56 protein-coding genes (1 of these 56 only partly in view) are annotated in these 56528 nt (G+C 62.4%); 29 read left to right on the top strand and 27 right to left on the bottom strand.

The window, feature by feature from the left end:
- From X268_RS32940 to xth, 3 genes are all read left to right on the top strand, one after another.
- Positions 1-1454, top strand: partial view of a DNA translocase FtsK gene (locus X268_RS32940; protein WP_128928808.1) — the 3' portion only. It extends 1027 nt beyond the left edge of the window; 1454 of the gene's 2481 nt are visible here — the last part of the coding sequence; its start codon lies beyond the left edge, outside the window; its stop codon occupies positions 1452-1454.
- Positions 1455-1605: 151 nt separating this feature from the next.
- Positions 1606-2364: an outer membrane lipoprotein carrier protein LolA gene (locus X268_RS32935; protein WP_128928807.1), complete on the top strand. Its 759-nt coding sequence runs from the start codon at positions 1606-1608 to the stop codon at positions 2362-2364.
- 124 nt (positions 2365-2488) lie between these two features.
- The gene (xth, locus tag X268_RS32930; protein WP_128928806.1) at positions 2489-3304 is read left to right on the top strand and encodes an exodeoxyribonuclease III; all 816 of its coding nucleotides are present in this window, start codon (positions 2489-2491) and stop codon (positions 3302-3304) included.
- A gap of 24 nt (positions 3305-3328) precedes the next feature.
- On the opposite strand, the gene X268_RS32925 is transcribed toward xth, so the two are convergent.
- Both X268_RS32925 and X268_RS32920 read right to left on the bottom strand, forming a co-directional pair.
- The gene (locus X268_RS32925) at positions 3329-3772 is read right to left on the bottom strand and encodes a cyclic nucleotide-binding domain-containing protein (RefSeq protein ID WP_128928805.1); all 444 of its coding nucleotides are present in this window, start codon (positions 3770-3772) and stop codon (positions 3329-3331) included.
- Positions 3773-3830: 58 nt separating this feature from the next.
- Positions 3831-4517: a response regulator transcription factor gene (locus tag X268_RS32920; RefSeq protein WP_007598630.1), complete on the bottom strand. Its 687-nt coding sequence runs from the start codon at positions 4515-4517 to the stop codon at positions 3831-3833.
- Positions 4518-4720: 203 nt separating this feature from the next.
- Between X268_RS32920 and X268_RS32915 the strand changes: the two genes are divergently transcribed.
- Together X268_RS32915 and X268_RS32910 are read left to right on the top strand one after the other, a co-directional pair.
- Entirely contained in the window at positions 4721-5290 is a 570-nt protein-coding gene (locus X268_RS32915) for a L,D-transpeptidase family protein (protein WP_164938210.1), read from the top strand.
- A 6-nt stretch (positions 5291-5296) separates the two neighbouring features.
- On the top strand, positions 5297-6082 hold the full coding sequence (locus X268_RS32910) for a 2-keto-4-pentenoate hydratase (RefSeq protein WP_128928803.1): 786 nt from the start codon (positions 5297-5299) through the stop codon (positions 6080-6082).
- Between the two features lie 86 nt (positions 6083-6168).
- On the opposite strand, the gene X268_RS32905 is transcribed toward X268_RS32910, so the two are convergent.
- Positions 6169-6858, bottom strand: a complete 690-nt coding sequence (locus X268_RS32905; protein ID WP_128928802.1) for a YggS family pyridoxal phosphate-dependent enzyme — start codon at positions 6856-6858, stop codon at positions 6169-6171.
- 109 nt (positions 6859-6967) lie between these two features.
- On the opposite strand from X268_RS32905, the gene X268_RS32900 reads away from it, so the two are divergent.
- Positions 6968-8671, top strand: coding sequence for a diguanylate cyclase domain-containing protein (locus tag X268_RS32900; RefSeq protein WP_128928801.1), 1704 nt, complete (start codon positions 6968-6970; stop codon positions 8669-8671).
- Positions 8672-8728: 57 nt separating this feature from the next.
- Here the strand turns inward: X268_RS32900 and X268_RS32895 are convergent, their stop codons facing one another.
- The gene (locus tag X268_RS32895; RefSeq protein WP_208764404.1) at positions 8729-9775 is read right to left on the bottom strand and encodes a GGDEF domain-containing protein; all 1047 of its coding nucleotides are present in this window, start codon (positions 9773-9775) and stop codon (positions 8729-8731) included.
- Positions 9776-9967: 192 nt separating this feature from the next.
- On the opposite strand from X268_RS32895, the gene leuS reads away from it, so the two are divergent.
- The 3 genes from leuS (at position 9968) to holA (ending at position 14294) form a co-directional block, all read left to right on the top strand.
- Entirely contained in the window at positions 9968-12592 is a 2625-nt protein-coding gene (gene leuS / locus X268_RS32890) for a leucine--tRNA ligase (RefSeq protein WP_128928800.1), read from the top strand.
- The gene (gene lptE, locus X268_RS32885; RefSeq protein WP_128928799.1) at positions 12579-13130 is read left to right on the top strand and encodes an LPS assembly lipoprotein LptE; all 552 of its coding nucleotides are present in this window, start codon (positions 12579-12581) and stop codon (positions 13128-13130) included. The genes leuS and lptE overlap by 14 nt, the downstream gene beginning before the upstream one ends.
- A gap of 135 nt (positions 13131-13265) precedes the next feature.
- Entirely contained in the window at positions 13266-14294 is a 1029-nt protein-coding gene (gene holA / locus X268_RS32880; protein WP_128928798.1) for a DNA polymerase III subunit delta, read from the top strand.
- Between the two features lie 300 nt (positions 14295-14594).
- Here holA and X268_RS32875 read toward each other — a convergent pair whose 3' ends face one another.
- The 8 genes from X268_RS32875 to X268_RS32840 form a co-directional block, all read right to left on the bottom strand.
- A complete protein-coding gene (locus X268_RS32875) occupies positions 14595-15482 on the bottom strand; it encodes a ParB/RepB/Spo0J family partition protein (RefSeq protein ID WP_164938054.1) in 888 nt (295 codons plus the stop codon).
- A 121-nt stretch (positions 15483-15603) separates the two neighbouring features.
- Positions 15604-16470, bottom strand: coding sequence for a ParA family protein (locus X268_RS32870; RefSeq protein WP_128928796.1), 867 nt, complete (start codon positions 16468-16470; stop codon positions 15604-15606).
- Positions 16471-16500: 30 nt separating this feature from the next.
- Positions 16501-17274 (bottom strand): 16S rRNA (guanine(527)-N(7))-methyltransferase RsmG, encoded by a 774-nt coding sequence (gene rsmG, locus X268_RS32865; RefSeq protein WP_128928795.1) that lies wholly within the window; start codon positions 17272-17274, stop codon positions 16501-16503.
- Positions 17275-17283: 9 nt separating this feature from the next.
- The gene (gene mnmG / locus X268_RS32860) at positions 17284-19164 is read right to left on the bottom strand and encodes a tRNA uridine-5-carboxymethylaminomethyl(34) synthesis enzyme MnmG (RefSeq protein ID WP_128928794.1); all 1881 of its coding nucleotides are present in this window, start codon (positions 19162-19164) and stop codon (positions 17284-17286) included.
- 447 nt (positions 19165-19611) lie between these two features.
- On the bottom strand, positions 19612-20967 hold the full coding sequence (gene mnmE / locus X268_RS32855; protein WP_128928793.1) for a tRNA uridine-5-carboxymethylaminomethyl(34) synthesis GTPase MnmE: 1356 nt from the start codon (positions 20965-20967) through the stop codon (positions 19612-19614).
- 311 nt (positions 20968-21278) lie between these two features.
- Positions 21279-22544: a transcription termination factor Rho gene (gene rho / locus X268_RS32850; protein ID WP_028133442.1), complete on the bottom strand. Its 1266-nt coding sequence runs from the start codon at positions 22542-22544 to the stop codon at positions 21279-21281.
- Positions 22545-22792: 248 nt separating this feature from the next.
- Positions 22793-23227, bottom strand: coding sequence for a protoporphyrinogen oxidase HemJ (gene hemJ / locus X268_RS32845; RefSeq protein WP_128928792.1), 435 nt, complete (start codon positions 23225-23227; stop codon positions 22793-22795).
- Positions 23228-23404: 177 nt separating this feature from the next.
- Entirely contained in the window at positions 23405-23620 is a 216-nt protein-coding gene (locus X268_RS32840; protein ID WP_128928791.1) for a hypothetical protein, read from the bottom strand.
- A gap of 66 nt (positions 23621-23686) precedes the next feature.
- Between X268_RS32840 and X268_RS32835 the strand changes: the two genes are divergently transcribed.
- Genes X268_RS32835 through dnaQ form a run of 4 tightly spaced genes read left to right on the top strand, consistent with a single transcriptional unit; the run spans position 23687 to position 26540 of the window.
- A complete protein-coding gene (locus X268_RS32835; RefSeq protein ID WP_128928790.1) occupies positions 23687-24532 on the top strand; it encodes a pyruvate, water dikinase regulatory protein in 846 nt (281 codons plus the stop codon).
- A gap of 8 nt (positions 24533-24540) precedes the next feature.
- On the top strand, positions 24541-25149 hold the full coding sequence (locus tag X268_RS32830; protein WP_128928789.1) for a Maf family nucleotide pyrophosphatase: 609 nt from the start codon (positions 24541-24543) through the stop codon (positions 25147-25149).
- Positions 25150-25170: 21 nt separating this feature from the next.
- Positions 25171-25770 carry a dephospho-CoA kinase gene (gene coaE / locus X268_RS32825; protein ID WP_128929460.1) on the top strand — a complete coding sequence of 200 codons (600 nt, stop codon included), beginning with the start codon at positions 25171-25173 and terminating at the stop codon, positions 25768-25770.
- A gap of 29 nt (positions 25771-25799) precedes the next feature.
- A complete protein-coding gene (dnaQ, locus tag X268_RS32820) occupies positions 25800-26540 on the top strand; it encodes a DNA polymerase III subunit epsilon (protein ID WP_283818302.1) in 741 nt (246 codons plus the stop codon).
- 10 nt (positions 26541-26550) lie between these two features.
- Here dnaQ and secB read toward each other — a convergent pair whose 3' ends face one another.
- Positions 26551-27039 carry a protein-export chaperone SecB gene (secB, locus tag X268_RS32815; protein ID WP_128928787.1) on the bottom strand — a complete coding sequence of 163 codons (489 nt, stop codon included), beginning with the start codon at positions 27037-27039 and terminating at the stop codon, positions 26551-26553.
- A gap of 412 nt (positions 27040-27451) precedes the next feature.
- Here secB and X268_RS32810 point away from each other — a divergent pair, with 412 nt between their 5' ends.
- From X268_RS32810 to X268_RS32800, 3 genes are read left to right on the top strand one after another with little or no spacing between them, the layout of a single operon-like run.
- Positions 27452-28159, top strand: coding sequence for a Tim44/TimA family putative adaptor protein (locus X268_RS32810; protein WP_128928786.1), 708 nt, complete (start codon positions 27452-27454; stop codon positions 28157-28159).
- Positions 28137-29678 carry a murein transglycosylase A gene (gene mltA / locus X268_RS32805; RefSeq protein WP_164938053.1) on the top strand — a complete coding sequence of 514 codons (1542 nt, stop codon included), beginning with the start codon at positions 28137-28139 and terminating at the stop codon, positions 29676-29678. The genes X268_RS32810 and mltA overlap by 23 nt, the downstream gene beginning before the upstream one ends.
- Complete coding sequence (locus tag X268_RS32800) at positions 29675-30265, top strand: Smr/MutS family protein (RefSeq protein ID WP_128928785.1); 591 nt, start codon at positions 29675-29677, stop codon at positions 30263-30265. The genes mltA and X268_RS32800 overlap by 4 nt, the downstream gene beginning before the upstream one ends.
- Positions 30266-30310: 45 nt before the next feature.
- Here the strand turns inward: X268_RS32800 and X268_RS32795 are convergent, their stop codons facing one another.
- Genes X268_RS32795 through hslV form a run of 5 tightly spaced genes read right to left on the bottom strand, consistent with a single transcriptional unit; the run spans position 30311 to position 34496 of the window.
- Positions 30311-31435 (bottom strand): hypothetical protein, encoded by a 1125-nt coding sequence (locus tag X268_RS32795; protein ID WP_128928784.1) that lies wholly within the window; start codon positions 31433-31435, stop codon positions 30311-30313.
- A 28-nt stretch (positions 31436-31463) separates the two neighbouring features.
- On the bottom strand, positions 31464-32768 hold the full coding sequence (hslU, locus tag X268_RS32790; protein ID WP_128928783.1) for an ATP-dependent protease ATPase subunit HslU: 1305 nt from the start codon (positions 32766-32768) through the stop codon (positions 31464-31466).
- A gap of 49 nt (positions 32769-32817) precedes the next feature.
- On the bottom strand, positions 32818-33450 hold the full coding sequence (locus tag X268_RS32785) for a DUF2585 domain-containing protein (RefSeq protein WP_128928782.1): 633 nt from the start codon (positions 33448-33450) through the stop codon (positions 32818-32820).
- Positions 33447-33932 (bottom strand): GNAT family N-acetyltransferase, encoded by a 486-nt coding sequence (locus tag X268_RS32780; RefSeq protein ID WP_128928781.1) that lies wholly within the window; start codon positions 33930-33932, stop codon positions 33447-33449. Before X268_RS32780 ends, X268_RS32785 begins: the two co-directional genes overlap by 4 nt.
- Before the next feature lie 3 nt (positions 33933-33935).
- Positions 33936-34496, bottom strand: a complete 561-nt coding sequence (gene hslV / locus X268_RS32775) for an ATP-dependent protease subunit HslV (protein WP_128928780.1) — start codon at positions 34494-34496, stop codon at positions 33936-33938.
- A 192-nt stretch (positions 34497-34688) separates the two neighbouring features.
- On the opposite strand from hslV, the gene hisB reads away from it, so the two are divergent.
- From hisB to X268_RS32735, 8 genes are all read left to right on the top strand, one after another.
- Positions 34689-35282, top strand: coding sequence for an imidazoleglycerol-phosphate dehydratase HisB (gene hisB / locus X268_RS32770; RefSeq protein ID WP_128928779.1), 594 nt, complete (start codon positions 34689-34691; stop codon positions 35280-35282).
- Positions 35283-35346: 64 nt separating this feature from the next.
- Positions 35347-35877: a DUF2628 domain-containing protein gene (locus X268_RS32765; RefSeq protein WP_128928778.1), complete on the top strand. Its 531-nt coding sequence runs from the start codon at positions 35347-35349 to the stop codon at positions 35875-35877.
- Complete coding sequence (hisH, locus tag X268_RS32760) at positions 35874-36524, top strand: imidazole glycerol phosphate synthase subunit HisH (protein WP_128928777.1); 651 nt, start codon at positions 35874-35876, stop codon at positions 36522-36524. Before X268_RS32765 ends, hisH begins: the two co-directional genes overlap by 4 nt.
- A gap of 172 nt (positions 36525-36696) precedes the next feature.
- Positions 36697-37440, top strand: a complete 744-nt coding sequence (gene hisA, locus X268_RS32755) for a 1-(5-phosphoribosyl)-5-[(5-phosphoribosylamino)methylideneamino]imidazole-4-carboxamide isomerase (RefSeq protein ID WP_128928776.1) — start codon at positions 36697-36699, stop codon at positions 37438-37440.
- A 3-nt stretch (positions 37441-37443) separates the two neighbouring features.
- Positions 37444-38217, top strand: coding sequence for an imidazole glycerol phosphate synthase subunit HisF (gene hisF, locus X268_RS32750; RefSeq protein ID WP_028133461.1), 774 nt, complete (start codon positions 37444-37446; stop codon positions 38215-38217).
- 77 nt (positions 38218-38294) lie between these two features.
- Complete coding sequence (locus X268_RS32745; protein WP_128928775.1) at positions 38295-38618, top strand: phosphoribosyl-ATP diphosphatase; 324 nt, start codon at positions 38295-38297, stop codon at positions 38616-38618.
- 24 nt (positions 38619-38642) lie between these two features.
- Positions 38643-39599 (top strand): type I pantothenate kinase, encoded by a 957-nt coding sequence (gene coaA, locus X268_RS32740; RefSeq protein ID WP_128928774.1) that lies wholly within the window; start codon positions 38643-38645, stop codon positions 39597-39599.
- A 99-nt stretch (positions 39600-39698) separates the two neighbouring features.
- Positions 39699-39938, top strand: coding sequence for a hypothetical protein (locus X268_RS32735; protein WP_128928773.1), 240 nt, complete (start codon positions 39699-39701; stop codon positions 39936-39938).
- Positions 39939-39942: 4 nt separating this feature from the next.
- Here X268_RS32735 and X268_RS32730 read toward each other — a convergent pair whose 3' ends face one another.
- The 5 genes from X268_RS32730 to X268_RS32710 all read right to left on the bottom strand — a co-directional run bounded on the left by X268_RS32730 (position 39943) and on the right by X268_RS32710 (position 46257).
- Entirely contained in the window at positions 39943-40959 is a 1017-nt protein-coding gene (locus X268_RS32730) for an AI-2E family transporter (RefSeq protein WP_245477720.1), read from the bottom strand.
- A 155-nt stretch (positions 40960-41114) separates the two neighbouring features.
- Positions 41115-41744, bottom strand: a complete 630-nt coding sequence (locus X268_RS32725; protein WP_164938209.1) for a histidine phosphatase family protein — start codon at positions 41742-41744, stop codon at positions 41115-41117.
- A 103-nt stretch (positions 41745-41847) separates the two neighbouring features.
- Positions 41848-44073: a PAS domain-containing hybrid sensor histidine kinase/response regulator gene (locus tag X268_RS32720; protein WP_164938052.1), complete on the bottom strand. Its 2226-nt coding sequence runs from the start codon at positions 44071-44073 to the stop codon at positions 41848-41850.
- A gap of 118 nt (positions 44074-44191) precedes the next feature.
- Positions 44192-44659 (bottom strand): hypothetical protein, encoded by a 468-nt coding sequence (locus tag X268_RS32715; RefSeq protein ID WP_128928770.1) that lies wholly within the window; start codon positions 44657-44659, stop codon positions 44192-44194.
- A gap of 110 nt (positions 44660-44769) precedes the next feature.
- On the bottom strand, positions 44770-46257 hold the full coding sequence (locus X268_RS32710) for a YifB family Mg chelatase-like AAA ATPase (RefSeq protein ID WP_347341904.1): 1488 nt from the start codon (positions 46255-46257) through the stop codon (positions 44770-44772).
- A gap of 29 nt (positions 46258-46286) precedes the next feature.
- On the opposite strand from X268_RS32710, the gene X268_RS32705 reads away from it, so the two are divergent.
- The gene (locus X268_RS32705) at positions 46287-48041 is read left to right on the top strand and encodes a recombinase family protein (RefSeq protein WP_128928769.1); all 1755 of its coding nucleotides are present in this window, start codon (positions 46287-46289) and stop codon (positions 48039-48041) included.
- On the top strand, positions 48034-48318 hold the full coding sequence (locus X268_RS32700) for a hypothetical protein (protein WP_128928768.1): 285 nt from the start codon (positions 48034-48036) through the stop codon (positions 48316-48318). Before X268_RS32705 ends, X268_RS32700 begins: the two co-directional genes overlap by 8 nt.
- Positions 48319-48443: 125 nt before the next feature.
- Here the strand turns inward: X268_RS32700 and X268_RS32695 are convergent, their stop codons facing one another.
- The 4 genes from X268_RS32695 to X268_RS32680 form a co-directional block, all read right to left on the bottom strand.
- Positions 48444-48980, bottom strand: a complete 537-nt coding sequence (locus X268_RS32695) for a hypothetical protein (RefSeq protein WP_128928767.1) — start codon at positions 48978-48980, stop codon at positions 48444-48446.
- Between the two features lie 84 nt (positions 48981-49064).
- Positions 49065-49916 carry a hypothetical protein gene (locus tag X268_RS32690; RefSeq protein ID WP_128928766.1) on the bottom strand — a complete coding sequence of 284 codons (852 nt, stop codon included), beginning with the start codon at positions 49914-49916 and terminating at the stop codon, positions 49065-49067.
- A 484-nt stretch (positions 49917-50400) separates the two neighbouring features.
- The gene (locus tag X268_RS32685) at positions 50401-51045 is read right to left on the bottom strand and encodes a recombinase family protein (RefSeq protein WP_128928765.1); all 645 of its coding nucleotides are present in this window, start codon (positions 51043-51045) and stop codon (positions 50401-50403) included.
- A gap of 299 nt (positions 51046-51344) precedes the next feature.
- Positions 51345-54182, bottom strand: a complete 2838-nt coding sequence (locus X268_RS32680; protein ID WP_128928764.1) for an NB-ARC domain-containing protein — start codon at positions 54180-54182, stop codon at positions 51345-51347.
- Positions 54183-54350: 168 nt separating this feature from the next.
- On the opposite strand from X268_RS32680, the gene X268_RS32675 reads away from it, so the two are divergent.
- From X268_RS32675 to X268_RS32665, 3 genes are all read left to right on the top strand, one after another.
- Entirely contained in the window at positions 54351-54584 is a 234-nt protein-coding gene (locus tag X268_RS32675; protein ID WP_128928763.1) for a hypothetical protein, read from the top strand.
- Positions 54585-54721: 137 nt separating this feature from the next.
- Positions 54722-55297, top strand: a complete 576-nt coding sequence (locus tag X268_RS32670) for a hypothetical protein (protein WP_128928762.1) — start codon at positions 54722-54724, stop codon at positions 55295-55297.
- Between the two features lie 57 nt (positions 55298-55354).
- The gene (locus X268_RS32665) at positions 55355-56506 is read left to right on the top strand and encodes an NACHT domain-containing protein (RefSeq protein WP_164938051.1); all 1152 of its coding nucleotides are present in this window, start codon (positions 55355-55357) and stop codon (positions 56504-56506) included.
- Positions 56507-56528: the final 22 nt, after the last annotated feature.

Here is a 56528-nt window from a genome sequence, read left to right as displayed (position 1 = left end):
GCAAGGCCGAGCTGGAGAACAATTCGCGCTCGCTCGAAGGCGTGCTGCAGGATTTCGGCGTGCGCGGCGAGATCGTCAAAGCCAATCCGGGCCCCGTGGTCACGCTGTACGAGCTCGAGCCGGCGCCCGGCATCAAATCGTCGCGCGTGATCGGGCTTGCCGACGACATCGCCCGCTCGATGAGCGCGCTGTCGGCGCGTGTCGCCGTCGTGCCGGGCCGCAATGCGATCGGCATCGAGCTGCCGAACGCGCATCGTGAAAAGGTTTACCTGCGCGAGCTGCTGGTCGCGAAAGAGGCGACCGACACGGTGGCAAAGCTGCCGCTGTGTCTCGGCAAGACCATCGGCGGCGACCCTGTCATCATCGACCTCGCGCGCACGCCGCACATGCTGATCGCCGGTACTACCGGCTCCGGTAAGTCGGTCGCGATCAACACCATGATCCTCAGCCTGGTCTACCGGCTGCGCCCGGACCAGTGCCGCCTGATCATGGTCGATCCGAAGATGCTCGAACTTTCCGTCTATGACGGCATTCCCCATCTGCTCACGCCCGTCGTGACCGACCCGAAGAAGGCGGTGGTCGCGCTGAAATGGGCCGTGCGCGAGATGGAAGAGCGCTACAAGAACATGGCCAAGCTCGGTGTGCGCAACATCGACGGCTACAACACGCGCCTGCTCGAATTGAAGGCCAAGGGCGAGGAGCCGACGCGCACGGTGCATACCGGCTTCGACAAGGAGACCGGCAAGGCGATCTACGAGGAAGAGAAGCTCTCGCTCGACCCGCTGCCCTACATCGTCATCATCGTCGACGAAATGGCCGACCTGATGATGGTCGCCGGCAAGGACATCGAAGGCGCGGTGCAGCGCCTCGCGCAGATGGCGCGCGCCGCCGGTCTACACGTCATCCTCGCCACGCAGCGTCCGTCGGTCGACGTCATCACCGGCACCATCAAGGCGAACTTCCCGACCCGCATCGCCTTCCAGGTCACCTCCAAGATCGACAGCCGCACCATCTTGGGCGAGATGGGCGCCGAGCAGCTGCTCGGCCAGGGCGACATGCTCTACATGGCCGGCGGCGGCCGCATCAGCCGCGTGCACGGACCTTTCGCTTCCGACGAGGAAGTCGAGAAGGTGGTGCGCCACCTCAAGACGCAGGGCCAACCGGAATATCTCGAGGCGGTCACCGCCGAGGAGCCCACCGAGGACGAGGACGGCGCGGTGTTCGACGCCACCGGCATGGGCGGGGATGGCGGCGGCGATCTATTCCAGCAGGCGGTTGCGATCGTCAAACGCGACCGCAAGGCCTCGACCAGCTACATCCAGCGACGTCTGCAAATCGGCTACAACCGCGCCGCTTCGCTGATGGAGCGCATGGAACTGGAAGGCATCGTCGGTCCCGCCAACCACGCCGGCAAGCGCGAGATTCTGGTCGAGGAAGAAGACAGCCATATGTGAGGCAAGCCGCCTCGAGACTTCATTTCACGCAAAATCGATATCTGCTTTTGCCCGAAATCACGCTAAAAGGCGCCTAGCCACACAGGACGACGCGTTGATCAGACATCCGGACATTCGATTCGCTGCCACCGTCGCTGCGCGAAGCGCGCGCATGGCTGGCGTGCTGCTCGTCACCGCCGCGATGGTGACTGCGTCGTCCCTGGCGCAGACCGTGCCCGTGCCGAAGCCCGCGCCGAAGGGCCGTGACGGTGCTCAAGCCGGAGGCAGTGGACCCGCCGTTACCGGCGCGATGCAGACGCCGCCGAACCCGGTGATCCCGGATCCGCGCCGCAACGTGCCGAGCAGCATCTTCCAGACCTTCGATGCCAACCAGAAGGCCCAGGCGGCCAAGGTCAGCGCCTATCTCTCGTCGCTTCAGACGCTGGTCGGGAATTTCGTCCAGGTCGGCCCCGACGGCAGCAAGACCCAGGGTGATTTCTACATCCAGAAGCCGGGCAAGGTGCGCTTCGAATACGACGCGCCGAGCCCGATCGACATCGTCGCCGACGGATCGTCCCTGGTCGTGCGCGACCGCAAGCTCGCCACCCAGGACGTGTACCCGTTATCGCAGACGCCGCTGCGCTTCCTCTTGTCCGACCGCATCGACCTGATGAAGGACACCAATGTCGTTAGCGTCTCGGCCGACGACGTCTTCGTCAGCGTCACCATCGAGGAGAAGCAGGCGCTGGTCGGCACCAGTCGCCTGCTCCTGATGTTCGGCGCCAAGGACGGTCAGCTGAAGCAGTGGACCGTCACCGACCCGCAGGGCTACGACACCACGATCGCGGTCTACAATCTGGATTCGAGCAAGAAGCTCGATCCCAGCATGTTCAAGATCGATTTCACCAATTACGGCCCCGCGCCGGGTTGAACACTTCGCTGCCGGAGGGTGGGCAAAGCGAAGCGTGCCCACGATTTTCGGGCTCGAAAAGACGGTGGGCACGGCGCTTTGCGCCTTTGCCCGCCCTACGAGAGCTTGCTAAGACGCAATTCCCATGCGTCTTTCCCTGACAACCTGGAACATCAATTCGGTGCGGCTGCGCATCGACCTGGTCGCGAAATTCCTCAAGAGCGCGCGGCCCGACGTGCTGTGCCTGCAGGAGACCAAGTGCATCGACGATGCCTTTCCGCTGAAGCGCTTCAAGCGGCTCGGCTATGAGCACGTCGCGCTGAACGGGCAGAAGGGCTATCACGGCGTCGCCATCGTCTCGAAGATTCCGTTCGAGGCGACGGACATCCGCACCTTCTGTGACAGGGTGGATCCCCGCCATATCTCCGTGTCGTTCGGCGACAAGGCCGGCATCGCAAAGCCGCTGGTGCTGCATAATTTCTACGTGCCCGCCGGCGGCGACATCCCCGATCCCCTCGTGAACGAGAAGTTCGATCACAAGCTCCGCTTCCTCGACGAGATGAAGGCATGCGAGCCGCTGCATCCGCGTGGGGAAGACCGCCACATCCTGGTCGGCGATCTCAATGTCGCCCCGCACGAGAACGACGTGTGGTCGCACAAGCAGCTTCTGAAGGTGGTCTCGCACACGCCGGTGGAGACCGAGAAGCTGAAGGCCGCGCTCGAGGCCGGCGAATGGATCGACGTCGCACGAGACCGTATTCCGATGACCGAGAAGGTCTACACGTGGTGGAGCTACCGTTCCGCCGACTGGACCGTCGGCGATCGCGGCCGCAGGCTCGACCACATCTGGGTGTCGCGCGCGTTGAAGGATGCGGTCAGCGATTTCAAGATTCTGCGCGACGCGCGCAGCTGGGAGCGGCCCTCGGACCATGTGCCGGTCACGGTGACGCTGGACGTGTAGGCCACCGGAATGGCGGGTGGAGAGCTACGACGTCAGCTTCGCACCTGCCATCAGGATATCGCTGGCGATCTGGCTGGAGCGCACCGCGAATTCGTCGCGCAGGCGGAGCGCGGCGGCGGGGTCGCTTTCGAGCACGCGCTGGAACAGGCTGCGGGCGACGCGGATGACGGAGGAGTGCTCCAGCGCGATCGCGCTCGATGGCCGTTTCATCGGCACCACCAGTGCGAGCTCGCCGATCAACGCGCCGGGACCGGCGATCATTTCGGCGCCGGCGCCGTCCTCGACCCGGAAGGCGCCGCGTTGGACCACGAAGCCGGCATCGGCATCGTCGCCGAGATTGAACAGGGTGTCGCCGCGGACGAAATCACGCTGCTCGGAACCGATCGCCAGCATGCGCAACGAGGCGTCGCCCAACAGGCGCAATGTCGGGACTCGCTCGAGAAGCGCTACGTCGTCGTCGATTGACATTCAGATCCGAGGCTCAAGGGCATGCGATCTAAAACGATTCGCACGCCCTTCGAGCGTATCACGGCACCAGCTTGTAGCCACCGGCTTCCGTGACCAGGATTTCCGGGTTGGCGGCGTCCTTCTCGATCTTCTGGCGCAGACGGTAGATATGGGTTTCCAGTGTGTGGGTGGTGACGCCGGAATTATAACCCCACACCTCCTGGAGCAGTGTCTCGCGCGAGACCGGCATCTGGCCGGCCCGGTAGAGGAAGCGGAGGATGGCGGTTTCCTTCTCCGTGAGCCGCACCTTGCGAGCATTCGCTGCGGTCAGCATCTTGGAGCCGGGCCGGAAGGAGTAGGGGCCGACCGAGAACACCGCGTCCTCGCTGGCCTCGTGCTGGCGGAGCTGGGCGCGGATGCGGGCCAGCAGGACGGCGAAGCGGAAGGGCTTTGCCACGTAGTCGTTGGCGCCGGATTCCAGCCCCAAAATCGTATCGGAATCGGTGTCGTGCCCGGTCAGCATGATGATCGGAGCCTTGAAGCCGCCCTTGCGCAAGGAGCGGACCACCTCGCGGCCGTCGGTGTCGGGCAGGCCCACATCCATCAGAACGAGATCGGGAGCGTTGGCCTTGGCGGCGCTCGCACCTTTGGCGCCGGTATCGACGGCGGAGGCTTCGAATTCTTCGTGTAGCGATAATTGCTCCACCAACGTATCGCGCAGATCGGTATCGTCATCCACGATCAGGATCTTGCGGGCATTGGCCATAGGGGGTCATCCTTTTGGGGTCCGACTCGGCGCGCATCCATGCTGCACCCAGTCGTGAGGGGAAGTTTAGGGGTCGCCGTTATTATTGTTATTCGTGTTGAAGTAGTGGGCTGTCACCGATTCACAAGCCAGAAGCACTCTAACTCAGAATAGCAGGGCGTTTTGATGAATGTCCTGTAATGAATCCGACATTGCACGTTCACATGAAAAACAAAGCTACTTCAATCGGTTACCCCATGAATCGAAGTATCGGCCCGCTCTCCGCGATCCGCGTTAAGCCTGCTGCCGGCAATCCGCGCCGAGGCTGGCTGACGGCGGGATCACTGACCATACCGGTCGCGCTGGGGCAGGGCGGCATCCTGGCCAACAAGCGCGAGGGCGACGGCGGCACCCCCAGGGGCAGCTTCCGTCCCCGGCGATTGTGGTGGCGGGGCGACCGGAACAGCCGTCCGCAGAGCTTCCTCCCGGCCCGGATCATCACCGGCGAGGATGCCTGGTGCGAGGACCCACAAGACCGCCATTACAACCAGAGCATCCGGCTCGGTGAAGGGCAGGGCGGTGACCGGCTCAAGCGCGCCGACCACCTCTACGATTTCATCATCGAGATCGACCACAACACGAAACCGCGGATCGCCGGTCGTGGCAGCGCGGTATTTTTGCACCTGGCCCGCGACAATTTCGGTCCAACTGCGGGCTGCGTCTCCATGACGAAATCTGCGATGCTGCAGTTGCTGCGGCGCCTTGGCCCGCGAACAAGAATCATCATCGGGTGAGGATCGATGCTCGACAAGGATCAGATCGCGGCCGCATCGCGCGTGCTCGTCCGACATTGGCGCGACGGCGCCAAGCTTGACACGCTGGAGACGCGCTTGCGGCCGCAAAGCCGCGCTGAGGGATACGCCATCCAGGCTGCGCTCGAGACTCAGTCGCTTGGACAATTGTTCGGCTGGAAGATCGCGGCCACCAGTGTCTCCGGACAGAAGCACATCAATGTCACGGGACCGCTGGCCGGTCGCATCCTGAGCGACACCGTGATCGCCGACGGCGGCACCGCCTCGATGAAGGGCAACGCGATGCGCGTCGGCGAGCCCGAGTTCGCCTTCCGCATGGGGCGCGACCTGCCGCCGCGCGCGGCGCCGTACGCGATCGAGGAAGTCCTGGCCGCCGTCGACAGCTTCCATCCCGCGATCGAGATTCCCGATTCACGCTTTGCCGATTTCGTCAGCGCGGGCGAGGCGCAGCTCATCGCCGACAATGCCTGCGCGCATCTGTTCGTGCTGGGATCAGCGACGACTGCGAATTGGCGCACGATCGATCTCGTCGAGGAGCGGCCGCAGATCACGCTGCGCGGCGAGCGCTACACCGGCCACGGCAAGAACGTGCTCGGCGATCCCCGCGCCGCGCTCGCCTGGCTTGCCAACGAGCTCTCCGGGCTCGGCATCACCTTGCGGACAGGGCAGGTGGTGACCACAGGCACGTGCCATCCTCCGCTGCCGATCGCGGCCGGCGATCATCTTGCGGTGGATTTCGGTGTGCTGGGGACGGCGTCGGTGGGGTTTGAATAGGCGCGACACACACCGGTCATTGCGAGCGCGTCTCTCTCCACGCTTCATCGAGAGCCGTTGCCGGGCACGGCCATCGCTAACGGCTCCTACCTGTGCCCGAAGATGGCACTTCCCACCCGCACATGGGTGGCGCCGAGCATGATGGCGGTGGCGAAATCCGCGCTCATGCCCATCGACAGATTGCTCAATCCATTGCGCGCGGCGATCTTGGCAGTGAGGGCAAAGTGCGCGGCCGGCGGTTCGTCGACCGGCGGGATGCACATCAATCCGGAGATCGTCAGCCCGTAGGTGTCGCGGCAGGCGGCGAGAAAGGCGTCGGCTTCGCCCGGCGCAACGCCGGCCTTCTGCGGCTCCTCGCCGGTGTTGATCTGGACGAAGAGCTGCGGGTGCTTGTTCTGGGATTCGATTTCCTTGGCTAATGCTTGGCAAATGCTCGGACGATCGACCGAATGGATGGCATCGAACAGCGCCACCGCCTCTTTCGCCTTGTTGGATTGCAGCGGGCCGATCAGATGCAGCGCGATGCCGGGGTAAACCGACGACAACGCTGGCCACTTGCCTTTGGCCTCCTGCACCCGATTCTCGCCGAATACGCGCTGTCCGGCCGCAATGATCGGGATAATAGCATCCGCGGCAAAAGTCTTGGACACCGCGATCAGCGTCACGGAGGCGCGATCGCGTCGCGCATCCTTGCAGGCGCGGGCGATTTCGGCTTCGACCGCGGCGAGCGCGTTTGGTGAATGGCCGGTTACCGGCGCGGCGTTGGCTTCTGTCATAACGTCGTCTGGTTGTGCTCGGAGCCGGAGGTAAGTCCAATTTTACCGAGTTCAAGAAACAGTTTTTGAACCCTTCGCTTTACCTTGGCCCACGGGGTGGGTAACGAAGATGGCAAGCATTAGTCTCAACCGCAAACGAGCGAAACTCAAGCAGGTTCTCGGAATCCGGGCGCGGCTCGCGTTGCTCGCGGTGATTCTGGTGGCGCCCTTGATGCTCGAGCGCATTCGCTCGCTCGAAGACACCCGCACCCGGCAGATCGCGCAGGCCGCGGTTGAATTCACCACCGTCGCAAGGCACAGCGCCGATGCGCAGCGCGAGGTGATCTCGTCGGTCGAAACCATCCTCAAATCGGAAGCCTTCATTCGCGCCTCCGCCGGCGGCATCAGCAAGAGCTGCGACGTGCTGCGCGCGAGCCTGCCGTCGAACCTGCCCTGGATCCGCACGCTCCTGATCGCCGGCCAGGACGGTCGCATCCAATGTGCCACCAACCACATGTATGTCGGCCTCGACCTCAGCGACCGGCCCTATTTTCAGCAGGCCCAGGAGACCGGCCGCTTTGTGCTGAGCGATTTCATCCTGTCGCGGCCGGTGCCGACGCCGACCGTGATGGCGGTCTATCCGGTGTCCGCCTTCAGCGGCGTATCCGATGCCGTGGTGCTCGCCACGGTCAATCTCGACTGGATGTCGAAGGTGATGAGCAATCTCGGCGGCCGCGCCGGCATCACGGCGGTACTGGTCGACAGCGCCGGCACTGTGCTGGCCGCTCCGGCCGATCAGCACAGCGCGGTCGGCCGTCCCCTCGACAATATGCCGCTGATGTCGGCCATCGCCGACCGGGCGCTGCGGTCCGACCAGGATGAAGGCTCACTGTCCTTTCTCGCCGCCGACGGCTCCCGCCGCGCGGTCAGCTACATTCGCATCGCCGGCACCAATGCCCGTCTGATTGCCAGCATCGACGAGGACAAGGTGTCGGCGGCGGTCAGCCGCGACATCCGCACCGCCTATCTCCAGCTCGCTTTTGTCGTCGTATTCGTGCTGCTCGGCGCGCTGATCGCCGCCGAAAAGCTCGTCATCAAGCCGATCGAGATGCTGTCAGACATGGCCAAGCGTCTCGGCGAGGGCGATCTGTCGGCCCGCGCGGCGCGCAACCGCCTGCCGGCCGAGTTCGTGCCGCTGGCCCGCGCGTTCAACGCGATGGCCGCACAACTGAGCCAGCGCGAGCGCGAGCTGATCGCCAGCAACGACCGGCTGACGGTGATGGCCTCGATCGACATGCTGTCGGGGCTCGCCAACCGCCGCGGCTTCCAGAGCCGGCTCGACTTCGAGTGGATGCGCGCGCAGCAATACGGCAGCGACCTCGCACTTCTGATGATCGACGTCGACCATTTCAAGCTGTTCAACGACACCTATGGCCATCTCGAAGGCGATTCCTGCCTGCCCCGCCTCGGCGAGTCGCTCTCCGGCATCGCCGCCGACACGATGGGCTTTGCCGCCCGCTATGGCGGCGAGGAATTCTGCCTGCTGCTGCCGAACACCGATGTGAACCGCGCCGTCGAGATCGGCGAGCAGGTGCGCGCGGCCGTGCTGAAGCTGTGCCTGCCACACATCACCTCCGCCCACATGATCGTCACCGTCTCGATCGGCGTTGCCGCGACCAAGCCTAACGAGGCCTTGCGCCCCGGCGACCTCATCGAAGCTGCCGACGCCGCGCTCTATGCCGCCAAGCACCGCGGCCGCAACAATGTTGTCGAACACGGCGTGCAGGCGATCGAGATCGAGGCGACTGATATCATGATGGCGGCCAGCGCGTAGTCAGCGGTTGCTTCACCTCGCCCCGCTTGCGGGGAAGAGGCATCGTCTCGCCCGAGCCTATCCCGCAGCTCCGTCGCGATCGAGCTCGGCCTCGGTCACCACGCGATTGCGGCCGCTGCTCTTGGCGAGATAGAGCGCGCGGTCGCAGCGCTCGATGAGATCGGTGATCGCTTCGCCGGCCCGGTACTGCGCCACGCCGATCGACACGCTGATGCTGGGAAGGATCTCGCCGGTCGAGCGGCGCGTGATCGTGCATTCGGCGAGCGCGCGTCTGATGCGTTCGCCGATCTCGGCGCAGGCGGCGAGATCGGCGTCCGGCAACACCGCGATCAGCTCCTCGCCGCCATAGCGGGCCGGCAGATCCTGCTCGCGGACCTTTTCGCGCAGCACTTTCGCCATCAGGCGCAGCACCTGGTCGCCGACGCCGTGGCCGTAATTGTCGTTGAAGGTCTTGAAGTGGTCGATGTCGAGCATCAGCACGCTGAGCGGCTCGCCCCATGCCGCAGTCGTCTGCGCCTTCCGCAGGAATTCGTCGAGCGCCCGCCGGTTTGCAAGGCCCGTCAGCGTGTCGGTCCGGGCGCGCTGCTCGGACCGCGAGAGCGAATCGCGGATCACGTCGAGCTCGCGGGTCTTTTCGGCAAAGCCCGCTTCCAGCTGCGTCGCCCTTGTGGCGGCGCGGGCCAGCTCGTTCATGAGCTGGGCGACCAGCACCTTCGGATCGACGCCGGCCTGGCCCTGGTCCGCCACCTGGCTGATGACCTGCATCTGCGAATGGTTGTCAGCGATCGCGGTCGCCAGAAATTCCTTGGCCGCACCCATCAGGGCCTGCAGCCGCTCGGAGGTGTCGACCATGACCGCGCTCACCTGGGGTGCGACGTAGGTCTCGAACAGATCCTGATTGGTTCGGGCGTCGAATGGGCGATTGTGGTCGATCAGGAGATCGATCGCGTTGCGCAGATCATCATGGCTGCCCGCGAAATATTGGTACCAGACCGCAAAATTGGCCGGGGTCGGCGCAATCCGCTGTTCGGCCATGCTGCGCATCGCCCGTCCAGCGATGGAGGCGGCATAGTCGTAATCGGGATCGTCGAAGCTGGAATGCATTTGCGGTAACGCGGCCTTGTTGGGCCGCAAATTGGCATCGACCCCTTAATCACACGCCAACGTGGGCCCTCGTAGTTATGCGGAGGCGAGGGCAAAGTTCCAAATCGCGGCAACCCATTGACCCCCCGAGGTCTTCTATGGCCTAGTCCGCCGTCTTGAGACGGCCGAACCCACGAAAACCCCAACGATTCCATGACCTCCGAACGCTATAACGCCCGCGACGCCGAACCGCGCTGGCAACGCCTCTGGGACGAGCAGGCGATCTTCGTCTCCAAGAACGACGATTCGCGGCCGAAATACTATGTGCTCGAGATGTTCCCCTACCCGTCCGGGCGCATCCATATCGGCCACGTTCGAAATTACACGCTGGGCGACGTGCTGGCCCGCTTCATGCGCGCCAAGGGGTTCAACGTGCTGCACCCGATGGGCTGGGACGCCTTCGGCCTGCCGGCCGAGAATGCCGCCATCGAGCGCAAGGTCGCGCCGAAAGCCTGGACCTACGACAACATCGCCGCGATGAAGAAGCAGCTCCGCTCGATCGGGCTGTCGCTGGACTGGTCTCGGGAGATCGCGACCTGCGATCCCTCCTATTACAAGCACCAGCAGAAGATGTTTCTGGACTTCCTGCGCGCAGGCCTCGCCGAGCGCGAGAAGCGCAAGGTGAACTGGGACCCCGTCGACATGACCGTGCTCGCCAACGAGCAGGTGATCGACGGCCGTGGCTGGCGTTCGGGCGCTGTCGTCGAGCAGCGCGAGATGAATCAGTGGGTCTTCAAGATCACGAAATACTCGCAGGAGCTCCTGGCGGCGCTGGATACGCTGGACCGCTGGCCGGACAAGGTGCGGCTGATGCAGCGCAACTGGATCGGCCGCTCGGAGGGCCTGTTGATCCGTTTCGCGCTGGACGCAGCGACGACCCCTGCAGGCGAGAGCGAGCTGAAGATCTTCACGACGCGCCCGGACACGCTGTTCGGCGCGAAGTTCATGGCAATCTCGGCCGATCATCCGCTGGCGCAAGCGGCAGCTGCCAAGAACCCCAAGCTTGCCGAGTTCATCGCCGAGATCAAGAAGATCGGCACCGCGCAGGAGATCATCGACACCGCGGAGAAGCAGGGCTTCGACACCGGCATCCGCGCGGTGCATCCGTTCGATCCCTCCTGGAAGCTGCCGGTCTATGTCGCCAATTTCGTGCTGATGGAATACGGCACCGGCGCGATCTTCGGCTGCCCGGCGCACGACCAGCGCGACCTCGACTTCGTCAACAAGTACAATCTCGGCAACACGCCGGTGGTGTGCCCGGAAGGACAGGATCCGAAGACGTTCGTCATCACCGACACCGCCTATGACGGTGACGGCCGCATGATCAATTCGCGCTTCCTCGACGGCATGACCATCGAGCAGGCCAAGGACGAGGTGGCGAAGCGCCTCGAGACCGAACTGCGCGGCAACTCGCCGGTCGGCGAGCGGCAGGGCAATTTCCGCCTGCGCGACTGGGGCATTTCGCGCCAGCGCTATTGGGGCTGTCCGATTCCCGTCATCCACTGCCCGAAATGCGACGTGGTGCCGGTGCCGGATGCCGACCTGCCGGTGAAGCTGCCTGACGATGCGACCTTCGACAGGCCGGGCAACGCACTCGACCATCACCCGACCTGGAAGCACGTCACCTGTCCCCAATGCGGCGGCAAGGCCCAGCGCGAAACCGACACCATGGACACCTTCGTGGATTCGTCCTGGTATTTTGCGCGCTTCACCGACCCCTGGAACGAGAACGCGCCGACCACGCCAGCCGTGGCCAACCGGATGCTTCCGGTCGACCAATATATCGGCGGCGTTGAGCACGCGATCCTGCATCTGCTCTACAGCCGCTTCTTCCCCCGCGCGATGAAGGCGACCGGGCACATCGCGCTGGACGAGCCGTTCGCCGGCATGTTCACGCAAGGCATGGTGGTGCACGAGACCTACCAGAAGGCCGACGGCACCTACGTGCAGCCGGCCGAGGTCAAGATCGAGGTTGGCGGCAATGGACGCCGCGCGACACTGCTTGCGACGGGCGAGGACATCCAGATCGGCCCGATCGAGAAGATGTCGAAGTCGAAGAAGAACACGGTCGACCCCGACGACATCATCGAGACCTACGGCGCCGACGTCGCGCGCTGGTTCATGCTGTCGGATTCCCCACCCGACCGCGACGTGATCTGGAGCGACGAGCGCGTCCAGGGCGCATCGCGCTTCGTGCAGCGGCTGTGGCGGCTGGTGAACGATTCCGTCGAGCTCGGCAAAGATGCGCCGGCGGCCCGGCCGGCCAGCTTCGGCCCCGACGCCACCGCCTTGCGCAAGGCCGCCCATGGCGCGCTGGACAAGGTCACCACCGGAATCGAGCGGCTGCACTTCAACGTCTGCCTCGCCCATATCCGCGAATTCGCCAACGCCTTCTCGGAGATCCTGCAGCGTCCCGGGCAGCCGTCCGCCGACCTTGCCTGGGCGATCCGCGAAGCCGGCCAGATCCTGGTCCAGCTGTTCTCCCCGATGATGCCGCACCTCGCCGAGGAATGCTGGCAGGTTCTGGGCCACAGCGGGCTGGTTTCCGAGGCCGATTGGCCCCAAATCGAACGCGATTTGCTGGTTGAAGACAGCGTGACCCTCGTGGTCCAGGTCAACGGCAAGAAGCGGGGTGAGGTCACGGTTGCAACAGCGGCCCAGAATCCGGAAATCGAGGCTGCCGTTTTGGCCCTCGATGCGGTAAAGCTGGCCCTGGATGGCAAGCCCGTCCGCAAGGTGATCATCGTCCCCAAGAGGATCGTAAATGTTGTCGGCTAGGATCCGCATCGCAGCCCGCTTGCTGGCGGTCGCCGGATTGGCGGCGTTGACGGCCGGCTGCTTCCAGCCGATGTATGCCGAGCGGGGCGACGGCCTCCCCGGCTTGCGCGAGAAGCTGATGGGGGTGGAGCTGCCCCCGATCAGCAAGCCCAATGCCTCCCGCGAAGCCCGCGTCGGCGTCGAAATCCGCAACGCGCTGGCCTTCAAGCTTTACGGATCGGCGACGGGCATGCCGCCGACCCACCGGCTGGACATCCGCTTCACCACCACCCGGTCCTCACTGATCGTCAGCGCCACGACGGGACTGCCGACCAACGAAAATTTCGGCATCGACGCCCAGTACAACCTGATCGACGTCGCGAGCGGCAAGTCGGTCATGACCGGCTCGACCTTCTCGCGCGTGTCCTACGACATGCCGGGCTCCTACCAGCGTTTCTCCCGTAACCGCGCCGTGCGCGATGCGGAGGATCGTGCCGCCAGCGAGATCGCCGAAAACATCACGACCCGGCTCGCCTCGTTCTTCACTGCGGGCACTTAAGTCGTTCCCGTCATTCCGGGGCACGCTCAGCGTGAGCCCGGAATCCAGAGATTGTTGATCCAGATTCTCAGGCGCGCAGTTGCGCGCCGTAGTTCGGCTCTTCGAGCCGCCCCGGAATGACGCCGTTGGGGCAACATGGTCGCGCTGCGCGGAAAAGAAATCGACGCCTTCCTCGCCCGCCCCGATGCGGGTCGCCCGATCATCCTGCTCTACGGTCCGGACGCCGGCCTCGTGCGCGAGCGCGCCGATGCGCTGATCGCATCCGCCGTCGATGATCCCAACGATCCGTTCTCGCTGGTCAAGCTCGACGGCGACGAGCTCTCCGGCGAGCCCTCGCGCCTCGTCGACGAGGCCATGACCGTGCCGCTGTTCGGCGGCCGCCGCGCCATTCGCGTTCGCGCCGGCTCGCGCAGCTTTGCCGCCGGCATCGACACGCTGGCCGAGATGAACGTCAGGGATTGCCGCATCGTGATCGAGGCCGGCGAGCTGCGCCCGGAATCGCCGCTGCGCAAGGCCTGCGAACGCGCCAAGACCGCGGTGGCAATCGGCTGCTATCCCGATACCGAGCGCGACCTCGCCAAGCTGATGGACGAGGAACTGCGTATCTCCAACCTGCGCATCGCGCAGGACGCCCGCGCGGCGCTGATGTCGTTCCTCGGCGGTGACCGCCAGGCCTCGCGCAACGAGCTGCGCAAGTTGACGCTCTACGCTCACGGCAAAGGCGAGGTGACGCTGGACGACGTGATGGCGGTAGTCGCGGACGCCTCCGAGCTGAAGCTCGACCCGATCGTTGACGGCGCCTTTGCCGGGCGGCCCGACATCGTCGAGATCGAATTCGCCAAGGCCATGACCGCCGGCACCTACCCCGGCGTGATCATCTCAGCCGCGCAGCGCCAGGCGGCGTGGCTGCACAAATCCGCGCTGGCAATCGCCGAGGGCACGCCGGCCTCCGCCGTGCTCGATGGCGGCTTTCCGCGCCTGCATTTCTCACGCAAGCCCGCAGTGGAAACGGCGCTGCGCAATTTCAGCGTGACGCGGCTCGCTGCCGTGATCGAGCAGCTCGCGACCGCCGCGCTTGAGACACGCAAGCAATCGACCCTGGCCGCCGCCATCGCCCAGCGCACGCTGATGGCGATCGCGGCGAATGCGAAGCGGCGGGGCTAATTGAAGCCTTCACGCTGTCCCCGTCACTACGAGCGAAGCGAAGCAATCCAGAGTCCCTTCGCGGAAAGATTCTGGATTGCTTCGCTACGCTCGCAATGACGATGTGGAGACAGATGCGCTTTACAATGACGGCGTCAGTTCCTCATCCTGAGGAGCGCGCTCTTGCGCGCGTCTCGAAGGATGCTGGCCCGCCTGTGGCCCTCGCCCTTCGAGACGCCGCTTGGCGGCTCCTCAGGGTGAGGGAGAAAGCGTGATTGTGTTGCGCGAGATTTTCAGGCGCGCCGGAAGGACAAGGACGGCCTACAGCACGCCCTTGGCCAGCCGCTTCATCACCTCGTCGAGCTGATCGAGGTTGCGGTAGTTGATCTGCACCGAGCCGCCGGGGTCGCGGTGATTGACGGTGACCTTCAGGCCGAGCGCATCGCTGACGCGCTTTTCGAGATCGATCGTGTCGGGGTCCTTTTCCTTGCCCCCGCTGGCACGCGCCTTTTGCGGCTTTCGCTCCCGCACGCCCTCCTCATGCGCCAGCGCCTCGGCCTGGCGGACGTTGAGGCCTTCCGCGACGATGCGCTTGGCGGCCGCGAGCGGATCCGGCACGCCGATCAGTGCGCGGGCGTGACCGGCGGTCAGCTCGCCGGTCGCGATGAAGGCCTGCACCTCGGCCGGCAGTTTCGTCAGCCGCATCATGTTGGCGACGTGGCTGCGGCTCTTGCCGACGACCCTTGCGATGTCGTCCTGGCTGCGTTTGAACTCGTTGGCAAGCGCGTGATAGCCCTGCGCCTCCTCCATCGGGTTGAGGTCTTCGCGCTGCACGTTCTCGACGATCGCGAACTCCAGCGCATCGCTGTCGCTGATGTCGACGGGGACGATCGGCACCTCGTGCAGGCCGGCCATTTGCGAGGCGCGCCAGCGCCGTTCGCCGGCGATGATCTCGAAGCGGTCCTGCGCGCCCTTCACCGGGCGCACCACGATCGGCTGGATCACGCCGTGCTGCTTGATGGACTCGCTAAGCTCCTTCAGCTCGGCGTCCGAAAAGGTGCGGCGCGGATTGCGCGGATTGGCCTTGATGAATTCGATCGGCACCTTGCGCTGTGCGCGCGGACGATCGACATGCTGGGCCTCGCCGCCGACGTCACCGATCAGACTTGCAAGACCCCGGCCCAGTCGCGAACGCGCTTCGTCGGCCATCGCCAGCTCCCTTGGATTCAACTCGAACGCTCCTGCTACTCTGTTTTCGTCCTTCCGGGGCGCGCGAAGCGCGAACCCGGGATCTCGACGTTGTTCAATTTCAAATCTCGGGATTCCGGATTCAATGCGTCGTGCGCAACTCGCGCTCGCGCTGGATCACTTCGGTAGCGAGCCGCAAATACGCTTCGCTGCCGACGCATTTGAGATCGTAGACCAGCACCGGCTTGCCGTAGGACGGCGCCTCCGAGATGCGCACGTTGCGCGGGATCATGGTCTTGTAGACCTTCTCGCCCATGAATTGCCGAACGTCGGCGACGACCTGGTTCGAGAGGTTGTTGCGCGAGTCGAACATGGTCAGCACGATGCCGTGGATCGACAGGTTCGGATTGAGCGTCGAGCGCACCTGCTCCACCGTCTGCAGCAATTGCGACAGACCTTCGAGCGCGAAGAACTCGCACTGCAACGGCACCAGGATCGCATCGGAGGCGGCCATCGCGTTCACCGTGAGCAGGTTGAGCGAGGGCGGGCAGTCGATCAGCACATAGGTGTAGTCGGCATCCGGCGAGACGTTGTTGTTGAGCGCGCCGATGGCGTCGCGCAGCTTGAAGGCGCGGCCGGGCGTGGTGCCGAGCTCGAGCTCGAGGCCGGAGAGGTCCATGGTCGAGGGCGCGATGTGCAGCCGCGGCACCGCGGTCGACACCACCGCCTCACGCAAGGCGGCTTCGCCGACCAGCACGTCATAGGTCGAGCAGGAGCGGTTGCGGCGGTCGATGCCGAGGCCGGTCGAGGCGTTGCCCTGGGGATCGAGATCGACGATCAGGACGCGCTCGCCGATGGCCGCGAGCGCCGTGCCGAGATTGATCGCTGTGGTTGTTTTTCCCACACCACCCTTCTGATTCGCCAGCGCGAGGATGCGCGGATGGCCATGCGGGACCTCAGCCTTCTCTTGGCCGGTCTGGTCTTGCTGCGGCTCGTCGATCACGGTCATCGAAATTTCCCCACTCAACCCCTGAACGCCTCAGCTGCGCCGCTCGGCGGCGTTGAACTCCACGATCCAGCCGTCACCCGTGCGGCTCTGGTGGAGCTGAGGCGCAATATTCCAATATTTAGCGGCTTCGGTCAATTCAGCCTCTACATCTTGACCCTTGAGAAACAACGCCTTTGCGCCCTGGCGCATCAGCGGCTCCGCAAAGCCGATAAGTTGGTGTAGCGGAGCCAGTGCACGCGCGGTGACGCAATCGACCGGGCCGGTGATTCTATCCACATTATCCCCGATCTCAGCGAGATGTACGACTCCCGGAGATGTGGTGACGCGGATCGCTTCGCGCAAAAAGGCGACCTTCTTGGCGATTCGTTCGACGAGGTGGACGCTCGCGCCCGGTGTCCCGGCCATGGCGCAGGCGAGCACGACCCCGGGAAAGCCGCCGCCGCTGCCGAGATCGGCCCAGCGTTTTGCGGTCGGCGCGAGATCGACCAGCTGGAGCGAGTCGGCGATATGGCGGGTCCAGAGGTGCGGCAGGGTCGAGGGCGCGACCAGATTGGTCTTGGCCTGCCACTCCCTGAGCAGCGCGATGTAGCGGTCGAGCCGCGCTTCCGTTTCATGTGAAACGGGTGCCAGCTTGAGCGCCGCGATCTTGTCGGCGGCAATGACGGCATCCAACGCCTGATCGTTGGCTTTGGCCTTGTCGGTCTTCGGCTTGGTCGGCGTCGGATCGGATCGGCGACCGGCGCCCTCACCCGCTCCAGGCCGTCGCGATCGCGGCCTGTCCCCGCCCGGTCCGCGTTGTTTCACGTGAAACGCCTATGCGATTGCCTTGGAAGTCTTTCGGGCCTCGCGGCGGAGATAGGCCGCGAGGATGCCGAGCGCCGCCGGCGTCATGCCATCGATGCGCCCGGCCTGGCCGACGGTGAACGGTCGCGCCTTCTCCAGCTTGGCTCGGACCTCGTTGGAGAGACCGGGGACCTGCTGGTAATCGACGTCCGCCAGCACCATCCCCTCGTCGCGCCGGAAGGCCTCGACGTCGGCGCTTTGGCGCTCGAGGTAGACATCATATTTGGCGTCGATCTCGAGATGGGTGGCGATGACGGGATCAATCTCAGCCAGCTCCGGCCAGATCGTCCGAACCTGGCTCCAGCCGATCTCCGGATAGGCCATCAGCTCGAAGGCGGACCGGCGCTGGCCGTCCCGGTTCAGGGACAGTCCGTGCTTGACCGCTTCGTTTGGGGTGATCGTGAGCGACTTCGACAGCGTCCGGGCGGTGTCCAGGGCATCCATCTTGACGCGATGATGCCGGCTCCGGGCACGTCCGACGCACCCCAGGGCAATGCCTTTCTCGGTCAGACGCTGGTCCGCATTGTCGGCCCGCAATGTCAGCCGGTACTCGGCGCGCGAGGTGAACATCCGATAGGGCTCGGTGATCCCGCGGGTGACGAGATCGTCGATCATCACACCGAGATAACCGTCGGCGCGATCGAACACGATCAGCGCCGCACCGCTGGCGCAAAGCGCTGCGTTCAGGCCGGCGACAATGCCCTGCCCGGCGGCCTCTTCATATCCGGTGGTGCCGTTGATCTGCCCGGCCAGGAAGAGACCATGAAGACGCTTGGTCTGGAGGGTCGGGTCGAGCTCACGGGGATCAATGTGGTCGTACTCGATGGCGTAGCCCGGGCGGACCATCTTGACCCGCTCCAGGCCGGGGATAGTCGCGAGGATCGCGAGCTGGACCTCTTCGGGAAGCGAAGTCGAGATGCCGTTGGGATAGACGGTCGTATCGTCGAGACCTTCCGGCTCCAGGAAGATCTGGTGGCCATCGCGATCGCCGAAGCGGACGATCTTGTCCTCAATCGATGGGCAATAGCGCGGCCCGGAGCTCTTGATCTGGCCGGAGTACATCGGAGAGCGATGAACATTGGTCCGGATCACCTCGTGGGTGGCGGCCGTGGTCCGGGTGATGCCGCACTGGATCTGCGGGGTCGTGATCCGCTCCGTCATCACCGAGAACGGCTCCGGCGGCTCGTCTCCGGGCTGCATCTCGACCGCGGACCAGTCGATCGTGGTGCCATCCAGACGTGGCGGAGTGCCGGTCTTCAGCCGTCCGAGGGTAAATCCGGCACGCTCGAAGGACCTGGAAAGACCCATCGCAGGCGCCTCACCAACGCGGCCGGCCGGCCAGTTCTTCTCTCCGAGATGGATGAGACCACGGAGGAAGGTGCCAGTAGTGACCACCACGGCCCCTGCCCGAAGCTCCCGGCCATCGGCCAGACGCAGACCGATGACCCGGCCCTCGTACACGATCAGCTCGTCAGCTTCGCCCTCGATGACGGAGAGACCCTCGGTCTCGCGGATCGCGGTCTGCATCGCCGCTGCATAGAGCTTTCGGTCGGCCTGAGCGCGCGGGCCACGGACGGCGGGACCCTTCCGGCGATTGAGCACGCGAAACTGGATGCCGCCGGCGTCGCCGACCCGGCCCATCAGGCCATCAAGCGCATCGACTTCGCGGACCAGATGGCCCTTGCCGAGGCCACCGATGGCGGGATTGCAGGACATCGCGCCGATGGTCGCAAAGCGATGCGTCACCAGAGCGGTTGTCGCGCCCATCCGGGCAGAAGCAGACGCGGCCTCACAGCCGGCGTGGCCGCCGCCAATCACGATGACGTCGAAACTCTCTCGCTCTGTTCGCATGGGCGGACTTCTAGCCCAGCGGCAGAAAAGCCGGAAGGGGAAAACTGGGCGTGGCAGGTGTTTCACGTGAAACGGAAGCGCGTGGCCGGCGGAGAAAATCGCGAAAACAACCCCATGCACAGTAGAAGAGGCGTTGAATGGACTGCTGTTTCACGTGAAACAAAATCACCATGGACAGGCAAGGAAGCCGCCTCTGCCCGCTGAGCGGGAGACGCGTGCCGCGGCATCACATACAAGACCCTATGTTTCACGTGAAACGTCAGGCAGAAGGCCCCAAGCCCGGAGCATCGAGACGCGGAGGTTGCCGTCTTCCGGTCACGGATTGCATTTTGTGCTAATCGGGCTGCAGAGGGCGTCTCAAGCCAAAGGAACGAGTTCCGCTGCCGCGCCCGTCACGTGAAATACAAGCAATGGAACAAGCACTAGTTCTAGAATGAAGAACTAGCGCTACTTTCCGATGCAGAATTTCTGGAAGATGGCCCCAAGAACGTCCTCGACGTCCACGCGGCCCAACAGACGACCGAGGGCATAGGCGGCGGCACGCAGCTCTTCGGCGGCGAGCTCCTCGCCGTCTTCTACAAGGTCCAAGCTGCGGCGCAAGCTGTCTGCGGCCCGGCTCAACAAGTTGCGCTGGCGCGCCCGGGTCACCACGGCCCCCTCGGTGGTTCCGAAAAACCCCGAAGCGAACTTCACCACCGCCTCGAGCAGCTCGGGGATGCCGTCGCCGCGACCCGCCGATATCTCGAACTCGCCACCCGGCCGGGCTCTTCCGACGCCATCGAGATCGATCTTGTTGCGCACGATCCAGACCGTCCCCTCCGACCGATCGCCGCCTTTGGACTTTCGAAGCGAGCGCATGGTGCCCGGATCGACGGCCTGCCTGGACTCGACCAACCACAACACCAAGTCAGCGTCCTCGGCCCGCGCCCGCGCGCGGCGCACGCCCTCCTGCTCAACGGGATCCTCGGTCTCACGGATGCCTGCGGTATCAATGATCGTGACGGGATAGCCGTCCAGATCGAGCTGCACCTCGATCACGTCGCGTGTCGTGCCGGCGTGCGGTGAGACGATCGCAACCTCGCGACGCGCGAGCTGATTGATCAGCGTCGATTTGCCGACATTCGGCTCGCCCGCGATCGCAACCACCAGGCCATCGCGCAGGCGTTCAGAATGTCCCTGTGCCGCAAGCACTTCTGTGATCTCATCATGCAGCGCCTTGATCGCCTTCACGGCCGGCGCCATCAATTCCGCGGGCACATCGCCTTCATCGGAAAAATCGATGCCGGCCTCGATCAGCGCCGAAGCCTCGATGATGCGCTCACGCCAGTCGCGCGCACGGTCGCCGAGCAAGCCCTGCAACTGCCGCAGCGCCTGGCGGCGCTGGCGGTCGGTGTCGGCGTGAATGAGATCGTCGAGGCCCTCGGCCTCGGTAAGGTCGAGCTTGCCGTTCTCGAACGAGCGCCGCGTGAACTCGCCGGGCTCGGCCGCTCGTGTATTCGGAATTATCGAAATCGCGGCAAAAAGCGCGGTCAGCACCGCGCGGCCGCCATGGACGTGAAATTCGGCGATGTCCTCGCCCGTTGCGCTGCCCGGTCCGGGAAACCAGAGCACGACTGCGTCGTCGATGGGCTGGCCTGCGCCGTCGCGGAGCAGCCGCCGGCTTGCCTGCCGCGGCAGAGGCAGCTTGCCCGCGAGGGTCGCCAGAACCGTACCGGCCTGCGAGCCGGAAACGCGCACCACCGCGATCGCGCTCGGCGCGCGGCCGGACGACAACGCAAAGATGGTCTGATCGCTCGGATGCATGGCCTATTTGTCCGGCTCCCAGCGAAAACGCAAATGGCGGTTTTGGCCCCGCCAGCGGTGCAAATTGCTGCAGCAAATCTTGCAGCAAAGCCTATATTGCAGTGCAATATAGTGGACGTGCTTTGCTGCGGAACCGCCTCATCCCGAGCAGGCAGCTGCAGCAAATATCAAGTATTATATCAAGATATCAACTGATTACACGGAAGCCAGGGCTCCGTGGCAAATCACCAATCATGTTGCACCCTCCGCGCAGCAAAGTCGCAACAAAAGGGCGCCAGAAGGCGCCCCTCTGGTTCTTTGCTGCAACGCACTCAGGTGTTCATGGAGTCAAAGAACTCCGAATTGCTCTTGGTCGAGCGCAGCTTGTCGAGCAGGAAGTCGATCGCGTCCATGGTGCCCATCGGGTTGAGGATGCGGCGCAGAACGTACATCTTCTTGAGCACCTGCGGATCGGTGATGAGCTCCTCCTTGCGGGTGCCGGAGCGCGAGATGTCGATCGCCGGGAAGGTGCGCTTGTCCGAGACCTTGCGGTCCAGGATCAGTTCCGAGTTACCGGTACCCTTGAACTCTTCGAAGATGACTTCGTCCATGCGGCTGCCGGTATCGACCAGCGCCGTGGCGATGATGGTCAGCGAGCCGCCCTCCTCGATATTGCGGGCGGCACCGAAGAAGCGCTTCGGGCGCTGCAGCGCATTGGCGTCGACGCCGCCGGTCAGCACCTTGCCGGATGACGGCACCACGGTGTTGTAGGCGCGGCCGAGGCGCGTGATCGAATCCAAGAGGATGACGACGTCGCGACCATGCTCGACAAGCCGCTTGGCCTTCTCGATTACCATCTCGGCGACCTGGACGTGACGCACCGCAGGTTCGTCGAAGGTCGAGGACACCACCTCGCCCTTCACCGAGCGTTGCATGTCCGTAACTTCTTCCGGGCGCTCGTCGATCAAGAGCACGATCAGATAGCACTCGGGATGGTTATGCGTGATCGAGTGCGCGATGTTCTGCATCAGCACGGTCTTGCCCGTACGCGGCGGCGCCACGATCAATGCGCGCTGGCCCTTGCCGATCGGCGCGACGATGTCGATCACGCGCGCGGACAGGTCCTTTCGCGTCGGATCGTCGATTTCCATGCGGAAACGCTGATTCGGAAACAGCGGCGTGAGGTTGTCGAAATTAACCTTGTGCTTGGCCTTTTCCGGGTCCTCGAAATTGAGCGTGTTGACCTTCAGCAGCGCGAAATAGCGCTCGCCCTCTTTCGGGCTGCGGATATGGCCTTCGATGGTGTCGCCGGTGCGCAGGCCGAAACGGCGAATTTGCGATGGCGAAACGTAGATGTCGTCGGGGCCCGGCAGGTAATTCGCATCGGGCGAGCGGAGAAAGCCGAAGCCGTCGGAGAGAACCTCGACGACGCCCTCACCGACGATGTCGGTCTCGGCGAGCGCAAGCTGCTTGAGGATGGCGAACAGCAGCTCCTGCTTGCGCATCGTGCTGGCGTTCTCGACCCCGTGCTCTTCCGCGAACGAGACGAGCTCGGCCGGCGTTTTCGACTTGAGGTCCTGAAGTTTGATTTCCCGCATTGGGGTGGTCCTGTGGGGTAACGCTTGGAGGGGGTGCGAGGAGGCTCTGAAATGCGGACGTGAGAAGATAAGGTCCGCAGGTCTGGCAAGGTTAAGTGCCGGTGAGGCTTCAAACCTGATGCGGTGTCCGGCCTCTGGAAAGCTCAGACACAACCACATCCGCCTGCGTTGGGTGGGATGTCGACAATATAGAAAATCGCTCTCCGCTCCGCAAGAAGAAGCGCTGAGCGATTTGCCGGGCGCCTTGCCTAGAACGGCTTCACGATCACCATGATGACGATGACAATCATCAGGACGGTCGGCACCTCATTGATAATCCGATAGAATTTCTGGCTCCGTGGGCGGCGGTCGGCGGCGAAATCTTTCAGCCAGCGGGAAAAAAAGCCGTGGACCGCCGACATCGCCAGGACCAATGCCAGTTTTACGTGCAGCCAGCCGAATGAGAACCAATGGCCGGACCATGCGAGATAGAGCCCGGCCAGCCAGGTGACGATCATGGCAGGGTTGATGATGGCCTTGAGGAGCCGGCGCTCCATCACCTTGAACGTTTCCGACTGCTTCGAACCGATCTCGGCCTCGGAATGATAGACGAACAGCCGCGGCAGATAGAGCATGCCCGCCATCCAGGAGATGACGGCGACGACATGCAGCGCCTTGATCCACAGATAGACGTCTTCGAACATATTTGCGGTCCGGATTTCTATCCAGCGCAGGGAACGCTGGGGATAGTAAGAACCCGTTAAGGTCCTACCCTGCACACATATCCGTCCGGAGTGCCTTCCTCAAATCTAGAATCTTAGATTCTTAAGGTTTGAGTCTATGTGACCGTGGATTGGACTCACGCAATTCCATCCGCGCGTTCACGCGCGCTTGTTCACACCGATCAACATATCCCTGATCGCTCTGGCGCTTTGCGATAAGTCGGCCAGCTTCAAAGGCTTGCGCCTTTCTATCGGCAGCTTATCAAAGGGGTTGTCCGCGTAATCCAGTTCCCGGCCCGCTGGGGCGACGAACTTGTTCTGACGGGCAGCGGTGTGAAGAAAATTGGCACTTGTCCCGCCCCTGGTGTCGCACATCCCTTTCCGAGGGGTTAAGCTCCACAGAAATCCACAAACCACCCCAGCTCAATTCAAAGAGTTTTTGTGCCGACCTCGAACAATTATTTCCATCTGCACCTGGTCTCCGACTCCACCGGCGAGACGCTGATCACCGTGGCGCGCGCGGTCGCAGCCCAGTACGCCAATGTGACGCCGGTCGAGCATGTCTATCCGCTGGTGCGCAGCCAGAAGCAGCTCGATCGCGTGCTCGACGAGATCGAGGAGGCGCCGGGGATCGTGCTGTTCACGCTGCTGGAGAAGGATCTGGTCTCCAGGCTCGAGGACAAGTGCAAGGAGATCAATGTTCCGAGCCTGTCGATCATCGGCCCGGTGATGCAGCTGTTCGAAGCCTATCTCGGGGCTGCGACCACGGGCCGCGTCGGCGCTCAGCACGTCCTCAACGCGGAATATTTCAAGCGCATCGACGCGCTGAACTACACGATGATCCATGACGACGGCCAGCATGTCGAAGGTCTCGACGAGGCCGATGTCGTGCTGGTCGGCGTGTCCCGCACCTCGAAGACGCCGACGTCGATCTATCTCGCCAATCGCGGCATCCGTACCGCCAACGTCCCGCTGGTTCCCGGCATCGCGGTGCCCTCGCAATTGGAGACGCTGACGCGGCCACTGGTCGTCAGCCTGCACGCGACGCCGGAACGCCTGATCCAGATCCGGCAGAATCGCCTGCTCTCCATGGGAGCCGAATCCGGTAGCGGCAGCGACAGCTATACCGACAAGCAGTCCGTCACCGAGGAGGTCGCGTTCGCGCGCAAGCTGAGTGCCAAGCATGATTGGCCGCTGCTGGACGTCACGCGTCGCTCCATCGAGGAGACCGCGGCGGCGATCATGAAGCTGTACAGCGATCGTCAGCGCAACCGGCCTTCCGAATAGTTTTCACGATGGGTCTGTGGCTCGGCAAATCTCCGTTGATTCTGGCCTCGCAGAGCAGCGCGCGAAAGATGCTGCTGGCCAATGCCGGGCTGGAGTTCAAGGCGATCACAGCCGATATCGACGAACGCGGTATTCAAGCCACCTCGAAACTTTCCAACCCGCGCGAGATCGCTTCGCTGCTGGCGCGCGAAAAGGCCAAGGCGGTCTCGGTCAATCATCCCGCAAGCTACGTGATCGGCGCCGATCAGACCCTGGCGCTTGGCGACCGGCTCTTCAACAAGCCCGCAGGCCGTCCGCAGGCCTTGGCGCAATTGCGCGACCTCGCCGGCAACAGCCACGAGCTGAATTCGGCAGTGGCGGTTGCGCATGACGGCAAGATCATTTTCGACGACGTCTCGATCGCCCGCATGACCATGCGAGAGATGACCGAGGGCGAGCTTTCAGCCTATCTGGATGTTGTCGGCGACGCCGTCACGACCAGCGTCGGCGCCTATCAGCTCGAGGGGTTGGGCATCCATCTGTTCGAGCGGATCGAGGGCGATCATTTCACTGTTCTCGGCCTGCCGCTGCTGCCGCTGCTTGCGTTCCTGCGCCGTGAACGGCTAGTTGCGGTGTAGATGAGAAATGGCTGCGCGCTGATGCGGATCCTGGGACTGACCGGCTCGATCGGGATGGGAAAATCCACCACCGCGAAACTGTTCGCGGAGGCCGGCGTGCCCGTCTACGACGCGGATGCCGCCGTGCATCAGCTCTACGAGGGGGAAGCTGCGCCGGCGATCGAAGCGGCCTTTCCCGGCACCACCGTGGACGGCAAGGTGGACCGGCCAAAGCTGTCTGCGCGCGTCGTGCACGATCCCGCCGCCATCAAGCAGCTCGAGCAGATCGTTCATCCCATGCTCGGCGCGTCCCGGCAAAAATTCTTCGCCGCGGCCGAGGCCGCCAAGGCGCCGGTCGTGGTGCTGGACATTCCGCTGCTGTTCGAGACCGGTGGCGAGACGCGGGTCGACGCCGTGGTCGTGGTCTCGACCTCGCCGGAACTCCAGCGCGAGCGGGTGCTGGCGCGCGGGACGATGGACGAAGCCAAGCTCGATGCCATCATCGCCAAGCAGACGCCCGACGCCGAGAAGCGCAAGCGGGCCGATTTCGTAGTGGATACGTCACACGGACTTGAGCCGGTGCGCGCCCAAATCAAGCACATCCTGGCCGAGGTCGTTAAGATGCCGCAGCGGCGAGCCTGATTCGCCGCCTCACAGCTCTCACGACGCTGATCTCAAGACGCCAGTTTCAAGACATGCGCGAAATCGTTCTCGACACCGAAACCACAGGCCTCGATCCGCTCCGCGGTGATCGCCTGGTCGAAATCGGCTGCGTCGAGATTCTCAACCGCATGCCGACCGGGCAGACGTACCACGTCTATATCAACCCCGAACGGGACATGCCGGCGGAAGCGTTCGCCGTGCACGGGCTGTCGGCCGAGTTCCTGTCGACCAAGCCGCTGTTCCATGAGGTCGCCGACGCGTTTCTGGAGTTCATCGGCGATGCGCCGCTGGTGATCCACAACGCCTCGTTCGACATCAGCTTCATCAATGCCGAGCTCGACCGCATCAAGCGCGCCGCGATCCCGCGCGAGCGGCTGGTCGACACGTTGCTGCTCGCGCGCCGCAAGCATCCCGGCGTGTCGAACCGGCTCGATGATCTCTGCTCGCGTTATTCGATCGACAATTCGCACCGCACCAAGCACGGCGCGCTGCTCGACGCAGAATTGCTCGCGGAAGTCTATGTCGATCTGGTGGGCGCACGGCAGTCGCAGCTGCTGCTGGCTTCGGAGAACGAAGAGATCAGGGTCAGTTCCGCCGGCGATGCGCCGCGGCGGCAGCGCCTGGTGCCGCTCGCGCCGCGGGTTTCGGATGCCGAGCGGGAGGCCCATCGGGCCTTCATCGCAACGATGGGCGAAAAGGCGATCTGGAACGAGTATCTCGCCGCTCCAGTCGCCCCTCCGGCTGGTTAAGGCCGCTAAGTCAGGCCTGGCCGGTCTGACCGGACTGAGCCGCCATTTGCCGCTCCATGTTCTGGCGATAGAGACCGACGAAGTCGACCGGATCCAGCATCAGCGGCGGGAACCCGCCGTCGCGCACCGCGGTCGCGATGATCTCGCGGGCGAACGGGAACAAGAGGCGCGGGCACTCGATCATCACCAGCGGATGCAGATTTTCCTTCGGCACGTTGGCGATGCGGAACACACCGGCATAGGCGAGCTCGAACGAGAACATCACTTTGCCAGCGGCCTCGGCCTTGCCTTCGACCGACAACGTCACCTCGAACTCCTGTTCGCTGAGGTTGTTGGCGCTGACATTGATCTGGATGTTGATCTGTGGCGGCTGGCTCTGCTGCTGGAGCGAGCTCGGCGCGTTGGGATTTTCGAACGAGAGGTCCTTGGTATATTGCGCCAGCACGTTGAGCTGGGGAGCCTGGGCCGCCTCGGGAGGGGTGCCGTTACCGTTGGTCATGGGGATGTCTCCTTACCCGATTTGGGCTGAATTTCGCGGCGGTTGGCTAACATAGGGTCGCCTCGTTCCACAAGGACGAACGGCCCCGGATCGGGAATTCGGCCTACGCCAACGACTGTGACGTTCATCCTGCCATTTCCGCTAAATAGCGCCTTAAACGATTGAAGATGCGCGATTTCCGCGCAGGATCGGGTTTCCCCTTAAGGATAAAACGCGCTACACTTGACACTGTGCCAAAAGGCGCCATTGGCCGGGCAAGATTTCGTGCCTACATCCCACGGACCTGACGTGGACCTAAAAAGGGCGATGTAGACTTGCCGTTTCCGTAGGGAACGGTCTACTGGCCGGATTGATTTTCCCGGCGACGACCCGAAGCCAAGACCCAGAGCAAAGACCAGAAAGCGAATACGACGTGGATATCTACACCATCATCTTCCTGGCGCTGGCGGTCTTCATCTTTCTGCGGCTGCGCAGCGTGCTCGGGCAGCGGACCGGCAACGAGCGGCCACCGTTCGATCGCACCGCCGCTCGCAATGCGCTGGGAAGTGGCCAGGACAACAACGTCGTGACCATGCCGGGCAAGGTCATCGACCAGGCGCCCCAGGCGCCGACGGCCGAGCCGGCCTCGCCTTCCGATCGCTGGAAGGGCCTGGCCGAGCCGGGCACGGCACTGGCGCAGGGCCTGGATACCATTGTCGACAAGGATTCGACCTTCGACCCGCGTCATTTCATCTCGGGCGCCCGCGGCGCCTACGAGATGATCGTGCTGGCCTTTGCCAATGGCGACCGCCGCGCGCTGCGCGACCTGTTGTCGTCGGACGTCTATGACAGCTTCGACGCCGCGATCAAGGAGCGCGAGAGGAACGAGCAGAAGACCGAGACCCGCTTCGTCTCGATCGACAAGGCCGAGCTCGTCGGCGCCGAGCTGCGCGACCGCACCGCCCAGCTTACCGTGCGTTTCGTCTCGCAGATGATCTCGGCCACCCGCGACAAGGCCGGCAACATCGTCGACGGGAGTGCCGACACGGTCGCCGACATCACCGACATCTGGACTTTCGCCCGCGACGTCACCTCTCGCGATCCGAACTGGAAGCTGGTTGGCACCGGAAGCGCGAATTAAGCTCTTTCTCAAGAACGGCGCGACGGCGCTCTGCGCAGGCGCCGTCGTGCTGTCGTCGTTTTCGCTCGGCGCCGAGGCATCGCGGCGCCACTATCGCAGCCATCACCATCATCATCCGTCGCAATTGCCCGCCGCCCCGCCGCGGGCCTTGCCCTATCCGCAGCTCCCCCTGCCGCTCGAAATTCCCGGCGCGCAATATCTGCCGCTGGTCTGGGCCGACGTGAAGGGCTGGAGCGACGACGATCATCTCGCGGCGTACAAGACGTTCCGCGCCAGCTGCAAGCCGATCAATGGCCAAACCGGTGTGACTGAACCGAAGGCGCTGGCAGGCTCGCTGAGTGAGCCTTGCAAGGCCGCCAAGACGCTCGAGTTGAGCGACGACGCCAAAGCAAAAACCTTCTTCGAGGAGAATTTTTCGCCGCTGCGCATCTCGCGGCTCGGCGAGCCCGATGGCTTCGTCACCGGATATTACGAGCCGGTGCTGGAGGGATCGCGCACGCAGACCGAAATCTACAATGTTCCGGTCTATCGCCGTCCCTCGAATCTGTTCGTGCGTGGCTACAAGCAGGATTCGGTGAGCTTGCCTAACAAGGGGCCGGTCTATCGCAAGATCGGCCGCCGCAAGCTGGTGCCCTATTATGACCGCGGCGAGATCGAGGACGGCAAGATCGCCGGCCGCGGGCTGGAGATCGCCTGGCTGAAGGATTCGACCGATCTCTTGTTCGCACAGATCCAGGGCTCGGCGCGGATCAAATTCGAGGACGGCAGCTCGGTTCGGCTGAATTACGACGCCTATAACGGCTATCCCTACACCGCCGTCGGGCGCATCCTGATCGAGCGCGGCATCATTCCGAAGGAAGAGATGTCGATGCAGAAGATCCGGGAATGGATGACGCAGAACCCCGATGGTGCCAAGGAGCTGCGCCGCCAGAACCGCGCCTACATCTTCTTCCGCGAGGTCAACCTCTCCGACAAGGACGAGGCGGTGGGCGCGCAGGGCATTCCGCTGACGGCGGGCCGCTCGATCGCGGTCGACAAGACGCTGCATGTCTACGGCACGCCGTTCTTCATCGAGGGCGAGCTGCCGATCGAGTCGGAGCGTTCGAAAACGCCGTTCCATCGGCTGATGATCGCGCAGGACACCGGCTCGGCCATCATCGGACCCGCGCGCGCCGATCTGTTTTTCGGTGCAGGCCAGGAGGCTGGCCGCGTCTCCGGCCGGCTGCGCCATCCCATGCGCTTCGTGATGCTGGTGCCGAAGGGTCTCGACCCCTCGATGCGGGCGGCGCGGCTACCGGTGCCTGATCCGCGCCCGTCGGAGAAGATCGCAAAACTGTTTCCGCAGACCGATCCGGGAAAGGGGGCGGCGAAGCCGGCTGCTGCCGCCGGTGCTGCGGAAACCAAGACCGACACGGTTGCGATCGCCGGTCCGGTCCCGCTGCCGGCGCCGCGGCCCGTGATCGAGCCCGCTCCTGAACCGCAGCGGCCGGTGAAGAAACGGCCCCATCGGCAGCAATGAAGCGATCGTCCCGTCCGCCCGTGCTGGAGCCTCGCCCCTCGCCGCGCCGCCGCGCGCTGAGCGAGGAGGAACGCGAGCTATGGGATACTGTCGCCAAACAGGTGAAGCCGCTGCGGAAGCATCGCGTGGCCAAGGCGCATCCGGCGCCGCCTGCCGGGCCTTCACGCGTGGCTCCCGTGACCCGGCCTTCACCGCCGGCAAGGCCGATGACCGCTGCGCCGGCGCGGGGGGCTGCGAAACCCCAGATCCCGCCCCTCGCGCCGCTCGGCAAGCGCGAGCGCACAAAGCTGTCGCGCGGCCGCAGCGAGATCGAGGCGCGGCTCGATCTGCACGGCATGACCCAGATGCGCGCGCATCGCGCCTTGACCGGATTCCTGCACCGCGCCCATCACGATGGCCTGACCTTCGTGCTCGTCATCACCGGCAAGGGCCGCAGCGGCGGCGAAAGCGGGGTGCTGCGGCGCCAGGTGCCGGAATGGCTGAGCCTGCCGGAATTCCGCGCCTTCGTCGTCGGCTTTGAGGAAGCCGCCATCGGCCATGGCGGCGAAGGCGCGCTGTATGTGCGGATCAGGCGGGCGAGAGGTTAGCGGTCTCTCCCTAATAATCCGCGCGCGGGGGAGCGAGCGGACCGCCTAAAACGGCCGGATGATTCCGACGCGCGGGATCAGCGTCAGGATCACGCCAAAGATATTGGTGCTCCGATCCTCCGCCGGGATCAGCGCCGTCTCCCGAGCGGCCGGCAGCATCTTCACCGCATGCAGGATCAGGAACATGCAGACCGCCCAGTTCGAGATCCAGCGCGAATAGTCGAACACCATCGCGAACATCACGACATAGCCGAGGCTGACGCCGATCAGCGCCGCGATCACGAGGCGGCGGTGCGCCTCGCATGCGAGTGCGCCGATCAGCTTCGCAAGATAGCGCCACAGTGGCGTGTGCAGCCAGATCAGCAGCGCGAAAACCGGCACGCCGAGGATGTTGTGCGGCAGGCGGCCCCAGGTGTCCGCGACCTCCTTCGCCAGCGGCTGGGACCAGATATAGGCGAACTGCAAGAGGTCGGTACGGGACGGATCGGCCATTCGCGTCTGCAGATAGGCGATGAAATCCGCTTGCGGGATCGGCATCGTTCCCAGGAACTGCGCGGCGAAGAACAGTGCGGCGACGAGCGCGAGCGCGATGACGCCGAAGGCGATGTTCGTGCGATTGCAGCCATGGGCCAGATAGTGCCTGACCACGACGATGGTGATGATCGTCGGCACGTACATCAGCAGATGAATGTGGTGGATCAGCACCAGCACGATCGCAAACAGCGCGGCCGTTGCCACGAACAGCAACGAGCCGGCCGGCATCAGCAGCAGGATGATCGCCAGCGAGCAGCCATAGATGTCGAAATGGCCGAGCGTGTGCATGAAGTTCTTCAGGAAGAACGGCGAGCCCGCCATGAACACGAACAGCGGCAGCGTCTTGGCGGAGAAGCCGAACGTTTTCTGAAACAGCCTCGCATAGAGACCCAGCGTCACCAGCCACGTCGCGCCGCCGAGTGCGAACACCAGCCAGACCGACACCTTGTCAGTGAACAGCGCGACAATTGCCCCGATCAGCGCGCGCTTGATGAAGCCGAAATGGTAGTCGACCAGGAGATGGATATAGGGGACGTAAGGCGGCAGCTGAATCTTGTGAACGAACACGCCAACGATGACCGCCGCGTTGATCGCGAGCAGGAGACGCCAGGGATTTTGCAGGATGCGCACGGTCACGCCGCATCAATAGCGTGACCGCCCGAAATTACAAAATGAACCGGCTCAGATCGGCGTTCTTGGCGAGGTCGCCGACGTGCTTCTGCACGAAATCCGCGTCGACCTTGACGGTCTCGCCGCTGCGGTCGGGGGCGGTGAAGGAGATCTCGTCCAGCACCCGCTCCATCACGGTCTGCAGCCGCCGCGCGCCGATGTTCTCGACGGTGGAATTGACGGCGACCGCGACGTCGGCGAGCGCGTCGATGGCGCTATCGGTGATGTCGAGCGTCACGCCCTCGGTCCGCATCAGGGCGACATATTGCTTGATCAGCGAGGCCTCGGGCTCGGTCAGGATGCGGCGCATGTCGTCGCGGGTCAGCGCCTGCAATTCGACGCGGATCGGCAGGCGGCCCTGCAATTCCGGCAGCAGGTCCGACGGCTTGGCGACGTGGAAGGCGCCGGAGGCGATGAACAGGATGTGGTCGGTCTTCACCGCGCCGTGCTTGGTCGAAACCGTGGTGCCCTCGATCAGCGGCAGCAGATCGCGCTGCACGCCCTCGCGCGAGACATCGCCGGCGGCGCGGCCTTCGCGCGCGCAGATCTTGTCGATCTCGTCGAGGAACACGATGCCGTTGTTCTCGACCGCGCTGATCGCCTCGAGCGTCAGCTGATCGGTGTCCAGCAGCTTGTCGGATTCCTCGTTGACGAGGATCTCGTGCGAGCCCTCGACCGTGAGCCGTCGCGTCTTGCTGCGGCCGCCGAGCTTGCCGAAGATGTCGCCGATCGAGATCGCGCCCATCTGTGCGCCCGGCATGCCCGGGATCTCGAACATCGGCAGGCCGCCGCCGGACGATTGCGTCTCGATCTCGATTTCCTTGTCGTTGAGCTCGCCGGCGCGCAGCTTCTTGCGGAAGGATTCCCGCGTCGTCGAAGAGGCATTGGCGCCGACGAGAGCATCGAGCACGCGCTCCTCGGCGGCGAGCTGGGCGCGGGCCTGCACGTCCTTGCGCTTCCTCTCTCGCACCTGGGCGATCGCGACCTCGACGAGATCGCGTACGATCTGCTCGACGTCGCGGCCGACATAGCCGACCTCGGTGAATTTCGTTGCCTCCACCTTCAGGAACGGCGCATTCGCGAGCTTGGCGAGCCGCCGCGCGATCTCGGTCTTACCGACGCCGGTGGGGCCGATCATCAGAATGTTCTTCGGCAGCACCTCTTCGCGCAAGGAGCCTTCGAGCTGCTGGCGGCGCCAGCGGTTGCGCAGCGCGATCGAGACGGCGCGCTTGGCGTCGGCTTGACCGACGATGAAGCGGTCGAGTTCGGAAACGATTTCGCGGGGAGAGAAGTCTGTCATGTCTGTCTAGCTAGGGCGGGAGGCGGCCAAGGACAAGTCGCTTTTGTGGTCAGATGATGGGCGGGCCGGATTGCCATTGTTTAACGGCTTCGATCGGATGGATCAGCATCAGGATATTGAGCGTCAGATTGTCGCGAATGTGGAGCGCCAGCATGATCTCGAAGGCGAGGCCGATCAGGATCGTCGCCGACACCGGCAGCACGCGCGCGACGAGGAACCCGAGCACCATGGCCAGATTGTCGGAAACCGAATTGACGATGCTGTCGCCGAAATAATCCAGCGAGATCGTGCCGGCGCGGTAGCGCTCGATGATGAACGGCGAGTTCTCGACGATCTCCCAGGCGCCTTCGATCAGCATCGCGACGATCAATCTTGCCGGCCAAGATAAACTTGGAAGAGGGAGAGGCAGGAACGGCAGGGGCACGAACAGCAGCCAGGTCAGGCCGTAGAACAGGAAGCCGTGCAGGATGTGCGAGAAGCTGTACCAGTCGGCGATGTGTTGGGAATTCTCCGAGCTGTTCACCACGCCGTGCCACAGCTTGACATAGCCGCAGGTGCAGATCGGCACGCGGCCCATCGCGAACAGGATCGCGGCCTGCAGCGCCAACAGCAGCAGCGCGATGCCGACCCAGGCGAGCGGCGGAAACGCGACCTTGCTCTCGCGCGCGTGGACCAGCGTCATGGTTCACGCACCATCAGCAGCGCCGGCCCGTCCGGCGTCTCAACGATGCGGTCGCGGATGAAGCCGGCTTTCTCATAGGCGCGCAAGGCGCGTGCGTTGAGCGGATCGGGATCGGTGACCATGCGAGGCAGGCCGCTGCGAAACTGCTCATCGACGAACTGGCGGATGAACGCCGAACCGTGACCGCGTTCGATCATGTCGCTTTCACCGATGAACTGGTCGATCCCACGCGTACCCTCCGGTTGCGGCCCGAAGCCCGTATTCCAGGCGGTCAGGCGGTAGCACTGAAGATAGCCGAGGGGCTGCCGGCCGGCCAACACGATGAATTGGTCCATGGCCGGCTCGTCGAGATCGCCGCTGACGAGCGCAAACTGCTCGTCCGGATCACCCCACCATTGCCTCACATGCGCCTCGCCCAGCCATCGCCGGATCAGCGGCAGGTCGGCCCTGGTCATCGGGCGGAAGGCATGGGCGGTCGGCATCGCCTAGCCAGTCGCCAAGCTCTCAATGGTCAAATTGCGGTTGGTGTAGACGCAGATGTCGGCCGCGATGTCGAGGGAACGGCGGACGATGGTCTCGGCGTCCTTGTCGGTGTCGAGCAGGGCCCGGGCCGCCGCCAAGGCATAGTTGCCGCCAGAGCCGATCGCCATCACGCCGGCCTCGGGCTCCAGCACGTCGCCGGTGCCTGTGAGCACGAGGGAGACGTCCTTGTCGGCCACGATCATCATGGCCTCCAGCCGCCGCAAATAGCGGTCGGTGCGCCAGTCCTTGGCCAGCTCCACGGCGGCCCGGGTCAGCTGCCCAGGATATTGGTCGAGCTTGGCTTCGAGCCGCTCGAACAGGGTGAAGGCGTCGGCGGTCGCGCCGGCAAAGCCGCCGATAACGTCGCCCTTGCCCAGCTTGCGGACCTTCTTGGCGTTGGACTTGATCACGGTCTGGCCGATCGAGACCTGGCCGTCGCCGCCGACCACCACCTTGCCGCCCTTGCGGACCGTCAAAATCGTGGTGCCGTGCCAGCCCGGCGAGCGGTTCTGGGAATCTTGCATGGATGACCCTCGTTGTCGGCCTGATTTAGGCGGTCGGGGAGCAGGGCACAACGGGCCGTTCCGGACCAAATTTCGCTCACCATAGGCAGAAGTAGAGGCCCGGCCAGCCGTTCCCGCAGTAGCGAAGGCGTCATTTGGCTGTTAAGAGACTGGCGTTTTCGGCTCCCAAGCTAGAATGGAAACCGCATTTCAATGCGCACCGCGACGATCAAGCGCAAGACCAAGGAAACCGACATCGAGGTCTCCGTGAACCTCGATGGCACCGGCGTGGCCAATATCGCGACCGGCATCGGCTTTTTCGACCATATGCTCGATCTCCTCGCCCGCCATTCCCGCATCGATCTCACGGTCAAAGCGGCGGGCGATCTGCACATTGATTACCACCATACCACCGAAGACACCGGCATCGCGCTCGGCCAGGCGGTCAAGCAGGCGCTCGGTAACATGGCGGGCATCACCCGCTATGCCGGCGTGCACATGCCCATGGACGAGACGCTGACGCGCGTGGTCATCGACATCTCGGGTCGCCCGTTCCTGGTGTTCAAGGCCGACTTCCCCCGCGACAAGATCGGTGAGTTCGACACCGAGCTGGTGCGCGAGTGGTTCCAGGCCTTCGCCATCAACGCCGGCGTGACTCTCCACGTCGAGACCCTATATGGCGATAACAGCCACCATATCGCCGAGTCCTGCTTCAAGGGTCTGGCGCGGGCGCTGCGCACGGCGGTCGCGATCGATCCGAAGGCCGTGGGCGAGATCCCGTCCACCAAGGGCTCGCTCGGCGGCTGACCTTTTCGGCCGGCGGCGCGCGCCGCTTGCGGTATCACTGAATTTCTAGGAACGGGGCATCACCATGCCTGTCTACACGGTTCATGCTCCCTCCCCCGCCGGAGCCGATCTGCGTGCGACCGACAAGTTCGTGTTCGTGCGCGACGGCTTTCATTTCTGGGCGATGATCTTCGGACCGTTCTGGCTGCTGTGGAATCGGCTGTGGCTGGCCCTGATCGGCTATCTGATCTTCGTGGCGGCGTTCAACGCGGGGCTGTCGAGCCTCGGTGTCGGACGTTCGTCGATTTTCCTCGCCGATCTCATCGTTGCCCTGCTGATGGGTCTCGAGGCTTCGAGCCTGCGCCGCTGGACGCTGTCGCGCGGCAGATGGCGCCAGCTGGACGTGGTGATTGCCGACGACGAGGACACCGCCGAACGCCGCTTCTTCGAGCGCTGGAGCCAGAAGCAGCACGGCATCGTGAACGATCAATGGGCCGTCGATCGCGGCGGCCCGCCGCCGACCCGCGGCGTGCCGGGCCAGCAATTCTCGAACCCGCCGCCCATTCCGGCCGGCGGCATCATCGGGTTGTTTCCAGAACCGGGAGGGTCAAGATGAGCGTCGCCATCATCGATTACGGTTCCGGAAACCTGCATTCCGCCGCGAAAGCCTTCGAGCGCGCCGCGCGCGGCCTGGAAAATCCGCAGAAGGTCTTCGTCACCAGCGATCCCGATCGGGCTTACGAGGCTGACCGCCTGGTGCTGCCCGGCGTCGGCGCCTTTGCCGATTGCCGGCGCGGGTTAGACGCCGTCAACGGCATGGTCGAGGCGATCACCGAAGCCGTGCGCGTCAAGGCGCGGCCGTTCTTCGGCATCTGCGTCGGCATGCAGTTGATGGAAAGCCGCGGCAAGGAGCATGTCATCACCGAAGGCCTGAACTGGATCGGCGGCGACGTCGAGAAGATCACGCCGCGCGACGAGAGCCTGAAGATCCCGCACATGGGCTGGAACACGCTCGAGGTGCTCAGGGAGCATCCGGTGCTGAACAAGCTGCCGCTCGGCCCCAAGGGCCAGCACGCCTATTTCGTGCATTCCTACCACCTCAATCCCGCCAGCGAGGCGGACGTGCTGGCGCGCGCAGATTACGGCGGGGCCGTCACCGCGATCGTCGCGAAGGACACCGCCATCGGCACGCAGTTTCACCCCGAGAAGAGCCAGCGCTTCGGCCTCGCTCTGATCTCGAATTTCTTGCGATGGAAACCGTGATGGTTGCTCCGCGCTCCCTTGTGACCTCCCCCCTTGTGGGGGAGGTCGAACGCGCAGCGTTCGGGAGGGGGGTAGCCGCAACGGCGGTGTTCGTGGCCTACCCCTCTCCCCAACCCTCCCCCACAAGGGGGGAGGGAGCGCACTGTTTGCGCAGAAAAAACTTGGCTCAATCATGATCCTCTTTCCCGCGATCGATCTCAAGAACGGCCAGTGCGTGCGCCTCGAGCAAGGCGACATGGCGCGCGCGACGGTGTTCAACCTCAATCCCGCCGCGCAGGCGCAGAGCTTCGTCGAGCAGGGTTTTGAGTATCTCCACGTCGTCGACCTCGACGGTGCCTTTGCCGGCAAGCCGGTGAACGCCGAGGCCGTCGAGGCGATGCTGAAGACGATCAAGATTCCGGTGCAGCTCGGCGGCGGCATTCGCGATCTCAAGACCGTCGAAGCCTGGCTCGACAAGGGCATCACCCGCGTCATCATCGGCACCGCTGCGGTGCGCGATCCCGAGCTGGTGAAGGCTGCGGCGAAGAAATTCCCCGGCCGCGTCGCGGTCGGGCTGGACGCGCGCGACGGCAAGGTCGCGGTCGAAGGCTGGGCCGAGACCTCGCAAGTCACGGCGCTGGAGATCGCCAAGCGGTTCGAGGATGCCGGCGTTGCCGCCATCATCTTCACCGACATCGCGCGCGACGGCCTGCTCAAGGGCCTGAACCTGGATGCGACCATCGCGCTGGCCGATGCCATCTCGATCCCCGTGATCGCCTCCGGCGGCCTCGCCTCGATCGCGGATGTCAAGGCGATGCTGACGCCGCGCGCATCGAGGCTCGCCGGCGCGATCGCGGGCCGCGCGCTTTACGACGGCCGGCTCGATCCCGCCGCAGCCCTCACCCTGATCCGCAACGCGCGCGCGCCCGGGAGCTGACACATGTTCAAGGTCCGCGTGATCCCCTGCCTCGACGTCAAGGACGGCCGCGTCGTCAAGGGCGTCAACTTCGTCGATCTGCGCGATGCCGGCGATCCCGTCGAAGCCGCGATCGCCTATGACGCCGCCGGCGCCGACGAGCTCACTTTCCTCGACATCACCGCCACCCACGAGAACCGCGGCATCATGCTGGACGTGGTCCGCCGCACGGCGGAAGCCTGCTTCATGCCCGTGACCGTCGGCGGCGGCGTGCGCGAGGTCAACGACATCAAGACGCTGCTGCGCGCCGGCGCCGACAAGGTCTCGATCAACAGCGCGGCGGTATCCCGCCGCGAGTTCGTCAAGGAAGCTGCCGAAAAATTCGGCGAGCAGTGCGTGGTGGTCGCGATCGACGCCAAGCGGGTCAAGCGTCCGGGCGGCGATCGCTGGGAGATCTTCACCCATGGCGGCCGCAACTCGACCGGCATCGACGCCATCGAATATGCCCAGGAAGTGGTCGCGCTCGGCGCCGGTGAAATCCTGCTCACCTCGATGGATCGCGACGGCACCAGGCAAGGCTTCGACATCCCGCTGACCCGGGCGATCGCCGACAGTGTGCCCGTCCCGGTGATCGCCTCGGGCGGCGTCGGCAATCTCGATCATCTGGTCGACGGCATCCGCGACGGACACGCCACAGCCGTGCTGGCGGCCTCGATCTTCCATTTCGGGGAATTCACCATCCGTGAAGCCAAGGAGCACATGGCCCGCCGCGGGCTGCCGATGCGCCTCGATGCCTGACGACTCCGACCTGCAAAAATGCTACATAAGCCGGTGGGGAACGGCTTCCGTGGCCTCATGTGTTTCCGAGTAATCCGATGCCGCGTTTCACGATCCATGATCTGGTCGAGACCATCGACGCCCGCGCCGCGGCCGGCGGCGAGGTGTCGTATACCCGCAAGCTGCTCGACAAGGGCGCCGAGCATTGCGCCAAGAAGTTCGGCGAGGAAGCAGTCGAAACCGTAATCGCAGCAGTCGAAAACGACCGCGCGCATCTGATCGCCGAGGGCGCGGACCTGCTCTATCATTTCCTTGTGCTTTTGAAGGCACGCGGCATAAAGCTAGAAGAGGTCGAGGCTGCGCTGGGCAAGCGCACGTCGATGTCAGGGTTGGAAGAAAAGGCGTCGCGCAAGAGCGATTGATCGAAGCAACGGAAAGGCGGCGTCATGGATATCCGCGCACCCGAGCAGCAGTATAATCCGTACCGCATCTATACGCGCGAGGAGTGGGCGCGTCTGCGCGACGACACCCCGATGACGCTGGAGCCGGGCGAGTTCGACCGGCTGCGCTCGTTGCACGATCGCCTCGATCTCAAGGAGGTCGAGGACATCTACCTGCCGCTGTCGCGCCTGCTCTCGATCTATGTCGACGCGATGCAGCGCCTGTACTACGCCGAGCGCCAATTCCTCAACATCCGCGACCGCAAGGTGCCCTACATCATCGGCGTTGCCGGATCGGTCGCGGTCGGGAAATCCACCACGGCCCGCGTGCTTCAGGCATTGCTGGCGCGCTGGTCGCCGCGCCCGAAGGTCGAGCTGATCACCACCGACGGATTTCTTTATCCGAAGGCGCTGCTCGAGCAGCAGGGCATTCTGCAGAAGAAGGGGTTTCCCGAGAGCTACGATCTGCCGCTGCTGCTGAGCTTCCTCTCCGATATCAAGTCCGGCCGCCGCCATGTGCGCTCGCCGGTCTATTCGCATCTGACCTATGACATCGTGCCGAACGAATGGGCCGAGATCGACCAGCCCGACATCCTGATCGTCGAGGGCGTCAACGTCCTGCAGACCGGCAAGCTGCCGCGCGACGGCAAGGCGGTGCCGGTGGTTTCCGACTTCTTCGATTTCTCGGTCTATATTGACGCCGACGAGGCGGCGCTGCGGCAATGGTACATCAAGCGCTTCCTGGCGCTGCGCGATACCGCATTCACCAATCCGAAGTCCTACTTCAACCGTTATGCGCTGCTCTCGGACGAGGAGGCCACGGCCACCGCCACCGCGATCTGGGAGCGCACCAACCTCGCCAATCTCGAGGACAACATTCTGCCGACCCGTCCGCGCGCGACGCTGATCCTGAAGAAGGGCGCCGACCACGCGGTGGAGAGCGTGGCGCTCAGGCGCCTGTAAGCGCAACGGTGAGATGGCCCTGGTCGGTTTGGACAGAGTGTCTTTTGTTGCAGACCGGCAAGAGGTATTCAGCTATGACCTTCGAATCGCGAGGGCTCCATGGTTGATCGACTGAGAAGCGCCGCGGAGCAGCTCGAAGCACCGACCTGCCCCGATTGTCACATCGAGATGCGGTGGTACCGCTCGGAGCTGCTCGCGGATGAGCCGGTTCCGGTCATTGCGCATCTCTTCGTTTGCCCGCACTGCAAGCGCGCCGCGCAGACCGACACCATCTTCAAGGGAACTCTCGGCCCGCCTGACAAGCTCTCCGCGCTGCGTTTTGTGGCGCACGCCGCGTAACAGGTCAGTCGCGAACCTCTTGTCGCTGTTCCGCGCTGACGAAGATGTGCCACGCCGTCAGAAACATGGCGGCGACGAGCGGCCCGATGACGAAGCCGTTCGCTCCGAAGGTTGCCAGGCCACCCAGGGTCGCGAGCAACACGACATAGCTCGGCATCCGGATCGACTGTCCGACCAGGATGGGGCGGAGGAAGTTGTCGGCAAGGCCGATCACGAAGGTCCCGAAAGCGAGCAGGATGATCCCCTTCGTGACGGCGCCCGTCACGAGCAAATAGAGGCCGGCCGGAACCCAGACCAGGGCGGAGCCGAGCACCGGAAGAAGCGAAAACAGCGCCATGATGGCGCCCGCCAGCAGCGGCGCAGTCAGGCCGAGCAGCCAGAAGATCAGACCGCCAAGCGCGCCCTGGATCAGCGCAACCAGAATGATGCCCTTGATCGTCCCGCGAACGGCCAGGGTGAACGCATCCAGGATCTCGGCGGTATGGCTCCCCCGCAGCGGCAGCGCGCTGCGGATGCGCAGGTTCAGCTCGTCGCCGTCGCGCAGGAAGAAGAACAGCAAGTAGAGCATCACGAGCAGGCTCGCGACGAACTCCACCGTCAACTGGCCGATGTTGATCGCGTGCCCCGCCAGCTGCTGCCCGGCCGGGACCACCAGGCTCGACAAGCGTTCTTTCAAAGCCGACAGGTCGATGCCCGCCAGGCGATCTGACATGGACGTAGCCCAGTCCGGCAGCGCGGCTTTCAGTTGCTGCAGAGGATGAGCCAGGTTGATCTCGCCACTCTGAACGCGCTGAACCAGCTCGCCTCCCTGGTCGATGAGTGAAGCGATCACGACCCCGACGGGAATCAGGACCATGACGACCACGACGATGACGGTGGAAAGTGCCGCGAGATTGCGCCATTCCGGAAATCTTTCCAGGCAAGCTCGATAGAAGGGCGCGAAGATGATCGCCAGCAGCGTGGCCCACAACAAGGCGCCGGAGAAAGGCCAAAGCAGCCAGCCGAACGCGAGGGAGATCACGCCAAGCCAGACGAGGAATGAGCGGTCTTCCGATGTTCTCACGTGTTGCCGGCCTCCAGTCGCACCTCACCGCACGTTGGTAGCACAGGACCGTGACGGCGCGGCAAGTCACGGCCCGCCTTCGTCGCACCGGCAGCCGAACCAGTTGCGGTCGGTCACTTGCCGGCCTTCGCACTCCAATCGGCGATCTTGATGCGTCCCGCAAAGGTGGCGGGACCGGAGCCGCTGGCCTTGTAGACGAAAGCCTCGCCCTCCTGCACGTCGCCGGCGTCCTTGCCGAAGGCATCGGCGATGTTGGTCTTGTGGGTGATCAGGAACGTGTTCGTGCCCGCCCTCGGCGGCGCATCGACGAGCTGACGCACGGCCTGTCCGGCCCTTGCATTGGCGCCGGTCGGGTTTGCCATTCCCGATGCGCTGGCGCTGCTGCTGTCCGTCAACGTGTCGACCGGCTTGACCTCGCGGCCGGAGATCAGCTTGCCGGCCTCGATCGCGCGGTTCAGCCGGCTGGTGTAGACGTCGCCGATCGGGATCGCGAGGTCCTTGATCGCCGCCCCGATCTGACGCGCCATGTCCCTACCCTTTTCACTGAGCTGACGCTGGGCGCTCATGTCGTCGAACTTGAACGGGTAGACGTCCTTTTGGCTGTCGTCGGTCGCGGTGTGCCGAAAGATCAAGACATAGCCGCCCTGCTTGAGCGATGAGATGAGCTCCGGCGTATCGGCCGCGGCGTGGTGGGAAATTCCGGCGAGGAGGACAACGATTGCGAGGCGGCAGAGCACATTCATGCGCGAGATCCCCTTGCGAATGCCCCCCAGGATGGTGACGCGCAGGGCCGCCGAATTCAATTGCTGATTGCCGAACGGGTTCAGATTCCCGCGAGGTTCCCGATTACACAGCGAGCCGCTGCGCCGCCGCGAGCCCTGCCAGCGCTTCGTCCAGCTTGTCGCGGTCGAGCGGCTTGATCAGAAACCCGGTCATGCCCGCTTCGAAGCAGGCATAGCGATCCTCGACCAGCGTGTTGGCGGTGAGCGCAAGGATCGGCGTGTGGTGGCCGCTCGTGGCGGCCTCATGCGCGCGGATGCGCTTGGTCGCCTCGATGCCGTCGAGCTGCGGCATCTGGATATCCATCAGCACGAGATCATAGGGCGTGCCGGCCGATGACGCGGCGAGCCAGGACTCCAGCGCGGCCTCGCCGTGGACGGCGATGACGACGCGGTGGCCGAGCTTCGTCAGTAGCGAGCGCATCAACAGCGCGTTGATCTCGTTGTCCTCGGCAACGAGGATCGAGAGGCCCCTTGCGGGCGTCGCGCCGGCGGCTGCAGGTGGTGGCTCCGGCGCGAGGTCCGGCGAGGCGATCTCCGGCGTCAGCGCAAGGCGCGCGGCGAGCGAGGCCGCGCGCAGCGGCTTCACCAGAAAGCCAGTGAAGGCCGGCGACAGCTTTTCATGGCGTGAGCTCGACGTCAGCAGCACGAGGCGCTGCTGCGCATGCGCGCGGGACACTTCGCCGAGATGGTCGGCTGTGGCAGCACCAATCGCACGATCGATCAGCACCGCGTGCCATGCGCGTTCCGGCAGCAGCGCTTCGGCGACCGCCGCATCCGCGACCAGGCAGGTCTGGCCGCCCCAGCGTTCCAGCCGCCGCGCGATCAGCGAGGCCTCGATGCCGTCGGCGACGAGGAGAATTGACTTGCCGGCGAGGTCGGGGCTTGGAAAGGCCGTCTGTCCTGCGCTCGCTGGCGACGGCGGAAGCGGCACCGCGATCTCGAAGGTCGAGCCTTTGCCCGGCTCGCTCGTGAGCGTGATCCGGCCGCCCATGCGCTTGACGATGCGCTCGCTGATGGAAAGTCCGAGCCCGGTGCCGCCATAGGTGCGGGCGACGCGCTCGTCGGCCTGCTCGAATTCACGGAAGATGCGTTGCTGCGCCTCCGGCGCGATGCCGATGCCGGTGTCGCGGACCAGGAAGCTGATCTCGTTCGGCCAGATGCCGGGCTCGACGATCAGCGCGACGCCGCCATTCGCGGTGAACTTGATGGCGTTGCCAGCGAGGTTGAGCAGCACCTGGCGCAGCCGCGCAGCGTCGCCGACCACTTCCAGCGGCAGGGGCTCGTCGACATAAGCGGCGATCTCGAGCGTCTTTGCCTGCGCGCGCGGCGCGAGCAGCTCGGTGATCTCCTCGACCAGGGTCGAGAGCGCGAAGGGACGCTGCTCGAGATCGAGCTTGCCGGCCTCGATCTTGGAATAGTCGAGCAATTCCTCGATCAGCGCCATCAAGGCTTCGCCCGAGGTCTTGACGGCCCTCGCATAGGTCGCCTGCTCCGGCGTCAGCGACGTGTCGAGCAGCAGGCCGCCCATGCCGATGATGCCGTTCAGCGGCGTGCGGATCTCGTGCGAGGCCATCGCCAGGAAGCGCGATTTGGCGCGGTTGGCGGCGTCGGCCTGGTCGCGGGCGTCCGCCAAGGCGCGTTCAGTCTCGGTGCGGTCGGTGACGTCGCGTCCCACGCTCTGCAGTTCGGCGGGCTGGCCGGCATCGAGGCGGACATAGCCTTCGCGCCAGGCGATCCAGCGCGCGCCGAGCGGGGTTGCGATCTTCTGATCGTGGATGCGCGTGCCGTTGCTCTCGCGCGCGCTCTCGCCCTGCTCCAGCACGTCGAAATCGAAGCGCGTGCCGAGCAGCGCGCTGCGCGGCTGTCCCGCGAGCGCGCAATAGGCCTCGTTGGCGAAGATGATGCGGCCATCGGTAGCGCGCAGCACGATGAGATCGCCCTGCTGCTCGAACAGGCTGCGGGCCCGTTCCTCCGCTTCCTTCAGCTCCCAATTGCGGTCGATCAGCGTCTCGTTGTGGGCGGCGAGCGTGCGCAGCCGCTTGGCCACGAAACGCAGGCGCATGCTCAGCGTCGCAAGGCCGAGGCAGGCGAGCGCGAACAGGAAGCTGGCGCCGATCGCAAAGGTGTGCGGATCGTAGCCGGAGGTATCGGACCGGCTGCCGGACACGAAACCATAGGCGCCGCCGAAGGTCGCCAAGAAGATCATGAAGGAGCGGATCGCAAAGGCGATGCGGGGGTGCTGCCGCCTGAAGCGGCGCATGCGCACCTTGATCCGGAACGTCTGACCCATCGCCACCGACCCTGACTCTTTTAGACCCCACTGCCGCGTGCGACGATGGCCCGCCGACCTTGCGAACAGTTTGAGGCCTGGGTTCTGCCTCCAAACAGGGTTGACGAGGCGTTAATGTTCAGAGCGAAGCAGCCTGGAGGTGACGATGGCTGCCGCGGGCGCCGACGATCAGCGCCGCCGCCTCGCGTTGCGAGACGGACTTCGAGCGCACATAGATGCGATAATCGGCCGGACCTTCGGTAGAGAGGTAGATCACCTCGCCGCCATCGACCGGCTCGGCGGCGATCGAGACCAGGCGCGTCGAGGGGTTGGCCTGGCAGGAATCCGGCTCGGAACCAAGGCCGTCGTCGACCACGGCGAAGTCCGCAGCGTCGGCATCGTCGGTGATCTGAACACGCACCGTGGCGCGAACAGGATTTTCGGTGAAGGCGACATGCACGCCGGCGGTCCAGAACAGCGAGGTGAGCTCGACCGAGGTTTCGCCCACCGCGATGCAGGGATGCGAGACCGATCCGATCTCGGCGCGGGCAAACACCGCGGCCGCCAACAGGGGAACAACCGAGGCGAAGATTCTGAAACGCAACATGACACTCTACTCGCCGGGCCCTCGGGAACTCGGAACCGATATCAGCGGGCCCTTATGGTTTGCAGAGCGTAAAGGAAAGTCGTTACCGCCGGGTTGATGCGCTTAGATGATCAAGCGATCTGGCGCACATCCTCCGCGAGTGCGCGATAGGAGAGGGCTTCGGCCAGGTGCAGCCGGCCGATCCTGTCGGCATGATCGAGATCGGCCAGCGTGCGCGCGACTCGCAGCACGCGGTGATAGCCGCGCGCCGACAGCCGCATGGTCTCGGCAGCGTCGCGCAGCAATTTGGCGCCTTGCGCGTCCGGCTTTGCGATCTCCTCCAGCACCGAGGCCGGGGCCTCGGCATTGGTGCGGATCGTCGGCAGGCCGGCATCGGCGTAACGTGCGAGCTGGATGTCGCGCGCCGCCGCCACGCGCGCGGCGACCTCGGCCGATCCCTCCGCCGGCGGCGGCAGGATCAGATCGGCCGCGGTCACGGCCGGCACCTCGATGCGCAGGTCGATGCGGTCCATCAGCGGGCCCGAGATGCGCGCCTGGTAATCGCCGGTGCAGCGGTCGATGCGGCCGCGCTTGCAGGCATAGCCGGGCTCGAACGCGTTGCCGCAGCGGCACGGATTCATCGCCGCGACCAGCATGAAGCGCGCAGGATAAGTGACGCGATGATTGGCGCGCGACACCGCGACCTCGCCGTTCTCCAGCGGTTGCCGCAGCGAATCCAGCACGCGTGGATCGAACTCGGGCAGCTCGTCGAGAAACAGCACACCCTGATGCGCCAGCGAGATCTCGCCGGGCTTGGCGCGCATGCCGCCGCCGGTCAGCGCCGCCATGCTCGCGGAATGATGCGGCGAGCGGAACGGCCGCCGCGCCGTCAGCGCGCCGCCTTCGATCTCGCCGGCGACGGAGGCGATCATCGAGACCTCGAGCAGCTCGCCCGGCGACAGCGGCGGCAGGATCGAGGGCAGGCGCGCGGCCAGCATCGACTTTCCGGCGCCGGGTGCGCCGATCATGAGCAGATGGTGCCCGCCGGCAGCCGCGATCTCCAGCGCGCGCTTGGCGCTCTCCTGGCCCTTGATGTCGCGCAGGTCGAGCGTGGAGGTGACGGCTTCGTGGACCTTCGGCGAGGGCCGCGACAGCACCTGCGTGCCCTTGAAATGGTTGGCGATCTGGATCAGCGAACTTGCTGCGATGATCTGGATGTCAGGGCTCGCCCACGCCGCTTCGGAGCCGCAGGCCGCCGGGCAGATCAACCCCTCCTCGCGCATATTGGCGCCGATCGCGGCGGGAAGGACGCCGGCCACGGGCGCGATCGAGCCGTCGAGACCGAGCTCGCCGAGCACGGTGAAGCCGGCCAGCGCATCCGGCGGGATCGCCCCGATCGCCGCCATCAGGCCGAGCGCGATCGGCAGGTCGTAATGGCTGCCTTCCTTGGGCAGGTCGGCGGGGGCCAGATTGACGATGATCCGCCGTGCCGGCAGCGCCAGTCCCGAGGCGATCAGCGCCGAGCGCACCCGCTCGCGTGCCTCCGACACTGCCTTGTCAGGCAGGCCGACGATGGCAAAGGTGTTGACATTTAACCCCGTTCTTCTATCAGCGGCCATCGCAAGCAATTTTTGCGACAGGCAAGCCATTGAAACCTTTAGCTTATTCTTACCTTAGAATTTCGACCGACGTGCAGCAAAAGGGGCATGGGCGAGAACGACAACTCGAAGCCTCGCGAGCTTATGCTGAATCTAACGGGCTTGAACTCGCGGAAGACCGCGAGATCGAGGACATTGGTATCTCGGCGTTCAAGGGAGCTAATGTTCGCGACGGAGCGCTCGGCGGGTTTCTTGAAGCCGTCAGGGCTGGCCGGATCAAGCCCGGCTCGTTCCTAATTGTGGAATCGCTTGACCGACTCAGTCGCGAGGAAGTCTCGACTGCGCACACGCTGTTTTTGAGCATAATCCAGGCAGGCATTAACGTCGTCACTCTGACCGACAATCAGCTCTATCGTACCGGGCACACCGGCCTAGTTGAGTTGGTCCAATCTCTGGTCATCATGAGCCGGGCGCATGAGGAATCTCAGACGAAGAGCCTGCGACTTTCCGCCGCATGGAAGAACAAGAGAGGAGCCGCGCTGTCGTTAAGGCCGATGACGAAGTGGTGCCCTCGTTGGCTTGAACTCGCTCCCGATCGCAGCACCTACGTCCCAATCCCCGCTCGTGCCGACGTGGTCCGGCAGATTTTCACCGATAGTGCGGATGGGATCGGCAATTACAAAATCGCGGATCGTTTGAACAAGGCTGGCACACCGACGTTCAACGAATCCGATGGTTGGCATCCATCATATATTGCAAAGATCCTCGAAAATCGCGCTGTCTTGGGTGAATTCCAGCCGGGTTTTCGGCAGGACAGCAGGCGTGTGCTCACAGGCGAAGTCGTCAAAAATTACTTTCCTGCAGTGATCGACGAGGAGCTGTTCTATCGAGCTCGCCATGCCAAATCGCATCGGCAATTCAACGGCAAGGGCGTCGGCCGGAAAGGTGCGGGCTTCAGCAATCTATTCTCGGGCCTTGCCACTTGCGCGTATTGCGGCGCCTCGATGAAGTACGACAACAAGGGTAGTGGCCCAAAGGGCAATCGTTATCTCGTTTGCTCAAAATCCGCCCGGCGATTTGGGTGCCATGGCAAGCGATGGCGGTACCGTGATTTTGAAACTTCATTTCTTGCCTTCGTCAGCGAGATTGATCTGGCGACTTTGGTTGATCCAGACGATCGTCAGAAAGAACAAAAAAACGCCGCTCAGAAAGTCACATCGCTGGAGGGCGAGATTGGCAGCGTAAATGCCCTCATGGATAAGACCTATAATCTCTTGGAGTCTGGCGCTCCCGAAGAGTTCATCCTGTCGAAATTGCGGGAATTGCAAGCGCGCAAGGATGAGTTGGCGGCACAGATCGCGGAATCGCGCAAAGCATTTGAGAAACTGGAGTCCGAAAGGCAGATGCTGTCGCAGAGCAGGGACGAAATCGCTGGCCTCCTTCAGCGTCTTCAGAACGCAAACCAACCGGATCTTTTCGAGCTGCGGTCGAAACTCTCGTCTCATCTCAAATCGATGATCCACACCTTGACCGTGGCCCCGCAAGGAGGACAGCCACGACTGACAAAGATCGCTCAGAATACGCGAGAGGCGTTCGGCGCTGATGCAGCGGATGTGGCGGCTCATATCGCACGTCGTGCTGTTACACCGGAGCAAGCCCTTCGATACTTTTCTGTAGGCCTTCGGGATGGGCGTGTGAGGATCGTGTTCCCGGATGCAAAGGACCCGCTCAGGTACGAGCAACAAATAGTCGCGTCCAGATCGAGCGATCCAGCGTACGATTGGCCTCACGAGGCAAATGCGTGAAGCCAGGAACGTTTGGCTCGGAGATATGCACGCAGGTTTTGCGCTCGATCGCTCGAGACTGCTGATCAGCGAGCTGCGCCTGACGGTCGACCCTGACGCTCAGAGCTTTGAGGTGGTGTTCAGAGACGGCCAAGGCATGATTCTGTTCGTCGATCCTGAACACCCGACGAAGTTCATCCAGAAGGTTATGGGCACCGCACCAGATTTCGAGATGATTTCCGCTGATGGGAAGACGATGAAGTCGCCGGCGGATGAAGCAGCTTTGGACGAGAAATAAAGACTTCCAAACAGGTCACTCAGAGATCTTATATTCCCCCGTCGGGAAAATTTCGGTGTCGGGTCAGGTAGGTCGTTCCCGTTCACCGGGAATCTTACGGTCTCACGCAAGTCCAAGGGCTTGGCCTAGCTGAACAAACCCTTCTTCAACGGGGGCGGCTCCTTGCGCTTGCTGCGTACAAAATCAAACGCGGCGTACTGTACGTTCAACTGAGCCTGCGTTGCTGGGTCCCAAGTCCATTCCATCATATCGAACCCGAACGGACCTGCTTCAAGCTCCATACGGCTGCTCGAATAGTTGTCGGTCAGGACTTGCTGCCAAAGCTCCTGGTAGAGGTCGGACTCGACATAGAACCAGCCAGTGACCATCGCCTCTATCTCGGGAAGATCATCCCTGGCAGGCTCGCATTGGTGCAGGATTATGATGCCGATGCCATCCTCGAACGGTTCGCCGCTCACTAAGACTGGAGTGCCTTCAACCACGGTCAAATGAAACTCCAGATCGCGGAGTTTCTCCGGCATGTTGATGAGCCGAATGTCACGAACGTTAGTGGCACGGGCGACCAGATTTAACCCGCGACCTCTGTATTTCTTTTTCCTTTCCTCTCGAACGCTTTGGCGCCATTCCAAAACATCAAAGTACAGGTGGATGTTATGAAGCAACTCAGCCTCCCTCGGGCAATGAGGCTACATTGTTTCAATTGGCCAACGCAATCAAGACGCCTTCCCCGTACACATTGTCTTGCACTAGAACGGCCAGTGGCGAAGCAGTAGCTCGATTGCGTCTTTCATGTGCGTCTTCACTACTTCTTTGAGACCTTGCATAGCGCCGTCGATCGTTTGGGCCTTCACGTTATTTGCGAACGTGATGCTTGCGAGCCTAAGCGCATTGATGGTCCGCCTGATCCAGCCGACACTCACCTCACCTTCTTTGAGTTTTTCGAGTCCCCCCTTGAGATCGGCAACGACTGCGTCTCGTTCTTGCTTACGCTCGGAAGCATAGCCGTTGTCCTGCTCAATTGCCTGCGTGGCAGCGCTCAATTTGGAGATTGCCTCAGCCACCACCGGATCGGCCGAGTCCAGCTTAACAGGCGCCCACTCACCTACTGGATCCGCATCCTTGACTTCCGCCGCCGCGTCTAGAGCAAATCCCCCATCCTTATAAGGTTCAAAATCGGTGTCAGTTATTCCTAGTTCAGAAGCGCGGGTGTTCACCTTCTGGAGCGCCGCATACAGCCATCCCCTAACGTCTCCGGAGGCCTTTGCCTTGTAAAACACATTGCCCGGCGTTTTCTCCAACGAGGTTGCGAGTCGCTGCATTTCGGCGGTCTTGCGCCAAATTATCGGTCCGAAATGATCGTCGATCAGTTCGATCGCTCCCTGGCTCAACATGATGCGGACGGCTTCCGCTCTTAATGCAGCGTTCTCGACGTAGCAGTATTCCTCATCCGCATCGTGGTCTTCGACAGTGAATTCCCGTTGCCAAGCGATATCGGTATGAAATTGCTGCTGAGAGTATTGGGAATGAACATAGAGAGCCAGCAGGTAATACTCTGGCGCCAGGTTCAGAAACGACTGCTTGTCTAGTTTTGGTGCCATGTGCAATCAACCTTGCATCGCAACGCAAATGATAGAGTGCATTGTGTCATTTGCGGTACAGGCGAATCAAGTCGACTTCGATAGGCAGACTGTGCGTGGCCGCAAACAAGGTAACGGCGGTACGCAACGCCGAGGCCAACGTGCCTGGGGGACGACTGAGAGCCGCTCCGGGGGGGCAACCAGGGCGGCTCTTTCTTATTCTTAAGTCGGATCGCTGCTTTCACCGTCAGGCGGAGCGGGTTCGTTGGTCACGACATTTTCGAAAGCAACTAGCTCGCCCCTGGGTATCGGCCAGAAATTCCTCTTGGCCCCACTGCGCTGCCTTCTCCCGTACCTGCCTCTTTAATGCCGTTTCACCGTACGTCTCACGCTAAACGCTTCGACCTTACTCGTGATCGACCAAGGTGAGACTATCCTGATTGACCGGGTATTCGATCGCGCTCTGGGGTTTTGGACGGAGTTATTCCAAAGTGTAGGGTACATTTCACGATGAGAAATCTGAAGTTGCCCGTGCCAAGTAGTTCTTGACCGTCTGCGGGTAGAATTTTCGTCCTGTTACAGTCGTGATCCCCGCATCATTCAGATGTCGTGCAATTTCGCTGTAAGAACGCCGCAATACATTAGCGCCCAGCTTTTCTCTGAGTTCGGATGCAAAGTCGTCAGCGGCCTTGCGATTCTTCGCGGCCAAATTCCTTCCATTTGATCCGAGAATTTTGCCTCGACGTTTTGCTTCGGCCAATGCTGCCTTCGTCCGTTCGGAGATCAGCCTGCGTTCCTCCTGAGCGAGCGCAGCGAAGATATGGAGTTGGAAGTCCGTTGCATTGGGCATCTCAGCACAGACGAGACCGATGCCCTGTTCAAGGATGCTGGCGATAAAGCTGACCCGGCGGGAAAAACGGTCGAGGCGAGCGATAACGATCTTCGCGTTCTCGCGTTTGGCCAGCTGAATCGCTCGCTGTAATTCTGTGCGGGAATCGTCCTTCCCGGATTGGATATCGCAGAATTCAGCAATGAGCCTGCCGGCGCCTGCAACGAAATCAGTGATCTTGCGACGCTGAGCGGCTAAGCCGAGGCCAGATTTCCCCTGACGTTCGGTTGATACGCGGAAATATGCGATGAACTTAGACATTTGTTGTCCCACCTCAATAATGGGACGCTATCGATCAAGGTCCGTAAGCGGACAACGACAAAGTTTCTAAAAGCTAGACGACCCCATTCTTTGCCCGGGTATCAAAGACCATGCTCGATTGACTTTGAAGGCGCAGCTGGATTTTTGCCGGTTTGTTCTCAGCATGAGGAGTCATGATGCGTCGCTCCAGTGACTAGTCGATTCTCGATTTTGACATATGCCGATCGCCGCCATCGGAGTGGCGATCGTCGACGGGAAATGAATATTGGCGAGGTGAATAGCGAAATTCGTTTTGCCGCTTAAAGCCCGGAATACAGCTCGACGTTTACCCCTCGCTTCCGGCCGTCTATCCCAACGTTCAGCTTGCATCTCACTCGATCGCCTGGAGCCAGCTTGTTAAATCTTGTAGCAAGTGTGCAGTCGTCACGATGGAAGAATAAGTCTCCTCCTGAATCTAGTTTGATGAAGCCGTACGTTGCTGTAAGGGACTTAATAGCTCCCAGAAGGACGAAGTCATTCTTTTGAGCTGGCGTCTCTTCGCCGATTGGCCGGACGTTGATGGCACAGGGGCCTTTTTCACTTCGGCCAATCTCAAATTCAACAATGGCGCCCGCGCCCAGGGCTGTGAAGTCCAATTTGCCCAACCAGCTACCTCGATGAAAGAAGAAGCGCGACCCGCCGGTATCAACGAAAGCATAGTTAGTGTGCAACTGGGAGAGCCGCCCACGATTGGGCGGTGCTTCGCTTGCCTCGGTGGGGCCGAGTTCATCTGGGGAAATGAATGATGCGGCCCTGCGCAGTTCTGGTTGCGCTGAACGCGTTGCCGGATCAGAAATCCACTTCTCGATAGCAGCGACGCGCTTTTCTTCCTTTAGTCCAGTCAATGCGCGCTTGAGCGGCAGTAGGTGGCGCATGGCGTGGCCGACGTGCCGCGTTGTTCGTTGGTCAATCAATGCTTGCGGCGCTGCTTCGAAAGTCCTCCTCGCCGCCTCCAAACAATCTAATGCATCAACAAAGTTCTGCTGCGTAATGAGCTGCTCAGCCTTTCGCAGATCGTTCTGAAGACTTAAGTCAAGGTGCGCTCTCCGCATCCGCGCTGGGAGCTTCTCAATATCTTCGACGGCAGCGAGACGATTGGCAGCTTCAAGGAACTTTCTTTGATATTGAAGTACGCGAGCGCATTCGATCTTTACGTATGCGGAGTTAGGAGCAAGTTCCTCAGCTTTTAGAAGTTGAGCCAGGGCTCGATCTTGATCGCCTAGCTGCCACGACAAAAACCCAGCGTACCACAGCCGTAGCGGCGCTCTCTGGGGTGCTAGCGAGATTGCTGTCTCATACTCATTCTCTGCTGAGAAATAATCCTCCAGCTCGATATGAAGTCGAGCTTTGACTCTGTGGACTTCGAAGTAGTTCGGCGAGAGATCGTTCGCTCGTTGGACTTGAAGTTCCGCCTCCTCACAATCCTTTCTGAACAAGCATTCCAGCGCTCGAGTCAGAATCTTTGCAACGATGTAATCATCCTTGTCTCGTACGAAAACATTCTTCATGTCAAATATGTCAGCCCCAGCCTGGGATGAGAATTCCTCTTGCGCGGATCTCAGAGCGTTTTGCTTTGATATAAGCTTCTTCTGCTCTTCGATTGGTGGACGAATGAACTTCTGAATATACATGCGGGCAAGCGCGCTGAGCGTATAACGATCTTCATCTTCGGAACTTCTTCCGCGCTCAACTGACAGCAAGTTCGAAGTGACCAGGACAGAAAGAGCGCTCTGTATCGATAAACTGTCCAAATCGGTGTAGAACGCCAAACTAGCAACACTCTGGGAGCCATTAACGCTTGCGAGCGTGCTTGCTACTGTCCGTGAATCTACAGACAGTGAATTGAATACGTTTTGAAGGCAGAATTGTAGAAGAACGGTCGGATCGCTCGTAAGAACCGTTGGCCGTTTGCCCGCGCGGACACTTTGAATGAACCATTTTATGAAGAGAGGATTGTGTTGCAGCTTTAAGCAGTAACCGGAGACAACATTTGGCGGAGCTGAAGCAAGGTCGTTGACGCCCCAAACTCGTGCTGTCCGCCGGAAATAGAATGCGGCTTCTTTGCTTTCCAGTGGCGAGAGCGGGATTGGAAAGTCAAACGCGCCAAGTCCGATACGCGTTGTGAAAAGAATCCGACTACCGGGAGGCACCTGGCGGACTAAGTTTCGGATGTTTTGATCTATGACGGTTTCCAGATTATCAATGACCAAAAGTATTCTGTTGTTACGCAAATGCGTCAGCAAGTCATCCATCGCCGATGTTTCAGTCTGACGTCCGAGGAGCGCAGTTGCGTTCTCAATGATACCGAGGGACGATGAAATTGCTCCTTCAATCACCTGCATTTCATTGAGCGTTAGCTTAGTTGCTTTTGCAGTCGTCCAAACTATCGCGTCTAACTTCGCTTCGTCGTCGTCGAGCAAGTCATAGCAGGCCTTGAGTGCGATTGCCGTCTTGCCGAGGCCTCCTTCGCCAACCACCGTAACAACCGGATAGTTGCCCATAAGTGCGCGCTTGAGTTCTCCAAGCTCCTTCTCGCGGCCGACGAAGCCCGTATCGTCAAACTCAACTTGCGGCAGATTGTGAAGTAGTTTGGTGCTTTCGTCCGGTGTGTCGGGGATAGTGAATGTGGCTGCAAAATCCGGATCGCGTTCCAATTCCCGACGCGTCGTTCGCAGATTCGCCCAGAGCGCGCGGTGCGACTTGACAAGCTCGCTCGCTAAGTCAGATACGCGAGGCAGATCGTCGTATTCTAGCGGGCGCGTGTGCATGACCCGATTCCGAATCGGAATCAGTCCCTCAAGACCGAGATAGTACTTCTTTATATAGGTGCGCGTAACATCGTCTAGTAAACGATCGTGTGTCCGTATTGCCTGAAGTTCGTCTCCAAGGTCCAAATAATCCAACAAGTCTTCAAAATCCGGAACGGTGTCTGCGTTCTCTTTGGCAAACCGTTCTGTCGCCTTGTCCATCATTTGCTTGGGCAAGAGCTTGTTTGGGTCGACTAACGGAGACACATGAAGTGTCAGGAAATCCCTCAGGTCGCTCTCTAACGCGGAAATTAGACCGTAAATCGTTAGCCGTTGGATCGTGTAAGCCATGCGCCTCTCGCGAACATGATTCCAGGAAGAACATATCGCAGGTTGTATCTAGCACGCTAGTCTGCCACCTTCCGAATACGAGGGTCTGTTGATTGCGACTTTAGGATCAATCCTTAACGGGAGCCGCGACTTGAAATGGCATCCGATTGTCTCGGCAGGAGATTAGCCGTGAAGAAGTGTGAAGCTGAAGCGGCCATGCCCTCGCTGGTGGAGAAGTGGGCAAAGGAAGCTAAAGAGCCGTGGCCGCCTGATAGCTGCTACCACTACGGTTTTGGTTCATTCTGGACATGGCTGCAAAATGGTCAGCACTATTCCTATACACAGTTTCGCGCGGTACCGGACGCTCGCTACGTTATGGAAATGTGGTTCGATACGATCACGAAGCAGACATGGCGTAATTAGACGACGCTGGTACCCGAAGCAGATCTTCAATGACCCTATCTTGGCTTCTGTCTCCTATATTCGCGCTAGTTCGGCCGGCGGCATCTGCCGTTGCTGGCGATATCTACCGTAGATACAAAATCGAGCGATCATTTGCGTTGGGCGAGCCGTCAAAGCATTCGCCCACTCTTGTTAAAGCGATCGGTGACCTCGATGTCATTCTTGGCAAGCGCGGCCAGGTTAACGAGGCTATCGGTAACTTTCTCGCAGAGCTGAAAGACACTGGCCTTCTACATCTTGTAGCGAGAGATGCATTCTACGACCTGGAGGATGCAGGCGTACGGCTTCAGTTTGATGCGATGCTCGAAAGGCACACAAAGGTGCTTACGGCTCATGAACAAGCCGATGCTAACCGAGAGCTATTCAAGACTATTACCTTTGTGCTCCGCGAAAGTCTTCGTCTCCAGACCCAAAAGGACATTTTATTTGTCTTCGACAGCCAGCGTACCAAGTACGCGGAAGACGACTTAGGAAAAGTACGTTCGATCGTAAGCGATGTGCGCCCCGATATTGCTAAGGCGGTGTCGCTGGCAGCTCGATCACTCGTATCGCCCGGTTCACCAAAGAGGGCGAGTGAGCGAGTGCAATTACCAGCATGGGCTTCTCTTTCTCCGGACCTTGTCACGGAACGATTGCAGCAAATTACCTCATCGCTGATCAATGCATACGAGTAGGTAAGAATCGATGGACCTGCACAGCGCTCTGTGGATTGCGAGCTTGATAAGCTCTACGTGCCGGCAGTTTTGCAACGCCAAGATTTCTCGGTTAGACGCGGCCTTACCGCATCAGCGCAAAGTGTGGCAGCGCATCGTGAGTATGCGGCTCAGCCCTACGGGGTGGCGCTCTCCGAAATTCAGCAATGCGTTATTCTTGGTGATCCTGGCGGAGGGAAGTCGACGCTGGCTCAGCGCTTCTGTCTCGACGGACTCAGAATACGCGAACAAAACTCCAACGCTCGACTCTATGTGAAGGTTGAAGTGCGGCGTCTGTCATTAGAATTGTCGGGAGATGCCTTCGGCAACTTGCTGCGTTTCGTCGCGAAAGAAATTGCGAGGCAATGCAACCTGCATTTCCACGAGTCAGAATGGCTCGAAATCGTCCAACATCTCCTATTCTTCGGTAGAATGGTGATCGTTTTTGACGGCGTCGACGAAATTGTTAGCGCTGCCAAGCGGCGCGATGCAATATCGTCTATGAAGCAGTTTGCAAATCGTTTCCTGCAAAACACCTTCATTTTCACCTGCCGGCGTACCGACTTTATCGTTACTCCGATTTTAGGCGTTGAAATATTCCACCTTCGACAATTCTCGTCAGCTGAGACGAGGGCGTATTTTCGTTCAGCAAGCCGCTGGGTCTTCGAAAAGACAGACGAAGACATCGACCGAGAGCAGGATCAGTTTATTCAGCAGGCGCAACGTCACGCTGAAGAGTTTGTTCGGAATCCTCTGCTTCTCGCACTAATAGTCTGGATTTACAGCGTAGGGCAGCGAATTCCCGACAATCGAATTGAACTTTACGCGGAATGTTCCGATCTGCTTTTTCGGAGATGGGATAGCTTGAAAGCAATCGATCCGGAGATACCGGATCCGCACTGGCTTTTTCAACTCGTTACGGAGCTCGCTCGACACCTCTACTTGATATCTCCGGAAGTCGAACAACCCAATCAGGAATGGTTGCGGTCTCGCGTGCTCGAATTTTTCAGAAACGTTTATGAGATTGATACTGAACACCGTGCCCAGGCGGCAGCGGACAGGTTTGTTTCACACTTGATTGGCCGATCTTGGATACTTCAGAGAGAAGTGCGGGAATATTTGAGTTCAGCCACCGCACATTCATGGAGTATTTTTATGCAAGGTGGCTTGATGACGCATTCGACAGTATAGACGCGCTGCTCGTACACGCGAC

Source organism: Bradyrhizobium guangxiense (assembly GCF_004114915.1).
Taxonomy (GTDB): domain Bacteria; phylum Pseudomonadota; class Alphaproteobacteria; order Rhizobiales; family Xanthobacteraceae; genus Bradyrhizobium; species Bradyrhizobium guangxiense.
The sequence above is the reverse complement of the archived record's forward strand: the minus strand, read 5'-3'. Positions and strand labels throughout refer to the sequence as shown.

Excerpts from the sequence above, each read along its gene's own strand:
- X268_RS32935 (WP_128928807.1), top strand. The coding sequence starts at position 1,606 with ATGGCTGGCGTGCTGCTCGTCACCGCCGCGATGGTGACTGCGTCGTCC.
- xth (WP_128928806.1), top strand. The coding sequence starts at position 2,489 with ATGCGTCTTTCCCTGACAACCTGGAACATCAATTCGGTGCGGCTGCGC.
- X268_RS32925 (WP_128928805.1), bottom strand. The coding sequence starts at position 3,772 with ATGTCAATCGACGACGACGTAGCGCTTCTCGAGCGAGTCCCGACATTG.
- X268_RS32920 (WP_007598630.1), bottom strand. The coding sequence starts at position 4,517 with ATGGCCAATGCCCGCAAGATCCTGATCGTGGATGACGATACCGATCTG.
- X268_RS32915 (WP_164938210.1), top strand. The coding sequence starts at position 4,721 with ATGAAAAACAAAGCTACTTCAATCGGTTACCCCATGAATCGAAGTATC.
- X268_RS32910 (WP_128928803.1), top strand. The coding sequence starts at position 5,297 with ATGCTCGACAAGGATCAGATCGCGGCCGCATCGCGCGTGCTCGTCCGA.
- X268_RS32905 (WP_128928802.1), bottom strand. The coding sequence starts at position 6,858 with ATGACAGAAGCCAACGCCGCGCCGGTAACCGGCCATTCACCAAACGCG.
- X268_RS32900 (WP_128928801.1), top strand. The coding sequence starts at position 6,968 with ATGGCAAGCATTAGTCTCAACCGCAAACGAGCGAAACTCAAGCAGGTT.
- X268_RS32895 (WP_208764404.1), bottom strand. The coding sequence starts at position 9,775 with ATGCATTCCAGCTTCGACGATCCCGATTACGACTATGCCGCCTCCATC.
- leuS (WP_128928800.1), top strand. The coding sequence starts at position 9,968 with ATGACCTCCGAACGCTATAACGCCCGCGACGCCGAACCGCGCTGGCAA.
- lptE (WP_128928799.1), top strand. The coding sequence starts at position 12,579 with ATGTTGTCGGCTAGGATCCGCATCGCAGCCCGCTTGCTGGCGGTCGCC.
- holA (WP_128928798.1), top strand. The coding sequence starts at position 13,266 with ATGGTCGCGCTGCGCGGAAAAGAAATCGACGCCTTCCTCGCCCGCCCC.
- X268_RS32875 (WP_164938054.1), bottom strand. The coding sequence starts at position 15,482 with ATGGCCGACGAAGCGCGTTCGCGACTGGGCCGGGGTCTTGCAAGTCTG.
- X268_RS32870 (WP_128928796.1), bottom strand. The coding sequence starts at position 16,470 with ATGACCGTGATCGACGAGCCGCAGCAAGACCAGACCGGCCAAGAGAAG.
- mnmG (WP_128928794.1), bottom strand. The coding sequence starts at position 19,164 with ATGCGAACAGAGCGAGAGAGTTTCGACGTCATCGTGATTGGCGGCGGC.
- mnmE (WP_128928793.1), bottom strand. The coding sequence starts at position 20,967 with ATGCATCCGAGCGATCAGACCATCTTTGCGTTGTCGTCCGGCCGCGCG.
- rho (WP_028133442.1), bottom strand. The coding sequence starts at position 22,544 with ATGCGGGAAATCAAACTTCAGGACCTCAAGTCGAAAACGCCGGCCGAG.
- hemJ (WP_128928792.1), bottom strand. The coding sequence starts at position 23,227 with ATGTTCGAAGACGTCTATCTGTGGATCAAGGCGCTGCATGTCGTCGCC.
- X268_RS32840 (WP_128928791.1), bottom strand. The coding sequence starts at position 23,620 with ATGTGCGACACCAGGGGCGGGACAAGTGCCAATTTTCTTCACACCGCT.
- X268_RS32830 (WP_128928789.1), top strand. The coding sequence starts at position 24,541 with ATGGGTCTGTGGCTCGGCAAATCTCCGTTGATTCTGGCCTCGCAGAGC.
- coaE (WP_128929460.1), top strand. The coding sequence starts at position 25,171 with ATGCGGATCCTGGGACTGACCGGCTCGATCGGGATGGGAAAATCCACC.
- secB (WP_128928787.1), bottom strand. The coding sequence starts at position 27,039 with ATGACCAACGGTAACGGCACCCCTCCCGAGGCGGCCCAGGCTCCCCAG.
- X268_RS32800 (WP_128928785.1), top strand. The coding sequence starts at position 29,675 with ATGAAGCGATCGTCCCGTCCGCCCGTGCTGGAGCCTCGCCCCTCGCCG.
- hslU (WP_128928783.1), bottom strand. The coding sequence starts at position 32,768 with ATGACAGACTTCTCTCCCCGCGAAATCGTTTCCGAACTCGACCGCTTC.
- X268_RS32785 (WP_128928782.1), bottom strand. The coding sequence starts at position 33,450 with ATGACGCTGGTCCACGCGCGCGAGAGCAAGGTCGCGTTTCCGCCGCTC.
- X268_RS32780 (WP_128928781.1), bottom strand. The coding sequence starts at position 33,932 with ATGCCGACCGCCCATGCCTTCCGCCCGATGACCAGGGCCGACCTGCCG.
- hslV (WP_128928780.1), bottom strand. The coding sequence starts at position 34,496 with ATGCAAGATTCCCAGAACCGCTCGCCGGGCTGGCACGGCACCACGATT.
- hisB (WP_128928779.1), top strand. The coding sequence starts at position 34,689 with ATGCGCACCGCGACGATCAAGCGCAAGACCAAGGAAACCGACATCGAG.
- X268_RS32765 (WP_128928778.1), top strand. The coding sequence starts at position 35,347 with ATGCCTGTCTACACGGTTCATGCTCCCTCCCCCGCCGGAGCCGATCTG.
- hisH (WP_128928777.1), top strand. The coding sequence starts at position 35,874 with ATGAGCGTCGCCATCATCGATTACGGTTCCGGAAACCTGCATTCCGCC.
- hisA (WP_128928776.1), top strand. The coding sequence starts at position 36,697 with ATGATCCTCTTTCCCGCGATCGATCTCAAGAACGGCCAGTGCGTGCGC.
- hisF (WP_028133461.1), top strand. The coding sequence starts at position 37,444 with ATGTTCAAGGTCCGCGTGATCCCCTGCCTCGACGTCAAGGACGGCCGC.
- X268_RS32745 (WP_128928775.1), top strand. The coding sequence starts at position 38,295 with ATGCCGCGTTTCACGATCCATGATCTGGTCGAGACCATCGACGCCCGC.
- coaA (WP_128928774.1), top strand. The coding sequence starts at position 38,643 with ATGGATATCCGCGCACCCGAGCAGCAGTATAATCCGTACCGCATCTAT.
- X268_RS32735 (WP_128928773.1), top strand. The coding sequence starts at position 39,699 with ATGGTTGATCGACTGAGAAGCGCCGCGGAGCAGCTCGAAGCACCGACC.
- X268_RS32725 (WP_164938209.1), bottom strand. The coding sequence starts at position 41,744 with ATGAATGTGCTCTGCCGCCTCGCAATCGTTGTCCTCCTCGCCGGAATT.
- X268_RS32720 (WP_164938052.1), bottom strand. The coding sequence starts at position 44,073 with ATGGGTCAGACGTTCCGGATCAAGGTGCGCATGCGCCGCTTCAGGCGG.
- X268_RS32715 (WP_128928770.1), bottom strand. The coding sequence starts at position 44,659 with ATGTTGCGTTTCAGAATCTTCGCCTCGGTTGTTCCCCTGTTGGCGGCC.
- X268_RS32710 (WP_347341904.1), bottom strand. The coding sequence starts at position 46,257 with ATGGCCGCTGATAGAAGAACGGGGTTAAATGTCAACACCTTTGCCATC.
- X268_RS32700 (WP_128928768.1), top strand. The coding sequence starts at position 48,034 with ATGCGTGAAGCCAGGAACGTTTGGCTCGGAGATATGCACGCAGGTTTT.
- X268_RS32690 (WP_128928766.1), bottom strand. The coding sequence starts at position 49,916 with ATGGCACCAAAACTAGACAAGCAGTCGTTTCTGAACCTGGCGCCAGAG.
- X268_RS32685 (WP_128928765.1), bottom strand. The coding sequence starts at position 51,045 with ATGTCTAAGTTCATCGCATATTTCCGCGTATCAACCGAACGTCAGGGG.
- X268_RS32680 (WP_128928764.1), bottom strand. The coding sequence starts at position 54,182 with ATGGCTTACACGATCCAACGGCTAACGATTTACGGTCTAATTTCCGCG.